General features: G+C 42.5%; 44 protein-coding genes and 1 pseudogene (1 of these 45 cut by a window edge). 10 read left to right on the forward strand and 35 right to left on the reverse strand.

The window, feature by feature from the left end:
• Both RH40_RS06230 and rluC read right to left on the reverse strand, forming a co-directional pair.
• Positions 1-1,559, reverse strand: the 5' portion of a protein-coding gene (locus RH40_RS06230; protein ID WP_009600570.1) for an Integrin alpha beta-propellor repeat protein. 151 nt of this gene lie to the left of the window's left edge; only the first 1,559 of its 1,710 coding nucleotides appear in the window; the start codon lies at positions 1,557-1,559; its stop codon lies off the left edge, out of view.
• A 207-nt stretch (positions 1,560-1,766) separates the two neighbouring features.
• Complete coding sequence (gene rluC / locus RH40_RS06235; RefSeq protein ID WP_009600571.1) at positions 1,767-2,714, reverse strand: 23S rRNA pseudouridine(955/2504/2580) synthase RluC; 948 nt, start codon at positions 2,712-2,714, stop codon at positions 1,767-1,769.
• Between the two features lie 565 nt (positions 2,715-3,279).
• Here rluC and rne point away from each other — a divergent pair.
• The gene (gene rne / locus RH40_RS06240) at positions 3,280-6,273 is read left to right on the forward strand and encodes a ribonuclease E (RefSeq protein ID WP_009600572.1); all 2,994 of its coding nucleotides are present in this window, start codon (positions 3,280-3,282) and stop codon (positions 6,271-6,273) included.
• A 384-nt stretch (positions 6,274-6,657) separates the two neighbouring features.
• Positions 6,658-8,217 carry a SulP family inorganic anion transporter gene (locus RH40_RS06245; RefSeq protein WP_009600573.1) on the forward strand — a complete coding sequence of 520 codons (1,560 nt, stop codon included), beginning with the start codon at positions 6,658-6,660 and terminating at the stop codon, positions 8,215-8,217.
• A 38-nt stretch (positions 8,218-8,255) separates the two neighbouring features.
• Here RH40_RS06245 and rnd read toward each other — a convergent pair whose 3' ends face one another.
• The 7 genes from rnd to yoaA form a co-directional block, all read right to left on the reverse strand.
• Positions 8,256-9,371, reverse strand: a complete 1,116-nt coding sequence (rnd, locus tag RH40_RS06250) for a ribonuclease D (RefSeq protein ID WP_039954345.1) — start codon at positions 9,369-9,371, stop codon at positions 8,256-8,258.
• Positions 9,372-9,451: 80 nt separating this feature from the next.
• On the reverse strand, positions 9,452-11,155 hold the full coding sequence (gene fadD / locus RH40_RS06255) for a long-chain-fatty-acid--CoA ligase FadD (RefSeq protein ID WP_009600575.1): 1,704 nt from the start codon (positions 11,153-11,155) through the stop codon (positions 9,452-9,454).
• Between the two features lie 109 nt (positions 11,156-11,264).
• Positions 11,265-12,119 (reverse strand): alpha/beta fold hydrolase, encoded by an 855-nt coding sequence (locus RH40_RS06260; protein WP_009600576.1) that lies wholly within the window; start codon positions 12,117-12,119, stop codon positions 11,265-11,267.
• The gene (locus RH40_RS06265) at positions 12,119-12,673 is read right to left on the reverse strand and encodes a Slp family lipoprotein (protein WP_009600577.1); all 555 of its coding nucleotides are present in this window, start codon (positions 12,671-12,673) and stop codon (positions 12,119-12,121) included. The genes RH40_RS06260 and RH40_RS06265 overlap by 1 nt, the downstream gene beginning before the upstream one ends.
• A 19-nt stretch (positions 12,674-12,692) precedes the next feature.
• Positions 12,693-12,995 (reverse strand): hypothetical protein, encoded by a 303-nt coding sequence (locus RH40_RS06270; protein ID WP_009600578.1) that lies wholly within the window; start codon positions 12,993-12,995, stop codon positions 12,693-12,695.
• A 25-nt stretch (positions 12,996-13,020) separates the two neighbouring features.
• Entirely contained in the window at positions 13,021-13,722 is a 702-nt protein-coding gene (gene tsaB / locus RH40_RS06275) for a tRNA (adenosine(37)-N6)-threonylcarbamoyltransferase complex dimerization subunit type 1 TsaB (RefSeq protein WP_009600579.1), read from the reverse strand.
• A 23-nt stretch (positions 13,723-13,745) separates the two neighbouring features.
• Positions 13,746-15,656, reverse strand: coding sequence for a DNA repair helicase YoaA (gene yoaA, locus RH40_RS06280; protein ID WP_009600580.1), 1,911 nt, complete (start codon positions 15,654-15,656; stop codon positions 13,746-13,748).
• 569 nt (positions 15,657-16,225) lie between these two features.
• Here yoaA and purU point away from each other — a divergent pair.
• On the forward strand, positions 16,226-17,059 hold the full coding sequence (gene purU / locus RH40_RS06285) for a formyltetrahydrofolate deformylase (RefSeq protein ID WP_009600581.1): 834 nt from the start codon (positions 16,226-16,228) through the stop codon (positions 17,057-17,059).
• Positions 17,060-17,093: 34 nt separating this feature from the next.
• On the opposite strand, the gene RH40_RS06290 is transcribed toward purU, so the two are convergent.
• Positions 17,094-19,106, reverse strand: coding sequence for an FAD-dependent oxidoreductase (locus tag RH40_RS06290; protein WP_439144644.1), 2,013 nt, complete (start codon positions 19,104-19,106; stop codon positions 17,094-17,096).
• Between the two features lie 192 nt (positions 19,107-19,298).
• Between RH40_RS06290 and sppA the strand changes: the two genes are divergently transcribed.
• The gene (gene sppA / locus RH40_RS06295) at positions 19,299-21,149 is read left to right on the forward strand and encodes a signal peptide peptidase SppA (RefSeq protein ID WP_009600583.1); all 1,851 of its coding nucleotides are present in this window, start codon (positions 19,299-19,301) and stop codon (positions 21,147-21,149) included.
• Between the two features lie 166 nt (positions 21,150-21,315).
• Complete coding sequence (ansA, locus tag RH40_RS06300; protein WP_009600584.1) at positions 21,316-22,332, forward strand: asparaginase; 1,017 nt, start codon at positions 21,316-21,318, stop codon at positions 22,330-22,332.
• Between the two features lie 37 nt (positions 22,333-22,369).
• On the opposite strand, the gene RH40_RS06305 is transcribed toward ansA, so the two are convergent.
• The 6 genes from RH40_RS06305 to RH40_RS06330 all read right to left on the reverse strand — a co-directional run bounded on the left by RH40_RS06305 (position 22,370) and on the right by RH40_RS06330 (position 29,737).
• Positions 22,370-23,884 (reverse strand): M28 family metallopeptidase, encoded by a 1,515-nt coding sequence (locus RH40_RS06305; RefSeq protein WP_039954347.1) that lies wholly within the window; start codon positions 23,882-23,884, stop codon positions 22,370-22,372.
• 201 nt (positions 23,885-24,085) lie between these two features.
• Entirely contained in the window at positions 24,086-25,519 is a 1,434-nt protein-coding gene (locus tag RH40_RS06310; RefSeq protein ID WP_039954373.1) for a serine protease, read from the reverse strand.
• 191 nt (positions 25,520-25,710) lie between these two features.
• Positions 25,711-27,018, reverse strand: coding sequence for a serine--tRNA ligase (gene serS, locus RH40_RS06315; RefSeq protein ID WP_009600587.1), 1,308 nt, complete (start codon positions 27,016-27,018; stop codon positions 25,711-25,713).
• 98 nt (positions 27,019-27,116) lie between these two features.
• On the reverse strand, positions 27,117-28,463 hold the full coding sequence (locus RH40_RS06320) for a replication-associated recombination protein A (protein WP_009600588.1): 1,347 nt from the start codon (positions 28,461-28,463) through the stop codon (positions 27,117-27,119).
• Entirely contained in the window at positions 28,464-29,060 is a 597-nt protein-coding gene (gene lolA, locus RH40_RS20650; RefSeq protein ID WP_009600589.1) for an outer membrane lipoprotein periplasmic chaperone LolA, read from the reverse strand.
• Between the two features lie 62 nt (positions 29,061-29,122).
• Positions 29,123-29,737, reverse strand: a complete 615-nt coding sequence (locus tag RH40_RS06330) for an SEC-C metal-binding domain-containing protein (protein WP_009600590.1) — start codon at positions 29,735-29,737, stop codon at positions 29,123-29,125.
• Positions 29,738-29,901: 164 nt separating this feature from the next.
• On the opposite strand from RH40_RS06330, the gene dusC reads away from it, so the two are divergent.
• On the forward strand, positions 29,902-30,855 hold the full coding sequence (gene dusC / locus RH40_RS06335) for a tRNA dihydrouridine(16) synthase DusC (RefSeq protein ID WP_009600591.1): 954 nt from the start codon (positions 29,902-29,904) through the stop codon (positions 30,853-30,855).
• Here the strand turns inward: dusC and RH40_RS06340 are convergent.
• The 3 genes from RH40_RS06340 to cysB form a co-directional block, all read right to left on the reverse strand.
• Positions 30,848-31,807 (reverse strand): ABC transporter substrate binding protein, encoded by a 960-nt coding sequence (locus RH40_RS06340; protein WP_009600592.1) that lies wholly within the window; start codon positions 31,805-31,807, stop codon positions 30,848-30,850. The two genes, dusC and RH40_RS06340, sit on opposite strands and share 8 nt — an antisense overlap.
• A gap of 264 nt (positions 31,808-32,071) precedes the next feature.
• Entirely contained in the window at positions 32,072-33,265 is a 1,194-nt protein-coding gene (locus RH40_RS06345; RefSeq protein ID WP_009600593.1) for a methyltransferase, read from the reverse strand.
• 105 nt (positions 33,266-33,370) lie between these two features.
• Entirely contained in the window at positions 33,371-34,345 is a 975-nt protein-coding gene (gene cysB, locus RH40_RS06350; RefSeq protein ID WP_009600594.1) for an HTH-type transcriptional regulator CysB, read from the reverse strand.
• 286 nt (positions 34,346-34,631) lie between these two features.
• On the opposite strand from cysB, the gene RH40_RS06355 reads away from it, so the two are divergent.
• Positions 34,632-35,393 (forward strand): hypothetical protein, encoded by a 762-nt coding sequence (locus RH40_RS06355; protein WP_009600596.1) that lies wholly within the window; start codon positions 34,632-34,634, stop codon positions 35,391-35,393.
• 71 nt (positions 35,394-35,464) lie between these two features.
• Positions 35,465-36,298, forward strand: coding sequence for a tRNA isopentenyl-2-thiomethyl-A-37 hydroxylase MiaE (gene miaE / locus RH40_RS06360; RefSeq protein ID WP_009600598.1), 834 nt, complete (start codon positions 35,465-35,467; stop codon positions 36,296-36,298).
• A gap of 166 nt (positions 36,299-36,464) precedes the next feature.
• On the opposite strand, the gene pyrF is transcribed toward miaE, so the two are convergent.
• The 13 genes from pyrF to tig all read right to left on the reverse strand — a co-directional run bounded on the left by pyrF (position 36,465) and on the right by tig (position 50,825).
• Positions 36,465-37,160 (reverse strand): orotidine-5'-phosphate decarboxylase, encoded by a 696-nt coding sequence (gene pyrF / locus RH40_RS06365; protein ID WP_009600599.1) that lies wholly within the window; start codon positions 37,158-37,160, stop codon positions 36,465-36,467.
• An 85-nt stretch (positions 37,161-37,245) separates the two neighbouring features.
• On the reverse strand, positions 37,246-38,415 hold the full coding sequence (gene lapB, locus RH40_RS06370) for a lipopolysaccharide assembly protein LapB (protein WP_009600600.1): 1,170 nt from the start codon (positions 38,413-38,415) through the stop codon (positions 37,246-37,248).
• Between the two features lie 35 nt (positions 38,416-38,450).
• Positions 38,451-38,732 carry a LapA family protein gene (locus tag RH40_RS06375; protein WP_039954375.1) on the reverse strand — a complete coding sequence of 94 codons (282 nt, stop codon included), beginning with the start codon at positions 38,730-38,732 and terminating at the stop codon, positions 38,451-38,453.
• 141 nt (positions 38,733-38,873) lie between these two features.
• Positions 38,874-39,152 carry an integration host factor subunit beta gene (gene ihfB / locus RH40_RS06380; protein ID WP_009600602.1) on the reverse strand — a complete coding sequence of 93 codons (279 nt, stop codon included), beginning with the start codon at positions 39,150-39,152 and terminating at the stop codon, positions 38,874-38,876.
• A 261-nt stretch (positions 39,153-39,413) separates the two neighbouring features.
• A complete protein-coding gene (gene rpsA / locus RH40_RS06385) occupies positions 39,414-41,084 on the reverse strand; it encodes a 30S ribosomal protein S1 (protein WP_009600603.1) in 1,671 nt (556 codons plus the stop codon).
• 102 nt (positions 41,085-41,186) lie between these two features.
• Positions 41,187-41,867, reverse strand: a complete 681-nt coding sequence (gene cmk, locus RH40_RS06390) for a (d)CMP kinase (protein ID WP_009600604.1) — start codon at positions 41,865-41,867, stop codon at positions 41,187-41,189.
• A gap of 142 nt (positions 41,868-42,009) precedes the next feature.
• On the reverse strand, positions 42,010-42,300 hold the full coding sequence (locus tag RH40_RS06395) for a ComEA family DNA-binding protein (protein ID WP_009600605.1): 291 nt from the start codon (positions 42,298-42,300) through the stop codon (positions 42,010-42,012).
• Between the two features lie 163 nt (positions 42,301-42,463).
• Positions 42,464-44,323 (reverse strand): peptidylprolyl isomerase, encoded by a 1,860-nt coding sequence (gene ppiD / locus RH40_RS06400; RefSeq protein ID WP_009600606.1) that lies wholly within the window; start codon positions 44,321-44,323, stop codon positions 42,464-42,466.
• Positions 44,324-44,491: 168 nt separating this feature from the next.
• Positions 44,492-44,764, reverse strand: coding sequence for a non-specific DNA-binding protein Hbs (gene hbs / locus RH40_RS06405; protein WP_009600607.1), 273 nt, complete (start codon positions 44,762-44,764; stop codon positions 44,492-44,494).
• A 192-nt stretch (positions 44,765-44,956) separates the two neighbouring features.
• The gene (lon, locus tag RH40_RS06410; RefSeq protein ID WP_009600608.1) at positions 44,957-47,308 is read right to left on the reverse strand and encodes an endopeptidase La; all 2,352 of its coding nucleotides are present in this window, start codon (positions 47,306-47,308) and stop codon (positions 44,957-44,959) included.
• Positions 47,309-47,437: 129 nt separating this feature from the next.
• Positions 47,438-48,721, reverse strand: a complete 1,284-nt coding sequence (gene clpX / locus RH40_RS06415; protein WP_009600609.1) for an ATP-dependent protease ATP-binding subunit ClpX — start codon at positions 48,719-48,721, stop codon at positions 47,438-47,440.
• Between the two features lie 65 nt (positions 48,722-48,786).
• Positions 48,787-49,413, reverse strand: coding sequence for an ATP-dependent Clp endopeptidase proteolytic subunit ClpP (clpP, locus tag RH40_RS06420; RefSeq protein WP_009600610.1), 627 nt, complete (start codon positions 49,411-49,413; stop codon positions 48,787-48,789).
• Between the two features lie 107 nt (positions 49,414-49,520).
• On the reverse strand, positions 49,521-50,825 hold the full coding sequence (tig, locus tag RH40_RS06425) for a trigger factor (RefSeq protein WP_009600611.1): 1,305 nt from the start codon (positions 50,823-50,825) through the stop codon (positions 49,521-49,523).
• A 517-nt stretch (positions 50,826-51,342) separates the two neighbouring features.
• Here tig and RH40_RS21285 point away from each other — a divergent pair.
• Positions 51,343-53,126, forward strand: a pseudogene (locus tag RH40_RS21285) (sensor histidine kinase).
• A 12-nt stretch (positions 53,127-53,138) separates the two neighbouring features.
• The gene (locus tag RH40_RS06435) at positions 53,139-54,485 is read left to right on the forward strand and encodes a sigma-54-dependent transcriptional regulator (RefSeq protein WP_009600612.1); all 1,347 of its coding nucleotides are present in this window, start codon (positions 53,139-53,141) and stop codon (positions 54,483-54,485) included.
• Positions 54,486-54,535: 50 nt separating this feature from the next.
• Here RH40_RS06435 and RH40_RS06440 read toward each other — a convergent pair whose 3' ends face one another.
• From RH40_RS06440 to RH40_RS06450, 3 genes are all read right to left on the reverse strand, one after another.
• On the reverse strand, positions 54,536-55,897 hold the full coding sequence (locus RH40_RS06440) for a TRAP transporter large permease (protein WP_009600613.1): 1,362 nt from the start codon (positions 55,895-55,897) through the stop codon (positions 54,536-54,538).
• A 3-nt stretch (positions 55,898-55,900) separates the two neighbouring features.
• Positions 55,901-56,566 carry a TRAP transporter small permease gene (locus tag RH40_RS06445; RefSeq protein ID WP_009600614.1) on the reverse strand — a complete coding sequence of 222 codons (666 nt, stop codon included), beginning with the start codon at positions 56,564-56,566 and terminating at the stop codon, positions 55,901-55,903.
• A gap of 68 nt (positions 56,567-56,634) precedes the next feature.
• Complete coding sequence (locus RH40_RS06450) at positions 56,635-57,630, reverse strand: TRAP transporter substrate-binding protein (protein ID WP_009600615.1); 996 nt, start codon at positions 57,628-57,630, stop codon at positions 56,635-56,637.
• Between the last annotated feature and the right edge of the window lie 41 nt (positions 57,631-57,671).

A 57,671-nucleotide genomic window follows, 5' to 3' on the forward strand; every position in this document is an offset into this window, starting at 1 on the left:
ACTGAGTATCCGAAATGCTCTTTACTTCTCGGTGAAGGTGACTTTATAAAGTCAGCCTGCTTATAACCGCTATTCTCTTCCTCGAATAAGTAAGCCGCTCCCGAACTATCCAATATATGAACAGCAGAAGTAATAGCATTTCCCCCGTCGGGGTATATACCAGTGTGATCAGATTTTTCATCGGGTGCCCCTACGAGTATTCTACTTCCATCGCCGTTCATAGCAACACTGTAACCAAACATGCTTTGAGTGCCTCTAGTAACCGGTGTCAATTCGATTGGAGAAGAGTTTTTTAAACCAAAAATGTTAGAGCCTTTGTACACCAGAACTAACCCTTTCTTTTGATCAAAGTCGGGCAACCCAATGACTAAAGTCTTACCATCTCCAGATACATCAAGAGACGCATCACCAGTGTAGTTTTCTAATTTTTGATTGGGGATTTCAAACGGACGGTCTTTAGGTCTTACGAGCAGACTCAATTTAATCTTGCCCTTGTCGGAGTGTATAATGGCAAACCCACCCCTTATAAAAGCAACATCATAAACAAAACCGGAAATATCATTGAACTGTACTGTAATTGTTGTGTTTTTAGAGCTTTGGGGAATTGGCACGAAGTAAGCCCCTTTACTGGTACCAATTAGAGCATGCCTACCATCTCTCGATAGAGAAAAGCTCGTAATTTCAGACAACTTATTCTCGGTGAAAAGTAAATCCCACTCACCGCTCTTTGAATTTTTCTGATAAAAAGCCACTATGTTTTTATCAGCCAATACAGCGATGACTTTTCCATTAGGAGAAATGGCTAAACGTGACACTTTTTTTGTTCCACTCTTGAAGTTAACATTTTTGCTAAAATTTGCTATCGGTTGTGCCACCCTGCTGCTAAAAGATGAGATACGCCAGATATCATTGCTGTCTTTTTTAAAACTAGATAAACGATCTTGACCTATGACGAACAGATCAGATGTTTTAGGGCCAAAGAGAACTTCAGTTCCAAAACGAACTTTAGATTTTATAACATCACCTTTCAAATAACCTATCATTCGATTGAGCACTTGGGGGTAATTCATTAACTTTTGATCGGCAGATTTTGTTACGTTACCAGACCCGTTGAATGCTTTAATGTAAAAGTCGTAGTCATGAAATTTCAGAGCGCCAATTGCCTTAAAAGTCATGCTAATTTCACGGTTTAACGCATTATTTAATGTGGTGTGTGGACAATACTCTTTTTTCTGTGTTTCATAACACAGTTCATACCTAGATGCGTTAGGCTCTTTCTCCCATCTCAATCTTAAAGTCCCGTATGACTCAAACTCAAAATTCAAAAAAGTCACTGGCCTCAGCTTTGGTACCAAAGGAGCTAGTGGGACTGGCACAGGAACTGCTGGAGCTAGCACTGGAGCCGATGGCGCTGGAGCCGATGGCTCGGGTCTAGGGGCACCTGGTTGCGTAGCGTTTTCGCGATCATTCGATTTCGTAATCTCATCACCACATCCCGCCAAAGCCAGCAGCAAAAAAAACAGCCATAACGGAACAGATTGTACACTTAAGTTTGTCATTGCCCCAAACACACTTCGTCATTGTTACGATGAACCTACCACTTCACATAATAGTTCCTGATAGACCTATAAACAAAGAATTGAGCAGCATTTTTATGCTATTTATGGGCATTGCTTGGTGATTTGATTTATGTCTAGCACCGACTTAGCAGGGAAAAGAAGGCAAATAATAGTCATTTTGCCCTCTTTCATTGGTCAGATAACACGTCAGCTCATATCTCTAAGCAAACCGAGAACTTTTTCAAGTTTTTCGCCCATTGGTGCACTGAGCTCTATCATGTTGTCACTACCAGGATGAACGAACTGGATGTTTGCAGCATGAAGAAATAAACGGTCAAGACCAGCTTTGCCCGTATAAGCATCAAAACGGCGATCACCATATCTATCGTCCCACGCGATTGGATGCCCAGTATATTGGGTGTGTACCCTTATTTGGTGAGTACGACCAGTAATGGGACTGGCTTGAATTAAGGTGGCGTTAGCGAATTTTTCCAATATTTTGAAGCGAGTTTCTGATGCTTTTCCGTTTGGATTAACTCTGACAATACTATTCACTTCATTTTTAAGTAGTGGTGCATTGACAACTTTGCATTGGCTTTTCCATTCACCCATTACCAGTGCATAGTAATACTTTTTGACTGTTTTCTCTCGAAACTGTGCTTGAAGATGACGCAGTGCGGAGCGCTTTTTCGCAACCAATAAAATTCCTGATGTGTCTCTATCAATACGGTGTACTAGTTCTAGGAAACGCGCTTGAGGGCGCAGAGCTCGCAAAGCTTCGATCGCCCCAAATTTGAGTCCACTGCCCCCATGAACTGCTGTACCAGATGGTTTATTGAGAACGAGCAGGTGATCGTCCTCGAAAATAATCATCTCTTCGAGTTCAGCCACTTTATTTAACTTAGTACTTAGCGCTACGTTGTCTTCTTTTTCACTAAGTGTCACTGGCGGTACACGTACTATATCCCCCGCCTGTAGCTTATATTCTGCTTTAACGCGTTTTTTGTTGACTCGAACCTCACCTTTACGCAGGATACGGTACACCATGCTTTTTGGTACTGCTTTCAACTGGTTGCGCAGAAAGTTATCGATGCGCTGACCGGCCATATCGTCGTCAATATCGACAAATTGGACTTTTGTTCTAATCTCACTCATTGAGTTATTCTAACACCTAAAACCGCGGAAATTCACACTTTCTTAGTAACAAAATGGAAAACATGGGGTAAGAAATGATTGAAAATCAAATTTTATCCTATTTTTGACCAATCCAAAAGACTGGACAAAAAGCATACAAATAATAATTTTAAAACAGTTACTTATGTGAAGAGATACGGACTTTTATTACGTTTTACTATAAAGCAGATTGCTGAGTTTAGTGGGTACTGCTATAGTTCACACCTGCAATGGGTGTTTTTGGTAGCATTTTATACAAACCAATTCACACAGAAGCAATAAATTGAGTAGTTCGTTTTTTTAATTAATGCAGCACACGGCGTAAGACATTTTTTCAAAAAAGCACATTGCCACACTACTCATCGCGAATCATGTTGAGTGTTTACCGCAAAAGAGCGGCTCACAAGCCAGACGAGAATGGTTTGTGAGACTGAAGTGCCCCAGAGCATCCCTCCAGCCGGGAGGCTGCACCAGTAAAGCCATGGGATCTGGCACCATGAGAGCGAAAAAATGGCAAAAAAATATAGAATGACAATGAGACTTATTAATGAAAAGAATGTTAATCAACGCAACTCAAAAAGAAGAGTTGCGTGTTGCTTTGGTTGACGGTCAGCGCTTATATGATTTAGATATCGAAAGCCCGGGCCATGAATCTAAGAAAGCAAATATCTACAAAGGACGTATCACTCGCATCGAGCCAAGCCTAGAAGCAGCATTTGTTGACTATGGTGCATTAAGACACGGTTTTCTCCCACTTAAAGAAATTGCAAAGGAATATTTCCCCGAAGGTTACACCTACCAAGGCCGACCGAGTATCAAAGAGGTCTTGACCGAAGGACAAGAGGTTATTGTACAGGTTGAGAAAGAGGAACGAGGCAGCAAAGGTGCCGCACTTACCACTTTCATTTCACTGGCAGGTAGCTACCTTGTATTGATGCCCAACAACCCAAGAGCTGGTGGTATCTCTCGTCGTATCGAGGGTGATGAGCGCACCCAACTTAAGGCTGCATTAAATACACTTGAACTTCCCCAAGAAATGGGACTTATCGTTCGTACCGCTGGTGTTGGCAAAAGTGCAGAGGAGCTTGAGTGGGATTTAAATGTTTTACTTAACCACTGGGGTGCAATCAAACAGGCTTCAGACTCTAACACGGCTCCCTTCCTAATCCATCAGGAAAGTAACGTTATCGTTAGAGCGATTCGTGATTACCTACGTCGTGATATCGGTGAAATAATCATCGATAGTACCACCATTCATGAGCGTGCCTTAAACCATATTCGCCTAGTACGCCCAGACTTTGAAAGTCGAGTGCACAAACACGATGGTGAAGTGCCACTGTTCAGTAAATATCAAATTGAAAGCCAGATAGAGTCTGCTTTCCAGCGTGAAGTGCGCTTGCCTTCAGGTGGCTCGATCGTCATTGATCCAACAGAAGCTCTCACATCGATCGATATCAACTCTGCCCGTGCTACTAAGGGTGGTGACATCGAAGAGACCGCACTTAACACCAACCTCGAAGCAGCGGAAGAGATTGCCCGTCAGCTACGCCTAAGAGATTTAGGCGGTCTTGTTGTCATTGACTTCATTGATATGACACCAGTGCGCCATCAACGTGAAGTCGAGAACCGCCTCCGTGATTCTGTTCGCTTGGACAGGGCAAGAGTTCAAATTGGCCGAATTTCTCGCTTCGGACTGCTTGAGATGTCTCGTCAACGTCTAAGTCCTTCACTTGCAGAAGCTAGCCATCACATCTGTCCACGTTGTACAGGTACGGGGGTTGTTCGTGACAATGAATCACTTGCGCTTTCTGTTCTTCGTTTGATCGAGGAAGAAGCACTAAAAGATAACACGGCTCAAGTTCTTGCTGTGGTTCCTGTCCCCATTGCCTCCTACCTTCTTAATGAAAAACGTCGTTCTGTTAATCATATCGAACGTATTCAAGAAGTTAAAATTACTGTTGTTCCAAATTCGGATATGGAGACGCCGCACTTTGACGTGATTCGCGTGAGAGAGGGTGAAGAGTTTGATCTTCTTTCATACCTATTGCCTAACAAAATCGAAGCATTAAAAGAAGCAGAGAGCAAAGAACCATCAGAGATCGAAGCTAAGCCTCGTAAGATAGAAGAGCCTGCGCTAAAAGGCTTCGCTGCACCGAATCAATCAGCACCTTCTCCTACAAACAAACCGGCAAAAGGAACCCAAAAGGCAGCTCAGAAAGCTCTTCAACAGGAGCAAAAGCCTGGGTTGATTGGTCGCTTCTTAAAAGCACTGGGTGGATTCCTGTTTGGCTCTGATGAAAAGAAAAACAAACAAGACTCTCAACAAAAAGAGCGGAAAGAAGGCCAACGTAATAATCGTAATCGCCGCAACCGCAATGATAACCGTCGCCGTAACAATCGTGACAATCGTGACAATCGTGACAATCGTGACAATCGTGACAATCGTGACGATGCCAGACGCAAAGCAGCGAAAAATGATAGCCAAGAAAAGCAGAATGAGCGCAAGCAGCAAAACCGCAAGCCAAAGCAGGAAAGACGCAACAAGCGCGACGATGTCAAGTCTAACAAGGTTGTTGAGGATGGCTTGAAGCTAGCCGAAGAAGCTCAAAAAGTAGATAAAAGTGCGCGTAAAGACCACGTTGAGGAAAAAGCGGCTAAGGTAAAAGAGCGTCGCCAGCGACGTAAAATGTCTAAACAGGTGCGAGTAAAGCAACAAGAGACAGCAAGCCAAGTAGAAGAAGAAACCAAAGTACAAGTTACCGAGGCAAAATCTATCGATGCTGAGCAGAATACATCAGATTCCGTCGAGCCAGAAGCACAAGAGCAATCTAAGCAACGCAGAAATCGTCGTTCTCCCAGACATCTGCGTGCAAGCGGACAGCGTCGTCGTCGGGGTCGAGATCGCCGCCCTAATCCATTTAGACTAAGAAAAGGTGGCGTTGCATCGCCTGAAATGGCAATGGGTAAGGTAATGCCAAGCTACGGTTTGAAAAAGCCAGAGCATAAAGTTGAAATGGATGAAAAAGTACCAACAGATACTAATATTTCGGCGAATTCAGCACATACTGTAAATTCTCCCGAATTAGTAGCAACAGGTGTGGCATGCCCAGAACTAGCCATGGGTAAAATAGTTCTTCTTAGTGACAATCCGTCCGTTGCTGAGCAGGATGAAGTAAGCACGCCTCAGCAAACCGTTGAGGATATTAAGGCATTCAATGAGACAAGTGTTATTTTAGCAACAGAATCTAATGTCGAAACTTTGGATTTACCTGAGGTGACAGAGGAAACAGAATCACAACAAACCTCTTCACAAGCAGTAGAAATACCAACAGCTGCAGTAGAAGAATCTGAGATTGTTCTGCCATCTAATTTCAAAGGCTATGCATCAGCACCGACAGCTAAAGCACCGGGCAATACTGATGTTCGAGAGATTAGTGTTGCTGTTGCGCCACTTAAGGCTGACCGCTACCAACCACGAGGTGCAGGTAGTCAAGTAGCAAGTAATCAAGCTGGCGCAGGGATGGCGAAACCACAATATTAAATAAACCACAGAGCTTTATTTAAGCAAGAGGCATAGTGTCGATACACTATGCCTTTTTTATTAGCTTTGAAAATTCGACCACTCAGAAACATATTTTTCTTGAGTTTGACGCTCTTGAGATCACTGGGCATCATCTGGACTCGAACAACATTCAACCAAAAAGTTCAACAAACCCCAGATATTACTGACAAATATGGTTATTTAGTGATTATTTGTCACAAATATTAATCAATCTTCGCACCATTATTGAACTTAATCACACTTTTAGGTACGATCCGCGCACCCTTTTTTTGAATGATCTAGCCACTTTTTCATGCATTGTTACCAATGATCGACTAGACCTAATTCAAGATACTCATAAACTATCAGCCAAACTGAGCAACTATGTTTGAATTTCCTCAATTTTCTAAACACTCGGTGAAAAACGATGTGTTGTCTGGCCTAACTGTCGCCCTTGCACTGGTTCCAGAAGCCGTCGCTTTCGCCTTTGTCGCGGGTGTTGATCCTATGGTCGGCTTATACGCCGCTTTTATTGTTGGTCTTATAACATCGATATTCGGTGGTCGGCCAGGAATGATTTCTGGTGCCACTGGTGCTATGGCTGTTGTCATGGTTTCTTTGGTCGCATTACACGGGGTTCAATATTTATTCGCGGCAATATTACTGGCAGGCATTTTTCAAGTTGCTGCCGGCCTATTTAAGCTTGGTAAGTTTATTCGTATCGTTCCACACCCTGTCATGATAGGTTTCGTTAACGGACTGGCAATCGTTATATTCCTCGCACAATTGGGGCAATTTAAAGCACCAGATATAAATGGTATGTTGACTTGGCTACCGCAAGACCAAATGTTACTTATGTTGGGACTCGTTGCTCTAACAATGGCAATAATCCACTTCTTACCTAAGTTAACCACTGCAGTACCTTCATCCTTAGTTGCAATTGTTTCTGTTACTGCACTGGTTGTAGGCCTTGATCTTGATACTCGTACTGTTGTTGATTTCTTACGCTCTATGTCAGGCGATGAAGCGGCAACATTAGCGGGTTCACTGCCAACATTTTCAATACCTCAAGTCCCGCTGACTTTCGAAACTCTGCAAATTATTCTTCCGTACGCGATTATTCTTGCGGCTATCGGACTTATCGAGTCATTACTCACTCTAACAGTACTTGACGAAATGACGAATACTCGCGGTCAATCTAATCGTGAGTGCGTAGGCCAAGGTATGGCAAATATGACGTGTTCTGTCTTTGGGGCAATGGGCGGCTGCGCTATGATCGGTCAGTCAATGATTAATGTTAACTCGGGTGGTCGAGGCCGTCTCTCTGGCATTGTTGCTGCTGTCGCTTTACTCGGCTTTATCTTGTTTGCTTCTGCGCTTATCGAAATGATTCCACTAGCGGCTCTTGTTGGTGTTATGTTTATGGTTGTGATTGGTACCTTTGAGTGGGCAACATTTAAATTGGCTCGACGTGTTCCAAAACAAGATTTCTTTGTCATTGTGCTTGTCACGGTAGTTACGGTGTTGACCGACTTAGCTGTCGCTGTCGCTGTCGGCGTCATTGCCTCTGCCTTAATGTTTGCATGGCAGCATGCTAAACACATCTACGCAGACACAAGCATCAACCAAGAAGGCTCTAAAGAATACAAAATTCATGGCCCAATTTTCTTTGGATCAACCGCTAATTTTCTTGAGCTTTTCAATGCAGTAGAAGACCCAGAAGATGTCATTGTTGACTTTGCGGACTCACGTGTCACTGACCACTCAGCCATAGAAGCCATTGAAACACTTGCAGAGCGATACTCGACCGTTGGTAAAACATTACACCTTCGCCATCTAAGTCCTGACTGCCGTGCGCTTCTTGATAAAGCCGGAAGCTTGATTGAAATTAATGTAAAAGAAGACCCAAGCTATAAGGTCGCGACAGACGTACTAGCTGGATAAGATAAAAAAGGCTTCCCAAGGGAAGCCTTTTTTACTGCTTATAGTTTTTTCTCTAAAGCTCGTCCGAGCACATCTAAACGCCAACCTTGCATAACGTCTGGTCGTTTGCCTTCATCACGCTTGTGATTCCATACCCAGCTAATAAATTGATTTAGTTGCTTTTTTGAAGCTAAAAACTCAGTGGCTAAGCCAGTTTTTTTAGACGCTTTTTTTACCTCATCTTTTAAGAGACTAAATCGCTGCTTATAACCTGGCTGATCCATAAGACGCGTAATTTTATCAGGATATTGATCAACAGGTAGCATTTTAGCCGACTTAACAATGGAGAGAATACGCGCGCCATGACGTTGTATTGAGCGTTTATCAAGACCAGCCTGCTCCATGGCTCCAATGCTAAACAGTGAAGACTCTACCAGAGTAAGTAAGTCACTCTCTTTGAAAATAAAATTTAACGCTAAATCGCGTTTCACTGCCTCTTTAAGACGCCATGCAGCAAGAGGCTTTAGAATAGCGAGTTCTTTGGGTTTAAGCTGCCAAGCACCTTTTATATCTAGATAAGCTAAGTCGGGCTCAATTGTCTTGATTCGCTTTACCGCCAGTAGCTCACTCTCTTGTTGCGCAGCTTTCCACCAACCAACCTGCTCTATTTTTTCCAGCAAAAGAGAAAATAAAGGCTTTAAATAGAATACATCAGCCGCTGCATAGTCGAGTTGTTTCTGTGTCAGAGGTCTAGCAAGCCAATCGGTGCGAGATTCACTTTTATCCAGTTCCACCTCTAAATATTGCTCAACAAGAGCAGCAAATCCCGTCGATAGGCCATGGCCGAGAAAAGCAGCCATCAACTGAGTATCAACCATAGGGTGAGGTAAACAACCAAAGCTGTTGTGAAAAACTTCCAAATCTTCACCACAAGCATGTAACACCTTGAGCACCGAAGGGTCTTTTAATAAATCAATGAATGGCGACATATCATCAATCACCTTTGGATCAATTAATGATAGGTTTTGTCCATCATAAAGCTGGATAAGACCAAGCTGGGGGTGATAAGTTCTGGTGCGAACAAACTCGGTATCCAACATGACACTATCGCTATTTCTTGCACTTAGGCAGACATTATTTAATTGCGCTGAGTCACTTATAATCTGATAATTCACTGATTTCTCGCTTTATTAACTAGGTCGGATAAAAAATGCCGACAACTGTCGGCATTCTATCACTATTTTCCACAAACTGTTTAACTCGCTTGTGGCTCGGTGGCATGAGAAAGTTTAGCGTCATTCTCTTCACGTAGCACGCGTCGTAATATCTTACCGACATTAGTTTTAGGTAGTTCATCCCTAAACTCGACCAATTTGGGCACTTTATAACCTGTTAGATGTTCACGACAATGAGCGATCAGTTCTTCCTTAGTCAAGCTCGAATCTTGCTTAACCACATAGATCTTTACGATTTCACCCGACGCTTCATTTGGCTGACCAATAGCAGCAACCTCTAGCACCTTATTATGGAGTGCCGCAACATCTTCAATTTCATTCGGATAAACATTGAAACCTGAGACTAATATCATATCTTTTTTGCGGTCAACGATGTGGATCAGACCATCTTGATCAAACTTGACGATATCACCTGTAGATAACCAACCATCCGGATTAATGACTTCTTTCGTCGCTTCAGGTCGTTGCCAATACCCTTGCATGACTTGCGGGCCTTTCACTTGAAGCTCTCCGACTTCAGTCGTTGGTAGAGGATGCCCTTCATCGTCCACTATTCTCACTTCTGTAGACGGCACAGGTAAGCCAATCGCACCATTATATTCCTCGAGATCATAAGGGTTAACAGTTACGAGCGGTGAACATTCTGTGAGGCCGTAGCCTTCGAGTAAATGCGACCCCGTAATCTTATGCCATTTTTCTGCGACAGCGCGCTGAACGGCCATCCCTCCGCCTATGGCTGCTTTTAACTTACTGAAATCAAGCTCCTGAAAATCTTCATTATTTACCAGAGCATTAAACAATGTGTTTACACCGGTTAGTGCAGTAAAGGGGAAGCTCTTTAGCTCTTTGACAAAATTAGGGATATCACGAGGGTTAGTAATCAATAAGTTTTGTCCCCCCATTTCAACGAAAAGCAGACAGTTTACTGTCAAGGCAAATACATGGTAGAGAGGTAGTGCTGTGACAATGGATTCACGGCCTTCTTGCAACACTGGACCAATCATCACTTTGGCTTGCATGACATTCGCAATCATATTGCTATGGGTCAAAATCGCGCCTTTCGCTACACCAGTTGTGCCACCAGTGTATTGTAAAAATGCAATATCTTCACCAGTCATAAACGGTTTCACATACTGAAGGCGACGTCCACTAATCAATGTCTTACGCATGGAGATGGCACCCGGTAGGTTATATTTAGGTACCATTCCTTTAACATATTTGACGACAAAATCGACCAACGTCCCTTTTGCTCTGGGTAACATTTGTCCGAGACTAGTCAATACTACGTGCTTAACTGCCGTGTTCCCTACTACTTGCTCAAGCGTATTAGCAAAATTTGAGACAATGACAATTGCTTTGGCGCCCGAATCATTAAGCTGATGCTCCAGTTCTCGGGGCGTGTATAGTGGATTAACATTTACTGCAATCAGGCCCGCTCTCAATACACCAAACAATGCGACAGGATATTGGAGTAAGTTGGGCATCATCAAAGCAACACGATCACCCTTCTTTAATTTCAACTCGTTTTGCAAGTAGGCAGCAAACGCACGACTGCGTTCTTCTAGCTTACGGAAGGTCATTACCGTGCCCATATTGGTATATGCGGGCTGGTCAGCATATTTTTGTACCGATTGTTCGAACATTTCGACCAAAGAAGGGTACTGCTCGGGATCAATGTGCTCCGGCACATCTTCTGGATAACGCGATAACCAAGGTTTATCCACGGTAAAACTCCTTGAAACTGGTAAGCGACGACTTTAGACGCCCGATCTTCTATTATTCTCTATTACATCACAGCCCATGTGTATGAGCACGAAACACAAAAGCACTTGTTTAAATTCTGTTAAGTAACCCAAAAATTAGTTCAGTTACTCTAATATGTGACTCGAGGTGACAGTGGTGTCCTCCTACTACTGTTTCAACGGTAGGAAACGTAAGTGGATCAAAAGAGTGCACTTTAAGCGTCGAATAACCATTCTCCCCCAAGATAAGTAAGTGAGGACATTGAATATGAGCCTGAAATGCATCCGCTTGATCGGCAGACATTCGATACAAAGACTGAGCTTGCAACTTGCTATCATATCTCCAAGCAAGGCTCATTTCAGTTAAATGAAGGCTGCGTCGCACAATAGGTGCAATAAGGTCCTCTCGTATATTGTTGATTTGTGCCCTCAGCGCGATGGCATCCTGCTCCGATTGTAGAGTACGAGCCTTTTTATTACGTACCCTTTGCCGACTTAGAATGCCCTCTCTCAACCTCGTAACAACATTACTTTCATCTTCTGAAATAGGCTTAAGGCCCTCTATTTGTATGAGCGCTGTCACCTTCTCTGGAAAAGCAGCACTATAGCAGCCAGCAATAAGAGCGCCAAGCGAGTGACCAACAATAACCAATCGACTGGGCGATATATGAGCTAAGACTTGATTCACATCGTCAATATAGTCCAGAAATTGATAGAAGTTACTTCCAGACTTATGCTCAGACAGACCGTGACCGGGTAGGTCAATGGCACACAAATGAATTTGAGGGCATTTTTGATGCAGAGCTTCCATTACCGAGGAAAAACTAGCAGCATTATCCAACCAACCATGCAAAAAAACGACCGACAAATCGGCCGTTTGCTTATCACCGTATTCGATCGTGGCAATACGACCACTCTCAATAGGGTAGTAATGATTTTGTTCCATTATTGTACTTCTTTTATAACTCGTCCTTGAGATGGGCCAACTCGATGATATGCGCAATAAAGACCAACACATGGATAGATGCTACGCCCAAAGTCATCCATAATAACTCGCTGCTCTACTCGCCAAAGGTGATAAGCCGTTGCCGTCATAGTAGGAAAGGTATAACTGAATTCACCCACCTCTCCAACCTCAGTTCCGTTACTGCTTCCCAGTACAGTAATCAGACGCCCTTCAGTTAATGCTACCGGGTCAACAAAACCATCAAGATATACGACAAAGCGTCCAGTCGGCTCTTTATTGAGATCAGGCTTGCCGGTAAAGTCACTGATTAAGTTTACCACTTCAACTCTCGTGCTACTTTTGAGATTTGTCACCTTAGCGATCACCCCGCCCAATCTAAGCTCATTATTTTTCTCTGGGGCTGCTTTCCATAAAGCGTAATCAGTCACTAGTTCTGGATTGGTTGAATCCAGTTGTTTAGGTAAAGAGGTGCAGGCTGAAATCGCAACAATGCTGAACAGCAATAGGGGCACTTTGAGGCAAGCTTTCATCATAGTAGTCAAGGTCCATAAACTAGATATAGATATCGACTCCTAAAGTCATTGAAAGTTCCTCTCGCTTAGCATGATTCATGATATCCATATACTCTTCCATAGCTTTTCTACTACGACCTTGAGGCAAATCATATTGTAACTGAGCGTTAGAGTAATCGGCATCAGATATTGAGCGAATAGAATGTGCAACAGCATTGGCAACCTTACTCGGCTTAGTAGCCGGCGCTGCAGTCTGTGGCTTTTTTACCGCATTTTTCTTATTGGTCTTCTTTGCCTGATTTAGGCTCCCAATCGAGGGAGGTAATCCATTAATTGATGTCATTCTATCCGCTATGTCCTATGATAAATTACTCTCTACCAGGCAGCTTTTTCCATGTCACTTTGTCACGTAGATAGACCGGGCTCGCCTCTTCAACAGAAACCGTATTGCCTTTAAGCAATTCTATTTTTGCAAGTGACACTATATCTTGAGCGTCAGGGTACACAATAGAACTTATCTCACGGCGGAAAGGTAATTGAGTTAACAAATCACTGTATGCTTCCCATCCGGTTCCAGCCGTAAACCAGGTGTTTTCATCATCTATACTTTTTTCAACCACCAAAGCCGGAGAAATGACGCACTCCGCATCTTGTGCTAACCAACTGCCATCTTCTTGACGGAGGAAGCGCCCCCAGTAAATTTCACTCATACGCGCATCGATGGCTGTAGCGACCGCACTCTCACCGTGCTTACGATAAACACCTTGAGCCATGGCTTCCAGTGTTGAAATGCCTATCATAGGGAGATCGGCACCGAATGCTAAACCTTGAGCAATACCTATGCCAATTCTCACACCTGTAAAACTTCCTGGACCACGACCAAATGCAAGCGCATCAAGGTCATTCAAGGAAAGCCCTGCCTCTTTCAAAACGTCGTCAACCATAGGAAGTATTTTTTTGGTATGGTCCCTAGGAGCAACTTCACTGCGAAAGTAAATACCATCATCAGTAAGAAGAGCAACAGAGCAATTTTCGGTTGCCGTATCCAAAGCTAGAATTTTTACAGTCATTAACGTCTCTAATTTTTATATATTTACTTCTGTTCAAGGAAATCTTGGACAATATTCAGGTCTCGTGTACGAGGGATAGGTGGTAGACTCGCTAAAAATACACCACCATAATCTCGAGTGACAAGTCGATTATCACAAATGATTAGTGCCCCACTATCGTTTTTATCACGAATCAATCTTCCAACCCCCTGCTTGAGGGTAATTACCGCTTCTGGAAGTTGCACTTGGGCAAAAGGATCGCCACCGCGGATCTGACAGTCCTCGATCCGAGCTTTAAGTAGTGGGTCGTCGGGAGCCGTAAAGGGCAACTTGTCGATAATAACACAGCTTAGAGTATCCCCCCTAACATCAATGCCTTCCCAGAATGCACCGGTGGCTACCAGGAGAGCGTTACCTAATTCCATAAATTCAGCCAATGTTCTTTGCTTACTCGTTTCTCCTTGCATCAGAACCGGGACGCTTAACGACTGGCGAAAGCGATCAACCAGTTCTTTCATCATAGAATGAGAAGTGCAGAGGAAAAAGCATCGCCCCTGATTTTTCTCAATCAGCGGGCTTAGTAAAGTTACCAATTTGTTTGCCATTCCCGGACTATTTGGCTCAGGTAGGTAACGAGGTACACAGAGACGAGCCTGCTTTTGGTAATCAAATGGACTAGGTAAAGAAAACATCCTTTGGGGCTTTAATCCCAGTCGAGAAGTGAAATGTGCGAAGTCATCATTAACAGCCAAGGTCGCTGATGTAAAAATCCAGGCTCCCGGGTTAAGTTCCATTTGTTCGCAAAATTTATCAGCCACAGTCAGTGGAGTAATATGCAAACTAAAATGGCGCGGTGTTGTGTCATACCAATAAGAGTACCCAGTAATTGACACATCACACACTCTATCTAAGCGACTTTTGACCGTATTGGCGCGCTCATAAGCACTGTCAAGCAACTGACTTCTTCCAATCGCAAGTTTGAGTACTTCGATAACAAAATCAAGAGCATCATTTAATCGCATCAGTTCTCTTGAAATAGAGGGAGAAACAATTGCCTCCCGCCAATTGCCGCGAAATCCGGTGTCACCAAGAACAATGCGCAAATCCATTGCTGTCTGAAGCAACTTATCACCTGCTTTTTGTAATTGCCGCATGTCTTTTGCTTCTGTGCGATAGGCAATATCAATATCTTTACACAATTCCTGAATTTGACGACTCGACAAGGACTGACCGAAGTAATGGCTGGCAATATCTGGCATTTGATGGGCTTCATCAAAGATAAAAACTTCTGCTTCTGGGATGAGTTCCCCAAACCCAGTTTCTTTGATCGCTAAATCAGCTAAAAATAAGTGATGATTCACAACGACCACATCTGAATCAAGGGCTCTCTTACGCGCTTTTAAAACAAAGCACTCTTCATAGCTCGGGCACTCTTTCCCTAAACAATTGTCGTTTGTTGACGTAATCGTAGGGATAACGGGGCTATCCTCGGCGATCGCTTCACATTCTCCTAAATCTCCACTTTTTGTCTCCGATGCCCAAGAACGAACCTTAACTAGCTGACTTAAAAGAGTTGTATCTGCACTCTGTTCATGGCTCTCAACCATTTGTCGACTTAAACGGTCCAAGCACAGATAGTTAGACCGCCCTTTGAGTAATGCAACCTGTCCAAAAAAACCCAAGGCATCTACCATCAAAGGAAGATCGCGATGAAAGAGTTGTTCCTGTAAGTTTTTTGAGCCTGTGCTGATAACGGTCTTTTTACCACTTAATAAAGCGGGAACTAAGTAGGCAAAGGTTTTGCCCGTTCCTGTACCAGCTTCAATAACAAGTTGACTCTGTTCAGTAATTGCACATTCCACCGCCTCAGCCATATCAATTTGTGCCTGTCTTGGCTGAAAGCCTGGAATAGCTTTACTCAAAGCACCTTCAGGAGAAAATGTTTTTACAATCATTCAAAACTATTTCAATAAATTCTGGACAGGAATTATCGCAGTTTTCGAAGCACGGTGCGAATTAGATTTTGCTCACCAAACGTTATTTTTGCTTTATACCCAAGTGACTTCAAAATGCAGTATTCAGAGCGATGTCACACACAGTGTTGAGTTCAAGAAAAATAACGCAGCGAAATAGTCGACTCTTACCAAGTTATTTGACGATGAAATCGGCGCTATGGCACGCTCCCAAAGGGCGAGTTGTCTTGCTTTACATGCGTCGTTACCGATTTTCAATTTAGATGACTAGATTTTCAAATCGTTGCCTTGCCTGTCAGCCAGTCATTCTCGCTGAATCTAGCATCTTGAGGTTACTTGGGTATATATTGCCCAAATCGACTCAAGCAATCGGTTAACTGAGATTAATAGTTGAAACACTCACAGGATTAGTTTTATTGTATTTTTTATCTTGGATAAAAGATGAATGTATACCCAAGTGACTTCAAAATGCAGGATTCAGAGCGATGTCAAAATCCTCGGGGTATTAAAGGCCGTAGCTTAGACAACCGAATTATGGATACACAAAAACGATGGAAACGAAAATACTTTTAACCCACTGTAAAGATGAACCGGGCCTGATTTCAAAAATCACCAATATTTGTTACAAGCACCAACTCAACATTGTTCATAATAATGAATTTGTTGATAATACCAGCGGGCATTTTTTTATGCGTACTGAGCTCAATGGCTATTTTAATGATCAAACCTTGATCGCTGACTTAGATCAAGCATTGCCAGATGGAGCAAAACGTCAATTAGTTAGCTCTAGCCGCAAACGCATCGTTGTCCTCGTTACCAAAGAGGCCCATTGTCTTGGGGATATTCTCATGAAAGCTTACGATGGGACGCTCAATGTCGATATTGCTGCTGTGGTTGGTAATTATGATACGTTAAAAGGACTAACAGAAAAGTTTGATATTCCTTACCACCATGTATCTCATCAAGGCCTAAATCGCGAAGAGCATGAGACAGAGGTAATGAAGGTAATTGAACAATATCAAGCCGACTACCTAGTATTAGCTAAATATATGCGTGTGCTTACCCCTTCATTTGTCGAAAAGTATCACCATAAAATCATCAACATTCATCACAGTTTCCTTCCCGCATTTATTGGTGCCAAGCCATACCAACAGGCCTACGAGCGAGGAGTGAAAATTATCGGTGCAACGGCGCACTTTGTTACCGATGACTTGGATGAAGGACCAATCATTAAGCAAGATGTTATTCCCGTTGACCATAATTTTAGTGCTCTAGACATGGCGCAAGCAGGGCGAGACGTGGAAAAAAATGTTTTAAGTAAAGCACTTAACTTGGTCCTAAACGACCACGTGTTTGTGTATGGTAATAAAACAGTACTTCTATAATAGAAAGAGCCTCTATTAAGAGGCTCTTATACCACTAGAGTTTAACGGCTAATTTGACCCCTTGTCTGATGGCACGAACTGCATCGAGTTCGCCGGCATAATCTGCACCGCCTATAATGTGGAGCTTACCTTCGAGTAATGGCCACTTATCTTCAAATGGTCGAACAGATTCTTGACCAGCACAAATGATGACTGTATCCGCTTCAAGCAATTGCTGCTTTTCATTCACACTAATATGTAAGCCTTGTTGGTCAATTTTTTCGTAGCTCACACCACCGAGAAGGTTTACACCTCGCTTTTCTAACGTACGTTTATGGATCCAGCCCGTTGTTCTTCCTGGCCCTTTACCGACTTTGCCTTCCCTGCGCTGTAATACCCACACATCTTTGTCAGCTACAGATTCTGGGTAAGGATAAAGACCCCCTGGGGTAGATATATCTTTGTCGATGCCCCACTCATGCAACCAATCATCGAGCCCATGGTCAAGAGGTTCAGTAAGCATGGTGGCAACATCAACACCAATGCCACCTGCACCGACTATAGCCACCTTATTACCTACCACCGTTTTCTCTTTGATAAGAGTCTGATAGTCAATAACTTTTTCCGGCGTATCTATGCCTTCTATGTTGACTTTACGAGGCTCAACACCTGACGCCATTACAACTTCATCATACTCATTCAGAAGGTCATAGTTTGCCTCTGTTTCTAGATGTAATTTCACCCCAGTCTCGTCAATACGGTTCGCAAAATAACGAATAGTTTCACGGAACTCTTCCTTACCAGGAATTTGCATAGCGAGACGGAACTGCCCTCCAATTCTGTCATTCCGCTCAAATAAGTCGACACTATGGCCCCTCTCAGCCAAGGTTGTAGCACAAGCCAATCCGGCAGGACCTGCACCAACGACAGCAATATTTTTGCGTTTAAATGTTGGTTGGACAACAATTTCGGTTTCGTAACAGGCCAGAGGGTTAACCAAACAACTGGCTCGTTTGCCTTTGAAAACATTATCAAGGCAAGCTTGGTTACATGCTATACAAGTGTTGATTAACTTAGATTTATTCTGCTCTGCTTTATTAACAAAGTGAGGGTCGGCCAGGAATGGACGCGCCATAGACACCATGTCAGCATGACCACCAGAAAGAATTTTCTCGGCTTCCTCCGGAGTATTGATTCGATTACACGTCACAATCGGAACATTGATATGTGGCCTCACTTTCTCCGTTACCCAAGTAAACGCCCCTCTCGGTACTTGAGTCGCAATAGTCGGAACCCGCGCTTCATGCCAACCTATACCGGTGTTGATAATAGTGACACCGGCTTTCTCTAGTTCTTTAGCAAGCATAACAACTTCATCGAACGTACTGCCCTCTTCAACTAGGTCGAGCATCGACAAACGAAAAATTATGATAAACTTCTTACCCGCTGCTTTACGGATAGCTCTTACGACTTCGAGAGGAAAACGAATTCGGTTTTCATAGCAACCGCCCCACTCATCATAACGGTTATTTGTACGCTTGCAGATAAACTGATTAAGTAAGTACCCCTCTGAACCCATGACTTCCACACCATCGTAGCCAGCTTCTACCGCCAGAGATGCGCTTTTTGCAAAGGCGTCGATTGTATTGTTGATTTGTCGAGTACTCATTTGGCTTGGCGCAAAACGAGCAATGGGAGCTTTAATGGCTGATGCACTCTGTGCAAATGGATGCATTGCATAACGACCAGCATGGAGTAATTGCAGTGCTATCTTACCACCGTGTTTATGTACGGCTTGGGTGACCACTTTGTGGGATTTAGCATGTTTTGCTTTGCTGAACTCAGCGCTAAAAGGACTTAACCTACCACGTAAATTAGGAGAAAAGCCCCCAGTAACAATCAGTCCAACTCCACCTTTAGCTCGCTCTTCATAAAAAGCAGCAAGTTTATCTAGACCTTCTTTGTGCTCTTCAAGACCAGTGTGCATCGATCCCATCAAAACTCGGTTTTTCAATTGGGTAAACCCGAGATCTAAGGGCTTAAGTAGATTTGGGTACATGTTAGACATCGCTCTTTATTGTTGTGGTCTGACCAGAATATGCTGGCATCACAAAAAAATCAAACAACCGTTTACATTTATGTAACACCGATCAATCTTCCGGTTGTTTGAGTATACTAGTTTGAGTACGATAGAGCCTGTTGTAACCAGCAGGTTTACCGAACAATAGCCTGATTCTGCTTTATATGCAGTGGAGAGGAAATGAAAACAATATTTAAATTTGTCAGTTCGTTCTTTAAAGGTATATGGAAAGTCATTACCTTCATTCGTCGTGCCCTGGTCAATATGATTTTTTTATTGACCTTAGGAGCGATCTATTTTGTTTACACCAGTGCTGATGCACCCAAAAAATCGGTCCCAGAAAAATCAGCTCTAGTGCTTAACTTGTCTGGCCCTATTGTTGAACAATCCAGTTATATCAACCCAATGGATTCTGTTACAGGTTCAATACTAGGACAAGACATGCCACACGAAAATCTTCTTTTCGATATTGTCGACACGATTCGACACGCTAAAGAAGATCCGAAGATTGGCGGTATCGTTCTTGCCCTTAGAGATTTGGCGCCAACTAATCTAACAAAGTTGCGCTACATAGCGAAAGCTATCAATGAATTTAAGTCATCTGGCAAACCTGTCTATGCGGTTGGTGATATGTACAACCAAAGTCAATATTATCTCGCCAGTTACGCAGACAAGGTTTATCTTGCTCCGGATGGCGCGGTAATGTTGAAAGGCTATAGCGCTTATTCCATGTACTACAAAACGTTACTCGAAAAGCTAGATGTTAATACGCATGTTTTTCGTGTTGGCACCTATAAATCTGCTGTGGAGCCGTTCTTACGAGATGATATGTCACCAGCAGCAAAAGAAACAACGTCACGTTGGCTTAGTCAGCTATGGGACGCCTATGTCGACGATGTAGCAAACAATCGCCAACTGGCCCCAGAAACACTCAAGCTAAATATGGAGGAGTTTCTTGCTCTACTCAAACAAAATCAAGGAAACTTAGCAGCACTCTCACTCAACCTTGGTTTAGTTGACCAGTTGGCAACGCGTCAACAAATTAGAACTGAATTGGCAGACGTATTTGGTAGCAATGGTGAAGATAGCTATAACTATGTTGATTATTATAGTTATTTAACTTCTATGGCTCCTAAGCTTCAATATAACAATGACGATATTGCTGTTGTAGTTGCTAGCGGCGCTATCATGGATGGCAGTCAACCCAGAGGCACAGTTGGTGGCGACACGGTTGCTGCACTATTAAGACAAGCTCGTAACGACAAAAAAGTAAAAGCCGTTGTACTGCGTGTTGACAGTCCAGGAGGCAGTGCTTTCGCCTCAGAAGTCATACGCAATGAAGTTCAAGCACTCAAGGCTGAAGGTAAACCCGTTGTTGTTTCAATGTCTAGCCTTGCAGCATCTGGAGGCTATTGGATTTCGATGAGCGCAGACAGTATAGTTGCTCAACCAACAACCTTAACTGGCTCAATCGGTATATTTAGCATTATCACCACTTTTGAAAAAGGCCTCAACAAGCTAGGCATATACACCGATGGTGTGGGAACCTCTCCTTTTTCAGGCGTTGGCTTAACCACTGGCCTGTCAGAAGGCGCGTCACAAGCCTTACAAATGGGTATCGATCATGGCTATCAAAGATTTATCAGTTTGGTCAGCCAATCACGCCAATTGCCCATCGATAAGATGGAGGGAATCGCAGAAGGAAGAGTTTGGACTGGAGAAGACGCACTCAAACTTGGCTTGGTTGATAAAATCGGTGATTTTGATGATGCCGTAGCACTCGCAGCACAATTAGCAAAACTTGAAAAATATAACCTTTACTGGGTAGAAGAACCCTTATCTCCTGCGCAAGAGTTCATCAAGAACTTCCTTAATCAAGTTAGTGTTGCCATGCACATTGATCCTTTAGCGATTTTGCCAGAAAGCATGAGACCAGCAGTATCTCAAGTAACCAATGATGCTAGACTATTGCAAAGCTTCAATGATCCAAAGGGTCAATATGCATTTTGCTTGAACTGCCAGAGTCAATAGACTTAAAAGCCAAAAACGCGAGTAAAAAATCGAAAGCCACTCGCGCACCCAAATCACACTAGGATGCTTGGGTAAAAGGGGGAATTCACAAAGAATCCCCCTTTTTATTCCTCTTTTTTACTATATAATTCTTAGTCCTGTTCATACTATTTACTGGTTTTAGACCATGGCAAGAAAACACATCTACATCGCCTACACTGGCGGCACTATCGGTATGCAAAAATCCGAAGGTCACGGTTACGTTCCCGTTGCTGGATTTATGGAACAACAACTCGCTGCCATGCCAGAATTTCACAGACCAGAGATGCCAGAATATACCATCCATGAATATACGCCTCTAATCGACTCATCTGATATGACACCAGCAGATTGGCAGCAAATTGCCGATGATATCCGTGACAATTATGATAATTACGACGGTTTTGTAATTCTTCATGGTACCGACACCATGGCTTACACAGCTTCAGCTCTGTCTTTCATGCTGGAAAACCTTGGGAAACCCGTGATTGTGACCGGGTCTCAAATTCCACTTGCAGAATTGAGATCTGATGGCCAAGCCAATTTGCTTAATGCACTCCACATTGCAGCCAATTACCCCATTAATGAGGTGACATTATTTTTCAACAACAAGCTAATGCGTGGAAACCGAAGTACAAAATCCCATGCCGATGGATTCAATGCATTTACGTCTCCTAATCTACCCGTGCTACTCGAAGCTGGTATAAACATTCAAATAAGTAACGATGTAGAAGTCAACAAACTGCCTGAAGGTACGTTTACTGTCCATGATATTACTCCCCAGCCTATAGGAGTAATTACCATGTATCCCGGCATTTCTCATGAAGTAATAAGGAACACCCTACGTCAACCTGTCAACGCTATGATTTTACTAACATTTGGAGTTGGCAATGCACCACAGAACCCTCAATTACTTGATCACCTAAAAGAAGCTTCGGAGAGAGGCGTTATTGTTGTCAATCTCACACAATGCTTAGCGGGAAAAGTAAACATGGGCGGCTATGCTACTGGATGTGCACTTGCGGAAGCTGGTGTTATTAGTGGCTTTGATATGACACCCGAGGCTGCTTTAGCCAAACTGCATTTTTTACTCAGTCAAAACCTGAGCTACGATGAGGTAAAAAGTCAGATGCAGCAAATATTGCGTGGTGAAATGTCACTGTAACTTTATAGAAAACGGGCGGTCAATACCGCCCTTCTTTTCAATTCGATGTCGCGGTTAAACTGACATTGTTGTATCCAGAATAAGCATCCAACATGATATGATACGTGCCAGGCTCCGCTCGATTAAATACGCACCTTTCATTATTTCCAGAACGATAAGGGCGACAATCCCAGACTGACGTTGACGGCTCAGAGCCCCATTTGACATATAGGTCAACATCCCCACTTCCACCTCTTGTTTGCACCGTTAAATTTCTTCTTTCATTTAGCTCAAAAGTAAACCGTTTCTGACTTGATTTAGGCCCAACTAACCCTCGCTTTGCAACGCCATCTTGGAGAACATCATCGTTTGGAGGAGTAGCATCAACCGCATTTGCTAGTTCAACAACATAAGAAAGGCCGAGCTTAGTAAACTTAACCGCGTGCTGTCCTGTCGGATCGGAATTTTCTAATGTATCTCTGGGTGTATGGATATGAGGATTATAATCATTAAATTTTGATTCAAATGGCATCACCGAAGAATATCCAGCGTTATGCCATGAAGCATGATCAGAACAACCATAGCCACAACGATCATACCCATAACTTAACTCAGGCAAATATTCATCGATCAGGCTTGCCAAAAACTGAGTAAGATTACTATCTGTGTAATCAGTCATAAAGACAATATCCTCTCTTGAACCCTGATAGTTTGTCATATCAAGCTGAAGAACAGACACCACATTTTTACCTTGTGCTTTGTAGCTGTTGGCAATATCTTGAGAGCCTCTAAGCCCCACTTCCTCTGCAGCGTAGGCCATAAAAGCTACAGACCGCTTAGGCGTAAAATTATTCTCAGCCAAAACACGAATGATTTCGCTAACACTTGCAATTCCTGATGCATCATCATCAGCGCCTGGCGCAATAGATTGCTCTCCGGTGCGATAACCAATCGTTGAATCAAGATGTCCCCCAACTATCACCCACTCATCGGGAACTTCACTTCCTCTGATTGTCAAGACCACAGATTTTTGGTTGTAGCCCCGATGAGATATTTGCTCAACCTGACTGTTGCTCATCCCTGAGGTTAGAGAGCGCCATTCGTTCGCTATCCAGTCTGATGCTTGCGCACCTGACGTTGTGGTATAGAAGCGATTATTGAAGCCCATTAGCGAGCGAATAGTGCCCGTTAACTGACTCGCACTTACTAGAGGTAGCCAAGCATTTACCAAAAACTGCTGAGATGGCTGAGTGGGCGTGAATGTAGCTAGGCTTTTGGGCATCGCGCTCGCTGCCATTGCACTTTGAGGAGATGGGTGAACCATGTATCCTCCACAGCGGTGATGCTCCTCATGCATATTATGAGAAAGCTCAGCTAAACGTTCAACCTCAACTTGCCCCACCCATACATCACTAGAGCGCGCCAGAGACTCAGGTAGTATAGGATTTCCACCTGATTTATTTACAGTGTGAGAAGCATCAGCCCCCATAGAAATCCATACCTTATCTTGTGCGTAGAGCGGCGTACACACTGAAAATAAAGATATAGCCAATAACGTATTTTTATAATTCATATTCCTGTCCATTGTTGTGTAAAGCACTATGAATTTAGAATGGATATTCAATCAATGAGAATAATTAATACCACATCAGAGTGTACAAATAAGGTGTCGCAACGTTATCAATAATAAGAAGGGAAGTGGCAAACAATGACAACTAGAGATGTTTAACTCCTAAAAATAAGGTGAAGCCACCCAGCCTCACCTTTAGCAAGTCTATTGCTTTTTAGCCATCAGAGTAACACCAGAAAAACTTGAATAAGCTCTGACCATAACGTAGAGATCTTCATTTTTGGCAGGGACTGAACACGTTTCGTTATTGCCTGACTTATAAGGACGACAATCATAGTTTGTGGTTGTCGGTTCACCACCAGAACGAACATATAAGTCAGCGTCACCGGTACCTGAACTGATGGTAATTTTGATAGGATCGTTTCGATTTGCGGCCTTAACGACATACATTGCAGTTTCAAGACGAGACAATTGTAAATCTGCCACTGGTACATCAACTTCTAGTTCCGGAAGTCCTGGACCAGGTGTGGGTGGATTGACATTACCATCCGGTAAGTTGTTATCAAAGAAACTAGCCACTTCCGGCCATATCTTGCTGATTTTTACCCCTTGGTTTTCACAACCACCAAAGTGATGTAAAGCGATGGCTTTATTGTTTGATGTGTTCAATACTGGGGAACCTGAAGAGCCACCGATCGTATCACAAAAATACCCGGTATCCGTTTCAGAACCACGCCCACCCGTGGAAGCAACATCGATTTGGCACATTCCTGAGCCATTCTTATCACTCTCAATCGACAGCTCTTTAGGGTTACCAGAACCATGTTGTGGAATATAAATACCATTACCAAAAACGGGTTCACTCGCATCCAAGCCAAGGTAACCAAAAGAGGCGATCTTCTCGAAATCATGAACAGTAAATAAGGTATAGTCCAACGTGTAGTCAGTACTTAATAGCTCGTTACCCATAACTTTGACAGTGGTTGACATCGAACCATTACAACTGCTTCTTTGATAGTTAAACCAAACCTCGGTATTACTTAGCTCAGATTGACTCTCAACACAATGATTGTTGGTGAACATTTTATTATCTGGACCAACCCTCCATGCAGTACATAACCCTCGCCCATTAATTAGTAATCTTGCGACAGGCTGTGACCAAGCCACTTTTTCGGGGTGGCTATCTTGCCAACATGCGACATCACGACGCTCATTTTCACCACAGGTAGAGAAAGAAGAAAAATCGTCCAATATCGTGTCGCTTCCTGCCGTAAAATAGTCAATTTCGTAGTGACCCTTTTCACCCTTTTTGTTCGGTATTAATTTGACGGTAACCTCATCACCAAAAATAGACTGCGCAAACCATGCTTTTTGGCTTTGTGTATACTCAATGCTTTCAGAGCCATCCGCTGATGTGAGTCTTATCTTTGCACCTTTGGGTAAGTCCAATTTCTTAAAATGAACTTTTATAAACTCTGCACCAGCATGTTTGATGGTATAAGGACGAGCATTGATTTGTTTTGATGATACAAATAACGCTACTTCATCTGCGATGGTAGGAGGTGCGGTTTGAGAGTAAGCGAGTGACGAGATAAGACAAGAAGAAGCCAAGACGATGTTGTGCAATGCATTTTTCATTTTTTGCCCTTTTGTATTTAAGGATTCAATAAAAACCATAAGCACTGTGCGACAATAAGCAACCATACACATATATATTAAGTTTATAAAAGCGTACGTTTTATAATGAAAAAGCTCCACTAATCAGGTGGTTATTATGAATATATAAAAAAGGCGGCCAATTTGGCCGCCTTAGAATAATGCGATTGATATCAACCTATGTGAGTCAAGCCATTCATGTATTTCTGTAAAACAGCAGGAATAGCAATACGACCATCTTTTTGCTGATTGTTCTCAAGGATAGCGACCATAGTGCGCCCCACCGCAAGACCCGAACCGTTAAGTGTATGTACAAGCTCTGGCTTTTTCTCACCTTTACGGCGGAACCTTGCCTGCATACGACGAGCTTGGAAGTCCCACATATTTGAACAAGATGAAATTTCGCGATACGTTTCCTGAGCAGGCACCCATACTTCAAGATCGTAAGTTTTCCTTGCACCGAAGCCCATATCACCTGTACAGAGGATCACTTTACGATAAGGAAGTTCAAGTAGCTGCAATACCTTTTCTGCATGAGCCGTCAATTGCTCAAGCGCATCCATTGAGTCTTCAGGTTTAGTAATTTGAACCAGCTCCACTTTATCGAATTGGTGCATACGAATTAAACCGCGAGTATCTCTGCCATAAGAGCCAGCTTCAGAACGGAAGCATGGTGTATGTGCCGTCATCTTAATTGGGAGTTCATCTTCATCAGTGATCGTATCACGAACCATATTCGTTAGGGGAACTTCTGCTGTAGGAATAAGGGACAGTTTCCTTGGATCCTCATCATTGACTTTTTCTGTTAATGGCTCTGTATGGAAAAGGTCTTCACCAAATTTTGGCAATTGCCCTGTACCAAATAAGCTATCAGAGTTTACAAGATAAGGTACGTACATTTCTGTGTAGCCGTGCTCTTCAGTGTGAAGGTCAAGCATAAATTGCGCAATCGCTCTATGTAAACGAGCAAACTGGCCTTTCATAACGATGAAACGCGCACCAGTCAGCTTAGTCGCGCTAGCGAAATCCAAACCACCACCTATCTCGCCAAGATCAACATGATCTTTAAGTTCAAAGTCATAAGATTTTGGTTCACCCCAACGAGATATCTCAACATTGTCACTTTCATCTTTGCCCTGAGGAACATCGTCCGCAGGCAAATTAGGTACAGACAATGTCACCTCTTCTAGCTGGGACTGGATGTGATCAAGCTGCGCTTTTTTCGCTTCAAGATCATTACCAAGGTTACCGATTTGCAATTTGATCGCCTCAGCACCCTCTTTATCGCCAGCAGCCATCTTTTGGCCAATCTGCTTAGAAATAGAATTACGGGAGGATTGTAAATTTTCAACTTCAACTTGAATCGACTTGCGTTGTTCTTCAAGTGTACGGATAGTATCAACGTCGAGCTTAAAGCCACGACGCGCAAGTTTTTCAGCTGTTTCATCCAGCTCTGTACGAAGTAATTTAGAATCCAGCATTGTTAATCCTATGCTTTATTTATTGGTAGAAGTGACACCAGAGCCTCGTGCTCTGGTGCTAAAAATATTAACCGAGTAAATGTATCTAAAATGCGCGCTTATTCATAGCGCTTTTGTGCGCTTTTTGCATCTAGAGTGGCAAGATAATCTAACTTTTCACCAATTTTAATCTCTAGGCCACGATCACTAGGCTGATAATATCGTGTATGGCGCATTTCAGGTGGAAAGTAGTGCTCTCCGGCAGCATAAGCACCAGGTTCGTCGTGAGCATAGCGGTATTCTTTACCGTAACCAAGATCTTTCATGAGCGAGGTAGGCGCATTACGTAAATGTTCGGGCACATCATACTCAGGTTCATGTTGGGCATCACGTAGAGCTTGTTTCCAAGCAACATAAACAGCGTTACTCTTGGGCGCACATGCCAAATAGACAATGGCTTGTGCGATAGCTCTTTCACCTTCTGCTGGCCCTACGCGGGTGAAACAGTCCCAAGCGGATAGAGCAACTTGCATTGCTCTTGGATCTGCGTTGCCTATATCTTCAGAAGCGATAGCGAGCAAACGCCGAGCTATGTACAGTGGATCGCACCCAGCAGAAATCATCCTAGCTGCCCAGTAGAGTGCCGCATCGGGGTTAGAGCCACGGATAGACTTGTGCAACGCCGATATTAAATCGTACCAAATATCCCCCTTATTATCGAAACGAGAGACCTTTTCTCCGGCGACTTCAGCTAACAAGGCTAACGTGATGACTTTGTTGCCTTTCGCATCTTCTTCCGCCATGTCATAAAGAAGCTCTAAATAGTTCAACGACATGCGAACATCACCTTGGACGAGTTCTGCAAGTCTATCTAAAACATTATCTTTAAAAAGCGCAGTACTTTGACCCAAACCATTGTCAGAACATTCGATTGCCTGTTTTAAAGCTAACAGAATATCATCTTTGTCTAGTGCACTGAGTTTGTATACCCGTGCTCTCGACAGCAAAGCGTTGTTCAATTCAAACGAAGGGTTTTCTGTTGTAGCTCCAATAAAAGTAACAGTACCATCCTCGATATGAGGTAAGAAGGCGTCTTGCTGAGACTTATTAAAACGATGAACTTCATCAACAAATAAAACGGTACGACGACCTGCCAGCTTATTTTCACGAGCTTTATCAATCGCGAGTCGAATCTCTTTTACTCCCGAAGTCACGGCAGAGACTCTCTCAACCTCTGCATCAGCATACTGAGCAGCAAGCTCTGCAAGTGTCGTTTTACCTGTACCAGGAGGCCCCCATAATATCATTGAATGCAAATGGCCTGCCTCTATCGCTCTTCGCAGCGGCTTCCCTTTACCTAGAATATGAGATTGACCAATATAACCTTCAAGCTTATTAGGCCTCATTCTGGCAGCAAGGGGACGAAAGTCACTATCGCCCCCAAAGTCTAACGTGTAATTACTCACTTAATTCCTCTGGTCATCAACTTCTACTCCCTTTGGAACCTGGAATGTAAACAAGTCCATTGCAGGTTTGCCTAGCTTAACAGTGTCAAAAGTAAATAATGCTTTTTGTCCATCTTGTTCTATTACATTAAAGCCTTTAACAACCCCTTTGGTATCAATGCTGATCTGAAACTGACCCTGAGTCGTGTCAGTGGCAACTGGGATTAGAGTAAACGTATCTTCCTTTTGAGAGACATGGTATTGCTCCCAATCGCTAGCACGATTACGGGTTAATAGAATAAAAGGAGTCTGTTGCGTTGCTTGATCTTGAGAGTAAATACTCACTTGTTCAATAAATGGGCTGTAGTACCACACTGTCTTACCATCCGAAACAAGCAGATTTTCATCCGGGGCAGACGTATGCCAACGAAATAGGCTCGGGCGGGCAATATCAACAGAGCCCTTTCCCTCCATCACAACCTCACCATCAGGGCTAATTACTTTTTGGGAAAAGTTCGCGTTAAACCCATCTGAAAGTTTCAGCCTATTGCTTAATTCATCTTTGGGTGTCGCGAAAACAGAACAACTCAAGAACACCAGCACCAATAATTTTTTCATTATCACTTCCTAATAAATACGCCGTTAGACATTGAGTTTGACTCAAAAAAGTAGACTTGGTTCTACGCGCCGCAACACTGTTTAAATTTTTTACCACTGCCACATGGACAGGAGTCATTGCGACCAACGTCTTTGAAGGGATTCACGCTAACCGATTTATTTCCTGACATCAACTCGTCAGCCGCCAAGGCAATTTCAATGATCATCAGGTCTAATTGTTCAATAAGGTCTTTCAAAAACGGGGGTGACTCTATACCTTCAGCCCGCATGTGTTGTCGTGTTTTATCTTCGTCTATCGCTAACATCATGGTCGTAAGAAAAGCTTGTAACATGCGTACGGTGCCGTCATTAACACTTTCATTGGCCCATTGATGCTCAATTTGAGGCCAAAGAGTCATAAACCCTTCGGCAAAGTCGGCAAGTTTTTCATTACAGGTTTCCCCTTCAATTAGAGATAATAATGAATACTCACTGCGCTTTAGGATGTTGTACTGAAAATGTATGTGGGCTTCTATCTTGTTTTTTGCTCCACTGGCTAATTGTGGGAATAATACGGGAACCCAAGATTCTATTGAAGTGGGTTTCGTCGCTAAATTAGACGCAAATACAACCCCCTCTAAATAAATAGGGGTCTCTTCACAAGTGCTTTCTTCGAAACAAAGTAATGGGTAGCTCATTTATACCTAATCGTTAAAACCTTTATCAAGACACATTATATCCTGTATCTATCGGTGGGTCGAACATAGAGAAAGCGCGGAACTCAGAGGTTACTGGGTATAAGTTATTAGACATATCACAATGAAATCTCTACAATCACGCATCCAAATTTAGAGGCAATAAAATGCGATTGATTCTTGGCCCTATGGAGGGTGTTCTAGACCACTTAATGCGAGAGATATTAACCGATATCAACGACTACGATCTTTGTGTGACTGAATTTGTCAGGGTTGTCGATCAGTTGTTACCTGATCATGTCTTTTATCGTTTATGTCCAGAATTAAAACAAGGATCGAAAACACGCTCTGGTGTCCCTGTCCATATTCAATTACTTGGACAGGACCCAAATTGGATGGCTGAAAACGCGGTAAAAGCTGCAACACTTGGTGCAAAAGGCATTGATATCAATTTCGGGTGCCCGGCAAAACTAGTCAACAAAAGTAAGGGAGGAGCCGCTTTACTTCGCCACCCAGATGTCATTTATCAAGTGGTAAAAGCATGCAGAGAAGCCGTACCTTCGTCAACCCCTGTAAGTGCAAAAATTCGACTTGGCTGGGAAGACCCTGAAGATTGCTTCGAGATTGTTGATGCAATACAAAGTGCAGGCGCAAACGAGCTCACCGTACATGCAAGAACAAAAGCTGGTGGCTATAAGGCTAGCGAGATAAAGTGGGACTACATCAGACAAATTCGCCAGCGCTTCTCAATTCCAGTTATCGCAAATGGTGAAATCTGGAATCATCAGGATGGCCAAGACTGTATGTCACTTACTGGTGCTGATTCATTAATGGTGTGCCGTGGTGCTTTTAATGTCCCCAATCTTGGTAATGTGGTAAAACATGCACATCAGGTTATGCCATGGGATGAAGTGGTTGAGCTCCTACTCCTATATTCTCAATATGAAATGAAAGGCGACAAAGGTCTTTATTATCCAAACAGAGTAAAGCAGTGGTTTTCTTACCTACGGCAACAATATCCGCAGGCGGACGCCTTGTTTAGAGAAATACGCACCTTCAATAAAGCACAGCCGATCGTCGAACATATCCAAAGCTACCGAAAAGATAGAGTCGTCACTTAATCATCGATGCTCGACTCAATACTGAGTCAGGTATCGAGATCCCCAAGCGAATGGCGGCATCTTCATTGATAACCAGATCAGAACCCTGAGCAAACTTCACGTCAAGTTTGCCTGGAACGGTACCTTGTAAAATGGCGACAACATAGTCTGCTGTTTGCACACCAACCTGATAATAATCAAACCCCAAGCTTGCCACAGCACCTTTTTCAACGTAAGAGACCGCACCTCCTAGAACCGGGGTATTGGCTCGATTGGCAGCATGAATAAAACCCTCTATATTTTTAGCAATAGTATTATCAGTGGGAGCATAGAGAACATCAGCGAGACTCGCTATAGAGTTTGTTGCAGCCAGAACTTCGTCTGAGCGCAGCGCAACCGCTTCTAATACCTCAATCCCATTTTTCGCCGCACTCTCTTTCAATAGACGCACCAAGGTCACCGCATTAGATTCTCCGGGATTAAACACTACACCGATTGACTTAATATTTGGAAATATCTCTTTCATTAACTCTACGTGTTGATGAACGGGCGATAAATCTGAAAGACCTGTGACATTTTTACCAGGCTGGTTTAGCTTCTTAACCAACCTTGCCCCCACAGGATCAGTGACCGCAGTGAACACAACAGGAATTGAACGTGTTGCAGACACTAGAGCTTGAGCCGTGGGTGTCGCAATCCCAACTAAAACGTCGGGTTTTTCTCCAACATATTCGCGAGCAATCTGCACTGCAACCAAAGGACTACCCTCAGCGGTTCGAAAATCAAAGTCTAAATTTTCCCCTTGAATATAACCTTGTGTCTTGAGGCCATCAACCAACCCTTGCCGTGTCGCGTCTAAATCTGGATGTTCTACGATTTGTGAAACGACGACCTTTGCCGTTTTGGCGTGGGCACTAGCAATTAATGTTACAGATAGTCCAACACAAATAACCCTTGTAATAAATCTAATCATCCCACCCCCTCAAAAAACCAGTAAATGCTACTCAGTCATATCCTCTGCAAAAGCATATAAAGGCTCATAGAGTATTCCTGGTGAACACATTATTAAGATGAAAGTCGAGTTCATCTTTATTATTAATATAATTAATAAAAGTATTAGAGGAAAAGTCGAAGTGTTCAACCACTAAGACAAAGTCAGTTTCAAATATAAGATTCACAGCATTAGCTGCTGGGTAAAAATTCGAGGCCCTCTTGCTCAGTCAACTGGAGCATGTGATCAGCGACGTTCAGCATGCAACAAAAGATTACGAGGAGTAATTGATTTCTCACAAAACTCGAACAGTTGGGTTTTATAGTTATTCTCTTCAAGGTATAGGGCTTTATCTAACACCAACCAAATTTCGATAAGACGTCTGAACGGTTGTTGCATTAAACTTAAACGCTCCATATGCCAATAACGTTCAGTAGCGAGCTTTTCAAATGCAATGAAATCTACCTTTGTCAGATCAACGTCCCTTACCATACTCGCCCAACGACAAAAAGAAGGGAAACCATCAGCAAGTGCAGACTTCTTGATACTGGGTATGGGCTGATACTCGGATGTTTTGTTGATCGTCCTTAAAATTAAATCAAAACCCAAACGATAAGTCATCTCCAACATTCTATGCCGCTTTACCCTTTCACCTCCCGTCACCGTCTCTTGTAACGGTATTCTCAACTCAGAGCGTTGCAGTCGTAATTGGGACTTTTTCCCCGGCTTGGAAAGTGCTTGATAACTCGTCTCCTTGGATAAGTGGTAGCAACATGGAGAAATACTTATTGCTGGTATATTCGCTAACGTTGCTTGTCTAATTAAAGATACGTGGAGATCACCACAAGCATGAAGCGCAACAGCGTGATGGCCGGGATTCATTAAATCAAGACATTGCTCAGATAATGCATCCCCTTGAACAAACTCCATTGGCAGGGAATACTTCTTAGCAAGCTCTTGGCCTGCCTGACATAGTTCAGCGTCATACTCCAAGCTTGTTACTTTCTGTCTCGTTTGACTGGCTAAAATTCGACCTAAGAAACCTTTCCCAGAGCACCACTCAAGCCATTCGTTTCCTACATGGTGGGCTAAAACAAATTCACTCATTGAAATAATTTGAGCGAGCTTCCTACCGGGTATACCCGTATCTATATTCCTCGCTAGCTCAATAGGTTGAGTGGTAGAGGAAGGAAGCTTAGTTAACTGATGCATTATATCTAATTCAGGCAAATATGCGCTCAATTGGGCTATCAAAGAATCGAGGTTAGTTTTGTAGTGGGTAATGTCGCTAGGAGAAAGCTGCGATAGCCAATCACATAATGCTGGATTTGTATTTTCCCACGGCAAATGACGCTCAATACTTTGAAAAAAAGGTTCAAACCGCCAATAATCCTGCTGTCCAACCAAAAAGCGGTCTAGTGCATAGAACCTTTCTAACATCTTCGTTCTCTATGATAAGAAATAAATTAAATCTGGTTTCACACACACCCAAGTGACTTCAATATGTAGAGTATCTTGGAGTCACTGGGATGTATAAATGCACGTTTAACGCAAAGGTAACTCTATTCCATTAAACATTTCTTCTATCTCTGCATTTGATTTGAGCGACAAGGCTTGCTCTACAACGGGACGCGTCAAATGAGGCGCAAACCTCTCCATAAAATCGTACATATATGAACGTAAGAAAGTACCTCGTCTAAAACCAATACTGGTCGTACTTGAGCCAAATAGGTGACTAGCATCAATCGCTACCAAATCGGTATCTTGTTCGCTATCGATAGCCATGCTGGCGATAACACCAACCCCGATACCCATACGTACATAGGTCTTTATTACATCCGCATCCGTTGCAGTAAAAACAACTTTAGGTGTAAGGCCATAACGGTTAAACGCCGTATCAAGTTCTGAGCGACCAGTGAAGCCAAAAACATAAGTCACTAAAGGATAGGTAGCTAAGTCTTGAATAGTCACTTTCTCAAGTTGAGCCAAAGGATGATTCTTAGTAACGACAATAGAGCGATTCCAATGATAACAAGGCAACATAATGGCATCTTGGTATAGATGCAAAGCTTCAGTTGCAATCGCAAAGTTTGCCGTTCCTTTGGTTATGGCCTCGGACATTTGTGAAGGGGTTCCTTGATGCATGTGAAGCGAAACTTTTGGATACCTGGCTGTAAACCCTTTTATAACATCGGGTAACGCATAGCGAGCTTGTGTGTGTGTTGTGGAAATATTCAGTGTGCCCATCTCGGGGTGAGTATGCTCACCCGCTACGGATTTAATACTCTCAACACGCGCAAGAATTTCTTGAGAGATCTTTATTATCTCTTCACCTGCGCTGGTAATTTGGGTTAGGTGTTTACCACTACGCTCAAAAATTTGGATTCCCAGCTCATCCTCCAGTAAACGAACTTGCTTACTAATACCTGGCTGTGAGGTATAGAGACTTTCTGCGGTTGCTGACACATTTAAATTATGATTGACAACCTCAACAATATACCTCAATTGTTGCAACTTCATTTGAACCTCACAATCCCTTACTTTCGAGCAAATACGGTTTATAATATTTAGTTATAACGTCAAAGATGATAAATTGGTAGTGTATTTAGCTTAAACTCAACTAAAAAGAGTACAAACAGAAAGCCTTCAAGAGAAATTTGCTGGTAAATACTCAAAATAAGAGCGTATTTTTAACTTTCCATTATGAAAATGCCCGAATTGAGCGATAATACAAAATAGGTGCAGTCGATAACTTTTATCGTGTATGCTTATCTGCTAGCCATCAAAAACATAAGATACGGAATTTATGAATATTGGTTTAATCATAGCTTTAGTTGCCATCTTACTGGTCCTAATTCTCGGGTATAACATTATGCTCCAGTTTAAGGTTAAAGCCGAGTCAGCTCGCAAGCAAGAAAGCTCACGTTTTCTTCAAGTCATCGATGCTACTGAGGATCTCATTGGACACGCTCACCATTTACCTTACAGTAAAGAGCTACTCATGTGCCTGAATATGCGTATCCTTGATGCTGTACAAAACATGTATGAACTCGATCCAAAAAACAAACAACTCGAGCAGCGTGTTGAGCATGTGAAGGGACAAATCAAGCAACTGAATGAAACGTTTAAAGGCAATGAGACTACGCCATTTAAAACCCCCTCCAGTGATAAGCAAGCAATCGTTATGCTTAAGCTAGTAAAGCGGCTGCGTGACACTATCCGTAGTGAACATAATAAAGGCCGCTTTGAAACACAGCAATATGTGGCAGAGAATGCTCGCCTTGAGACGATTCAAATTCGCATTAACATTGAGAATGTTATGAAGCGGGCCAATGATGCGATCGTACGCGGACAACCCGGCACAGCAGTTCAATTACTCAAAAAAGGACTTGATGCACTGGCCACCAAAAATGACCAGTACTCGACTCAAGCTCGTGAGAAGCTGCAAGCCATGTATGATGACCTGGAGAACCAGAAACAAAGCAAGCAAGCTGAGGGAATGCCTCAAGAAAGCAACCAGCACAAAGACGACATGGATGCGCTCTTTGGTGAAAAGAAAAAATGGTGATTGCTTTGCGCTTTATTAACGAAGGGGCGCTCAGGCGGCCCTTTTGATTTATATGCCCAAGTAAATAAAGAATGAATATCACAGACCAATACGAAGCGCTTTTGGAGCCAATCTATCAATTTTTACAATGCTCAACACCAGCAGGGTGGACCGAAGAAGCCAGTAAACCAGAAAACTTAAAAACCATCCTCATTGATCATTTACTGTGTGAGTTGAAAGCTGGTCAGTCTGCTATGTATCTTATTCGGAAATATGCAGTCGATAAAGAAAGTGCAAACAGCCTACTGGAATGGTTCAAACCCTATGAAGACTTCGCTTATCGCAAACAAGGCGGTATAGAAGATCTGAAAGGGAAGAGTAATATTTCAAAAAATATCGTGTCCAGAGCGTCCTCCTCTTACAGTCAAGATCTTATCGATAAAATGGTGTTGTTGATTAAAGAAGAGTTACATCATTTCTATCAGGTACTAGAAATAATGCAGAGCAGAGGCATAGAGTATGAACCTATTCAAGCAAGTAGATATGCTAAGGGCATGCTCTCTCAAATGGCAACTCACGAGCCTCAAACTCTTATTGACAAGCTTATCATTGGAGCTTACATAGAAGCGCGTTCGTGTGAAAGATTTGCAAAAATCGCCCCGTATATGGAAGAGGATATCGCTAAGTTCTATGTGTCCCTTTTACGCTCTGAAGCTCGTCACTTTCAAGATTATTTGTGTTTAGCTGAGGATATCGCGGGATGTGACATCAGCGAGCGCATCGACTACTTTGGCAAAATAGAAGCAAAGCTAATTTTGACGCCAGACCAAGACTTTAAGTTCCATAGCGGAATACCTGTCTCTTCAAGCCACTTCAAGGGACAAGACTCGGAGCACTACCAAAGTGTTGAGTTTCAGGAAAAATAGACCGCGGTATAACAAGTTGCTTCAACATTGTTTGATGATGGAATTGGTTCTTTGATTTATTCCAAAGGGCCAATTTATCTCGTCTGCAAGTCAGGCCATTTTCACCAGCCTTGCACCTTAAATTCGCATTAGTGTGGTAGAAGGCTGGATTAACCTTATTTTCTCTCTAGTTCAACGAAATATTGATATCTTCTAATACCTTGGATGGATTATCAGATTGAGTTATTGGCCTACCAATCACCAAATAGTCAGAGCCTGAATCTATCGCTTCAGTCGGTGTCATAATACGCTTCTGATCGCTCGCTGCTGAGCCGATAGGGCGTATACCAGGTGTGACAAGTTTAAATTCCTGCCCCAGCTTTTCTTTTAACATAGGTGACTCCTGTGCAGAGCAGACTACTCCATCCAAACCACAGTTTTGAGTCAACTGCGCTAATCGGATCACCTGCTCTCTCGGTTCTAGCGCTAGACCAATACCGGCAAGGTCTTGCTTCTCCATACTTGTAAGAACAGTGACGCCAATCAATAGAGGACGATCGTTTCCGTATGAGTCTAAGATCTCACGCGAAGCTACCATCATTCGCTCTCCACCACTAGCATGTACATTTACCATCCAAACACCAAGCTCAGCCGCTGCTCGCACAGCTTTAGAGCACGTATTAGGAATATCATGAAACTTTAAATCCAAAAAGACAGAGAAGCCTTTTGAGTGGAGTTGTCGAACAAAGTCAGGGCCAAATAAAGTAAACATTTCCTTACCAACCTTCAGTCTGCAAGACTTTGGGTCAATCTTATCAACAAAAGAAAGAGCCTCTCTCTCTTGTTCATAATCTAAAGCGACAATAACTTTTGGATCGTTCATCTTAACTCCTCACTTATATAATTGCCTAAAAAAAGCAGCGGGATTGCCGCTGCTATTTAATGTTGGGTATTCCAACCTTATAAAATTATTCACCATCCAAACCTCGAATTGGTTTGATGGTTCCCCAGCCTTTGCATGAGGGACAATGCCAGTACATTGAATGTGTCGCAAAGCCACATTTTCGGCAGCGATAATGAGGCTTAACTTTCAGTTGTTCACCAACCAGTCGCTGAAGCGTGCCTAGACTCTCTTTAGCACGTCCTTCCTCGGCTTCAGCTAAGTGATAATCCATGAGTCTATAGAAGCCTTTCATCGTTGGATTCTTGACTAATTGCCGCGTCAAAAGCTCTTGAGCGGCGTCAGCACCATCATGCTGAGAAACAAGCTGAGCTAGCATGAGTTCCGCTGACACACCAACTTTATTAGCGATACACTGGCGTAAGAAGTTCAATAGCTCGTTCTCTTGGCCTAGTTGGTGATAACATTCAGCAATCGTTGGCAATACCTCACTAACAAAATCGGAATCTTGTTTAAGCACCATAGTCAGATAATGCAGCGTTTTATCGTAGTTTTCTTGTTCTAGGTATATCTTTCCAAGAGAAATACTTGCTCTAACACACTTAGAATCTTCAGATAAAGCTCGCTTGAAGCTTGCAATGGCTGCCGTCGTGGCTCCATCAGCCTTGTCTTGCATCGCTAACTCACACCAAAAGTGGCTGATATTAGCGCGCATCATTTTCCGCCCCATCTTCACCAGCATAGAAGAATAATGAATAGCTTGATCCCATTCACGGGTTTGCTGGTAAATTGAAACCAGTTGTTGTAACGCGCCCTCTCGATGGTCTGGCTCATCCACCAATTGTTTGAAAATCTTTTCCGCGCGGTCTAGCAGGCCTGAAGCCATATAGTCTTTTGCGAGCTGCTGGAGCGCTATATTCTTCTGATCTATTGTCAAACCTGAACGGGATATAAGATTCTGGTGGATTCGAATTGCCCGATCAACCTCGCCTCGCGATCGGAATAGATTGCCAAGGGCTAAATGGGTATCAATCGTCTCATTGTCAACTTGAAGAAGTTCGATAAAGTGATCGACCGCTTTGTCTGATTGTTCAGACAAAAGGAGGTTCAGACCCGTAACATATTGACGAGAGATTTGATGAGATTGCATTTGCTTGTCTTGTTGCGCACTTCTGTTACCCATATACCAGCCATATGCAGCGGCTATGGGAAGTAACAAGAAAAGAATTTCTAACATTAAAAAACAATCGACCTAATTTTGTAATGGATTATCTAAGAATCGCTCAATGCGGTCTCTTTTTTGAGTTTTTTTCCTAACCTGTGCTTTTGGTACTTAACTCTTAGATAAAAGCCTCCTATCACTATCCAAGCAGCACTAAAGCCCAAAACAAACACCGCACCAAGTAAAGAGGATAAATGGAAGCTACCTTGTGCTAACAAGTAATTTACTGTAACTATTTCTTGATTCTTCGAGCCAAAAGCCATGGCCAACAAAAAAAGACCCACTAATAGAAGGCAAATAGCTATAAGGAAAATACGTTTGATAATTTTCAAGACTAACCATCCAGTGTTACTTAAACATTCATGATTATGCAGTAAAAACGCGAAACACTCCATGGTTAATCTGTCTTTTTCGCTATATAAAAAAACAGCATACTATCAGTATGCTATTTTAGTATTGAATTTTTGGAGCGATTAGAGATTAACGCGCTCTCTTAATTCTTTACCTGGTTTGAAGTGTGGAACGTATTTACCATCCAAGTCAACTTTGTCACCTGTTTTTGGATTTCGTCCTACACGTGGCTCGCGAAAATGTAGAGAGAAGCTACCAAAGCCACGAATCTCGATACGATCTCCACCTTCAAGTGTTGAAGCCATGTGCTCTAAGATGTCTTTTACTGCATCTTCTATTTCTTTTGCAGAAAGGTGAGTTTGTTCCGCACACAACCTTTCAATTAATTCAGACTTAGTCATAGTTGCCCTCATAGAGTAATTTATCACTTATTATAATAAGTAATACCAGTTCCAACAAACACTTGCCTTCAATTTTAGACAATAATTAGTCAAAATGTATAATTGTTGAGCCAAATTTTCTCGTGCCATTGTTTAGATAAGAGATCAAACACGCTTAACTGCCATTCTTATGTAAATGACCTTACAAATAACAAAGGGATGTTCACGAGGGATCAAAAACAAAAAAGGAGCCTCTCGGCTCCTTTTTTTATAAGCGATAAATTACTCGCCTTTAGCTGCTTTGAATGCGTCAGCCATAGCGTTACCAAATGAAGCATCATCTGCTTTATTTAGAGTCGCCATCGCTTCTTGCTCTTCAGCTTCATCTTTCGCTTTAACAGAAAGGTTAATCACGCGGTTCTTACGGTCAACGCCTGTGAACTTAGCTTCGATGCTGTCACCAACTGTTAGGATTAGAGAAGCATCTTCTACGCGGTCGCGAGAAACTTCTGAAGCACGGATGTAGCCTTCAACGCCTTCTTCAAGCTCGATTGTCGCACCCTTAGCGTCTACTGCAGTTACAGTACCGTTTACAAGTACGCCTTTCTTCTTCTCTGATACGTAAGCGTTGAATGGGTCATTTTCCATTTGCTTAACGCCAAGAGAGATACGCTCACGTTCTGCATCAACAGCAAGTACAACAGCTGAAATCTCGTCACCTTTTTTGTACTCACGAACAGCTTCTTCACCTGTAACATTCCAAGAAATGTCAGATAGGTGAACTAGACCATCGATGCCGCCTTCAAGACCGATGAAGATACCAAAGTCAGTGATTGACTTGATCTTACCAGTTACTTTGTCGCCTTTAGCTTGCGCTTCAGCGAAAGACTGCCATGGGTTAGCTTTACACTGTTTTAGACCAAGAGAAATACGACGACGCTCTTCGTCGATTTCAAGAACCATAACCTCAACTTCGTCGCCAACATTAACAACTTTAGATGGGTGGATGTTCTTATTAGTCCAATCCATTTCAGAAACGTGTACTAGGCCTTCAACGCCCTCTTCGATCTCAACGAAGCAGCCGTAGTCTGTAAGGTTAGTAACACGACCAGAAAGTTTGTGACCTTCTGGGTAACGCTTAGCAATTGCTACCCACGGATCTTCGCCAAGCTGCTTAAGGCCTAGTGAAACACGAGTGCGCTCACGGTCAAACTTAAGAACTTTAACTTGGATCTCATCACCAACGTTTACGATTTCTGATGGGTGCTTAACGCGTTTCCAAGCCATATCAGTGATATGTAGAAGACCATCAACACCACCTAGGTCAACGAATGCACCGTAGTCAGTTAGGTTCTTAACGATACCTTTAACTTCAGCACCTTCTTGTAGTGTTTCAAGAAGCTCATCACGCTCAACGCTGTTCTCAGACTCGATAACAGCACGACGAGAAACAACAACGTTGTTACGCTTCTGGTCTAGCTTGATTACTTTGAACTCTAGCTCTTTGTTTTCTAGGTGAGCAGTGTCACGGATAGGACGTACGTCAACAAGAGAACCAGGAAGGAAGGCACGAATACCGTTTAACTCAACAGTGAAACCACCCTTAACTTTACCGTTGATGATACCAACAACAGTTTCAGCTTCTTCACAAGCTTTCTCAAGTACGATCCATGCTTCGTGACGCTTCGCTTTCTCACGAGAAAGTTGAGTCTCACCGAAACCATCTTCTACAGCGTCTAACGCTACGTCTACTTCAGAACCAACTTCAACTTCAAGATCGCCAGAAGCATTCTTGAACTGTTCAGCAGGAATAGCAGATTCAGATTTAAGACCTGCATCTACAAGAACGAAGCCGTTCTCGATAGCAACTACAGTACCTTTAACAATTGTACCTTGTTGGAATTCGGTCTCACTTAGAAACTCTTCAAAGAGTTGAGCAAAAGATTCAGTCATTATTTAATCTTCAATAAATTAAACGTCCACGGGTATCCTACCTCATGGGGTTATTAAATTCGCCGGTCATCATCCTTGCAACCAACGCTCTCACTTGACAGCCTAAGCTATCAACTTAGATTCGATATATTGTAGTGCCTTTTCTACTACTTCGTCGATACTTAACGAGGTAGAATCGATCAAAAGCGCGTCGGACGCGGGACGCAAGGGTGCAACCGCTCGATTACGATCTCTGTAATCACGCTCTTGAATTTCGGTCAAAAGGTCATCAAAGTTAACATTTAAGCCTTTATTTTGCAACTGTTTGAGCCGACGTTCTGCTCTCTCGTGTGCGCTTGCATCTAAAAAAATCTTTACACTTGCTTGTGGAAATACAACGGTCCCCATATCTCGACCATCTGCGACCAAACCTTTGCCAGATGCAAAAGCTCTCTGACGACGCAATAGTGCTTCTCTTACTCTCGGGAGAGCCGCAACTTGGGAAGCAGCCATACCTGTCTCTTCTTTGCGTAAATCATGAGAAACATCTTCCCCTTCAAGAATGACTTTAACCAGCTCACCTTCAGCAATAAACTGGACATCTAGGTGATTTGCTAAAGGTACGAGTGCATCTTCAGATTCTAGTTTGACACCATGATGCATAGCAGCAAGGGCAAGCACACGGTAAATAGCACCAGAATCAAGCAAATTATAACCAAGCTTTGTAGCAAGTAGCATGCATAGCGTACCTTTACCTGCTCCACTCGGTCCATCAACGGTTACTACTGGTGTATGAGAAGACATTTTTTACTCCACGTTAGTGTTTGGCCGTACGTATATAGTGGCATTCAATTTTGGCGTGAAATTATAGAGATAAATAGAGCTAGGTTCCATATAGCAACCATTAAATATTTTCAAAAAGAGCGCTTAGAGCGCTCACTACATATTAAAGCCTTATACGACCGCTATTTTTAGCCAATATCGCTGGGCCAATTCCTTGAACAAAAAGTAATGAGTCAGGCTGCTCAAACAAACCGTTCGAGTCTCGGTACTCAACGATAGCCTGCGCTTTCTTTAACCCAACGCCCAAAAGCAAGTCAGCCAACTCCTCAGCACCCGCTTTATTTATGTTTACTGTAATTTCAATATTTTCGTATTTGGGATCAACTTCTGGCGAATCTGCCATACCCAGAGAACTAAAAATAAGAAAGAGAAACGTTATAAAGTATCTAGTCATAGTAGTATCCTATAAAGTAATTTTTCTATATCCAAGTAACTTCGAAATACTTGGATATATCAGGATATAGGTAGGCTAGGATACGAAAAGTACTCTCTACGCAAAAAAAGACGGACTGTAAGTACAGTCCGTAATAATTAATATATCAGTTTCAATTGCGCCACTACTGTGTCACTACATAATATTGAATATCTGTTTCATTACGTAGGATTTTAATCAAACCAGTAAAGTCTTGTTGCGCATTGGTCCGAGTCAGTTGAGCCTTTATTTGCTCTTCGTACTGCTTGTTCGGCTTAGACACTACCTGAGTCAAACCAACAATCAAAAAGTCTCCATTTAAGTCTCTCAATTGAGTGTACTCGATCTTCCCATCTGTGGGCTTAGTCATAGCGAATACAACGTTCGCAATGGGCGAGCTTCTATCTAAAGACTCAGCTTCACCAAACTGCAAACCGTATTTTTTGAGCAAGTCTTCTTTGCCTGATTTCAACTCTTCTACTATCGAAATCGCGAGCTTTTCAGCAGATTCTTTTGCTTTTACTTCAGTCGCAGCTTCAACCACATCATCACGCACTTCACTAAGTGGTAACAACTTTTCTGGACGAGTGTCATTAATACGAACAACTAAGACATGTTCCGGCGCAATCTCGATAACTTCAGAATTTAAGCCGTCCTCTTTAACTTCAGGGTTAGCGAGTGCTTGCAATACTGGAGCTGATTTAAGCAAATCCGGTGCATTAGCATCCGAGATGAAGTCTGTTGTTTGGATATTAGCCTTTATTGCTTCAGCTGCAGCATCCAGAGAATCTGGTGATTCATACGCCTGAGTTTCTAATTGAGCTTGCAAAGCATAGAATTCGTCTGCTGCTTTTTGATCTTTCAACTCTTGTTTAATTGCTTTTTCAACCGTCTCATAAGATTCAGTTTCTGGCGCTTTAAGCTCGTCTAGCTTGATAATGTGGTAACCAAATTCTGATTTAACCAGACCCGTCGTTTCACCCGGCTGTTTGAGTGCAAAAGCCGCCTTTTCAAATTCCGGGTCCATAACATCGCGTTCTATCCAGCCTAAAGAACCGCCTTCTTCGGCACTGCCTACGTCCTCTGAGTCTTCTTTGGCTAACGTGGCAAAATCAGCACCTGCGTTCAACTTGTCGAGAACTTTTTGCGCTTTTTCTTTGTTGTCACCTTGAATCAATATATGACTTACTCGACGCTGTTCCTCTGACGTATACTTATCGATATTGTCCTGGTAATACGCCTTCGCATCATTATCACTGACAACGATATTATTCTTTAATTTCTCGGCAGAAAGCTCAATATAGGCGACTTTCATTTGCTCTGGACGAGTATACTGTGAAGTATGTTGCTGATAGTAATCATTGATTTCTTCGTCAGACAATTTCACTTTTTTGGCAAAATCGCTCAACGATAACGTAATCTTCTTTACGTCTCGAGTTTGACTGATTAGCTTGCTCTGTGATTCAACTTCTCCAGCAAGAGAGAAATCGGTACCCTCAATGGCATTTCTAAGTTGTTCACGTAATATGTTCTTTCTGAGATCTTCAGAGAATGTATGAGCGGTAAAGCCAGCTCTTCTTAGTGTTGCTTGATAAACATCCTCATCGAATTTTCCTTCAACCTGAAACTGAGGGAATTCGAAGATTTGTTGACGAACTTGGGCATCACTGACTCGCAAGCCTAAAGATTCAGCATGACGTTCTATTAGCTTATCATCGATCATGCGGTCTAGAACTGATTTACGGAAAGTGTTGACGTAATTTTGATCGGCCAAAAGGTTTGAGAAATAATCACCAAGTTGAGCTTGCATCTGATTCCGCTGATTTTGATACTCACGCTCAAAATCACCTCGACTTATCTCATCATTTCCAACTTTGGCTGCTGAGCTACTTGCACCAGAACCAATGTATCCGCTTACACCCGTAAAAACGAAACTTAGAATGATCACCCCAAGGATAACCTTCACAGCTACACCACTGGCGCCTTCGCGCATTCGTTCCATCATACTTACACTACTCTCCGCTTGTATACCTTGCCGTATTTACACTAACACAGGCATGGCACATAAAATTAAAAATGGTTTGGCGCGATAATACCAGAAAAACAAATGCGCATCAGTAAGATGCGCATATTTTAAAAAGGTTCGAAAAATCTGCCTAGATTCTAGCTCAAATTAATTGCAAGAATCTTTAAGAGCCTTACCAGCCTTGAACGACGGTACTTTTGCCTCTGCAATTTGAATTTCTTCGCCAGTTTTTGGATTACGGCCTGTACGCGCAGCGCGTGTTCTTACACTGAACGTGCCAAAACCAACCAAAGCTACCTGATCTCCAGACTGGAGTGTATCACCCACTGCATCAATAAATGCATCAAGTGCTCTTCCAGCAGAAGCTTTTGAAAGATCTGCGCTCTCTGCGATTTTTTCTACTAATTGCGTTTTATTCACTGTGATTCCCCTTTATGCCACCAAATATTTTTGTTGTAGGTAGCTTTACGTTCCATTTATTCCACACTAGCTACAAACCCTTGTCTTGTAAGGCATGAGGCTATAGTTGGTAACGTTAGCTCCCAAAAAAAACGCTGACAAGAGTTTTTGCGCTAATCAACGTAATCTTTTACTTATTTTTGCTACACATCACTATTTTACTGCAGCAAACTCGACACCAGACGGCTCTTTTTCTAGGGCAACCCTAAGTACTTCATCAATCCACTGAACCGGAATTACTTTTAAATCAGCAATTACATTATCAGGAATTTCCTCAAGATCACGCTCATTGTCTTTGGGAATGAGAACCGTTTTAATACCACCACGGTGGGCAGCTAGAAGTTTCTCTTTAAGACCTCCGATAGGTAGAACTTCGCCTCTCAGCGTGATCTCACCTGTCATCGCAACCTCTGCTTTGACTGGATTCCCCGTTAAACTAGAAACAAGCGCCGTACACATCGCGATACCCGCGCTCGGACCATCTTTTGGCGTAGCCCCTTCCGGAACATGAACGTGGATGTCTCGTTTTTCATAAAAGTCAGAATTAATCCCCAACTTATCAGCACGAGAACGAACAACTGTCATCGCCGCCTGTATTGATTCCTGCATCACATCGCCTAACGACCCAGTCTGAGTTAGCTTACCTTTACCCGGCATAGACTCTGTTTCTATAGTGAGTAGATCCCCACCAACTTCTGTCCATGCTAACCCTGTCACTTGCCCTAGACGATTGCTATCATCTGCCTTACCGAAATCATGACGCTGGACACCTAAATATTCTTTCAGATTTTCCATGTTCACTGTAACTTTCTTTAAGTCTTTGTCTAAAAGAATATTTTTTACAGCTTTACGACAAATTTTTGAGATCTCACGCTCGAGATTTCGGACACCAGCTTCTCGAGTGTAATAGCGAATAATGCCAATAATTGCAGAATCATCTATGTCGATTTCATTAACTTTAAGACCATTTCGTTTGATCTGCTTTTCAACAAGATGTCGCTTAGCAATATTCAGTTTTTCATCTTCTGTGTAACCCGATAGACGAATAACTTCCATACGATCAAGTAGTGGGCCTGGGATATTCATCGAGTTCGACGTCGCGACGAACATAACATCAGACAAGTCGTAATCAACTTCCAAATAGTGGTCGTTGAATGCGTTATTTTGCTCTGGATCAAGGACCTCCAGCAAAGCTGATGAAGGATCACCACGCATGTCCGATGACATTTTATCGATTTCATCAAGCAAGAAGAGTGGATTTTTAACTCCGACTTTAGACATCTTCTGAATCAGCTTGCCTGGCATTGAACCTATGTAAGTTCGACGATGACCACGAATCTCTGCCTCATCACGTACGCCACCAAGAGCCATACGCGTATACTGGCGACCCGTCGCTGCGGCGATAGAGCGCCCTAAAGAAGTCTTACCCACACCAGGGGGACCCACTAAACAAAGGATCGGACCTTTCAACTTGTTGATGCGATTTTGAACCGCTAAATATTCAAGAATACGCTCTTTAACACGCTCTAAACCGTAGTGGTCCTCATTAAGAACCTCCTCCGCCTTAGCCAGATTCTTTTTCACTTTAGAACGTTTGTTCCAAGGAACACCGAGCATCCAGTCAATGTATCCACGTACTACTGTTGCTTCAGCTGACATAGGAGACATCATCTTGAGTTTCTGTAACTCTTGCTCCGTCTTTTCACGTGCTTCTTGAGGCATTTTAGCATCATCAATCTTCTGCTTTAGCACCTCAAATTCATCAACACCATCTTCACTTTCGCCAAGCTCTTTCTGAATCGCTTTCATCTGCTCGTTCAGATAGTATTCTCTTTGCGATTTTTCCATCTGCTTTTTCACGCGAGTACGAATGCGTTTTTCAACTTGAAGTAAGTCGATTTCTGATTCCATTTGCCCCATCAAAAATTCGAGGCGTTCGCTTACATCCAAAATCTCTAGGACATTTTGTTTTTCTGCAAGTTTAAGTGGCATGTGTGCGGCTATGGTATCCGCTAACCTTGCAGCTTCGTCAATTCCATTTAGAGAAGTAAGCACCTCTGGGGGAATTTTTTTATTAAGCTTAATGAAACCTTCAAATTGATTAATCGCACTGCGAACAATCACTTCTTGCTCACGCTCATCCAGCTCCTTGGTTGTTAAGTACTCCGCATCTGCGTAAAAGTACTCACTTTCAATAAAGCGATGAATTTTTGCACGTTGTTGTCCTTCAACTAACACTTTTACCGTGCCATCTGGCAACTTAAGTAGTTGAAGAATGGTCGCGACCGTACCAACTTCAAACATATCCGCTTCTGCTGGCTCATCGGTATCCGCCTTTTTTTGAGCGACCAATAAGACTTGCTTATTGTCGTCCATTGCCGCTTCTAAGCATGCAATCGACTTCTCGCGACCAACGAATAATGGGATTACCATGTGCGGGTAAACGACTACATCTCTCAGAGGTAGTACTGGGATCTCGATACGTTCGGAACGTTCCAAGTTCATATTCTTCTCTCTTCCGCTTTGTCCTATTCGAAATATATGGGGGCTAATTCATTGGATTCAATGAAAGAATAAAAAAAAGGGAGTAATTGAATACTCCCTTCTTATCTACGTCACTTTTTGTGAATTAGATTATGACTCAGCACCCGCTGCTTGGTTGTCAGAATTGCTGTAAATCATTAGAGGAGCAGACTCTCCCTTGATAACAGAATCATCAATGACAACTTTGCTAACGTCTTCCATTGAAGGTAACTCATACATTGTTTCCAATAATACACCTTCAAGGATAGAGCGTAAGCCTCGTGCACCCGTTTTACGATCCATCGCTTTTTTCGCTATCGCTCTGAGTGCGTCTTCGCGAAACTCAAGTTCTGTATCTTCTAATTCAAACAGTGCAGCATATTGCTTAGTTAATGCATTTTTGGGTTCACAAAGAATTTGAATTAACGCTTCTTCATCAAGCTCAGTTAACGTAGTAGTAACTGGAAGACGACCAATAAATTCAGGAATTAAGCCGTATTTAACGAGATCTTCAGGTTCAACTTTTGTGAAAAGTTCACCCACAGTTTTCGTCTCGTCCTTAGAACGAACCTCTGCACCAAACCCGATCCCAGTTCCTGTCGCCACTCGTTGTTCAATAACCTTGTCCAAGCCAGCAAATGCACCACCACAAATAAATAAGATTTTCGAGGTATCGACCTGAAGAAATTCTTGTTGAGGATGCTTGCGCCCACCTTGAGGCGGGACAGATGCCACCGTACCTTCAATTAACTTGAGTAGGGCTTGTTGAACACCTTCACCAGATACATCACGTGTTATAGAGGGATTTTCTGCTTTACGAGATATTTTGTCTATTTCATCGATATAGACAATGCCCCGCTCTGCTTTCGCAACATCATAATCGCATTTTTGTAGTAACTTTTGAATGATGTTTTCAACATCTTCACCTACATAGCCCGCTTCTGTAAGAGTGGTTGCATCAGCCATAGTAAATGGCACATCCAAGAAGCGTGCTAATGTTTCAGCTAATAATGTCTTACCGCTACCGGTAGGCCCGATGAGTAGAATATTACTCTTGCCTAATTCAACACCATCACTCGTAGTGTCGCCATTACGTAAACGCTTATAGTGGTTATAAACGGCTACTGCAAGCACTTTTTTCGCGTAATCTTGACCAATTACATAATCGTCCAGATGCTCCCGAATCTCTCTAGGCACAGGAAGTGCTTCGGACTGCTTTTTCGGTAGTGCATCTTTGATTTCTTCACGAATAATGTCGTTGCATAAATCAACGCATTCATCGCAAATGTATACTGATGGTCCAGCGATTAGCTTGCGAACTTCGTGCTGGCTCTTACCACAGAAAGAACAGTAAAGAAGCTTACTACTACTGCTCTCTTTGCTTTTGTCTGTCATTCGCTAACCTCTTAGCCTTTACTCTCATGACCTGAGTGTATATCAATATATGCCAATGTGGCTAGTTATTCACTACGGTGAGTCAACATTGAATCAACTAACCCATATTCAACGGCTTGATCTGCTGACATAAAGTTGTCACGATCAGTATCGCGTTCAATAACATCAAGTGGCTGCCCTGTGTGCTCAGCTAACAAGGTGTTCAGCTTTTTCTTGATAGTTAGAATTTCTTGAGCATGAATCTGGATATCTGAAGCCTGGCCTTGAAAACCACCTAATGGCTGGTGAATCATAACTCGTGAGTTTGGCAGAACATAACGCTTACCAGGAGCGCCGCCAGCTAATAAGAATGCTCCCATAGAGCATGCTTGTCCCATACACACCGTGCTGACGTTAGGCTTAATAAACTGCATCGTGTCATAAATAGACATGCCCGCTGTCACGCTTCCACCTGGTGAATTAATGTATAAGAAGATATCTTTGTCAGGATTCTCAGACTCAAGGAAAAGCAATTGTGCCACGACAAGATTTGCCATGTGGTCTTCTACTTGACCAGTTAAAAAAATCACTCGTTCTTTTAATAGACGAGAGTAGATATCATAAGAACGTTCACCACGAGAAGTTTGTTCAACCACCATGGGGACAAGTGCATCTAAAATTGGAGACATTGCATTTTTTTCTTGGTAGCTCATATTCTTAAGTCCCTAAAAAATTAATGGTCCGAATGAAAAGTATCACACGGACCATTGTTAGCAGAATAGTTAACCCGTAGTCAACCAAATAAGCACATTATTGCCTATTAAGCTGCTGGCTGTTGGTTCATTAGCTCATTGAAGCTCACTTCTTTTTCAGAAACTTGAGCTTTAGAGATAATGGCATCGATAGCTTGCTCTTCTAACGCAACATTGCGCATGTTGTTCATCATTTGCTCGTTTTGCTCGTAGTAAGCAATAACTTCAGATGGATCTTCGTAAGCGGTCGCCATCTCTTGGATGAGAGATTTCACTTTGTCGTCGTCTGCTTTTAGCTCTTCAGACTTGATTACTTCACCAAGAAGAAGACCTACAACAACGCGTCGCTTCGCTTGTTCTTCAAATAATTCACGTGGTAGCTGTTCAGCAGCTTCTGGGTTACCACCGAAACGTTGCGCCGCTTGCTGACGAAGAGTACCGATTTCCTGATCGATCAGAGAAGCAGGAACTTCGATATCATTTTCTTTCACCAAACCGTCGATAGCTTGTTCTTTGATGCGGTTTTTAACTGCTTGCTTAAGCTCACGTTCCATATTTTTACGAACTTCAGCTTTGAGAGCATCAACACCACCTTCCGAAACACCAAACTTCGCAATGAAGTCATCATTCACTTCTGGCAATTCACGCGCTTCGACTTTATTTACTGTGATCGAGAACTTAGCAGCTTTACCTTTCAAGTTCTCAGCGTGGTAGTCTTCTGGGAAAGTCACGTCGATTTCGAATTCTTCACCTGCTTTCTTACCAGAAATACCATCCTCGAAGCCCGGGATCATACGACCAGCACCCATTTCTAGTGGGAAGTTCTCTGCTTTCCCGCCCTCAAACTCTTCTCCATCGATAGAACCGATAAAGTCGATAGTTGCGCGTTTGCCGTCTTCAGCCACTTCGTCAACTTCAGCCCAGTTTGCTTGCTGTTTACGTAATGTCTCGATCATCTCTTCAACATCAGCATCTTGAACTTCTGTCGCTGGCTTTTCAACAGTGATATTCTCTAGACCTTTGAGTGCAACTTCTGGGTATACTTCAAACGTTGCGTTAAATACGAGATCTTCGCCTTCTTTGTTCTCTACTGGAGCAAAGGTAGGCGCACCTGCTGGGTTGATCTTTTCCTTTACAATCGCCTCAATAAAGTGACGCTGCATGACTTCACCCATTACGTCTTGACGTACTGCTTTACCGTACATTTTAGCAACCATCTTCAATGGCACTTTACCCTTACGGAAGCCATCAAAACGACGGTTCTTTGCAATATTGCGTAATTCAGCTGTCACTGCATCTTCGATGTTTGCAGCAGGAACAGTAATGTTTAGACGGCGCTCTAGACCCTCTAGCGTTTCAACAGTAACTTGCATTCTTTAATAACCTCAAAACTGGCTCAAAAAGTGAGCTGATGCGTCAACTTCCAAAATTTAGGAAAGACTCATCGAATTCATGCTTACAATAAGCACTCTTAACGTAAACGAGTATCAACAACAGTTAAACAAGACTGTTGTCGTGCTAATCAATGATATCTTTTTATAAGATGCACTCACATCTTCAAAAAGGTACCTTCGATTAGCCTCAGATTGTAGACTCAAACGACGCATTCTAACGACCAGATTTACCTCTGTCGAGCCGAACCCTAAGATCTCTCAGGGAATCACCTAAAAACTCATTCAACTGCTAAAAAAAACACCAACTAAGGCGCATTTGTATATCAAATTGGGGACACTAATGTGTTTTTCAAGAGAAACTAGTGTTTTTTTTATTTAAGTCTTAAAAAGAGATCTAAGTCCTATTTTAAGTTAACTTATACCCATTACCACTCAATACATTGCGTAAAAAAACGATTAACCTATAGCATCTTAAGGTTAGTGATAAAGGCCTGACATGTTTACCTTTCGACGTACCAAATTTCTTCTACTTACCCTTTATTTCCTTACCATTTTCTTAGGGGCAAATTGGATGTGGGCAACCATTGAAGGTGACCACCGTGCTATGCACCGCCAACATCTAGATAGGTTTGCCGAATTTATCTCAAGTAAGCTCGATAAATATGCCCATTTACCCCAACTCCTTGCCAAGTCCTCAGAGGTTTTGGCTGCACTTAAAGCCCCTAACAACACTGCACAGCTTGACGTAACAAATCGTTTCTTGGAAAGAGTAAACGACACGATAAAAGGAGCGGGGGTATATATACTCAATAAAAATGGTAATACGATTGCATCAAGCAATTGGAATTTATCTCATTCTTTTATCGGTCACAATTACACTTGGAGGCCCTATTTTTCAGAAGCTATTTTAGGGCAGCCTAGTCAATATTTTGCTTTGGGCTCTAGCTCTAAACGACGCGGTTATTACTTTTCACATCCAATTTATTTTGCGGGTGATATCGTCGGCGTCATTGTAGTAAAAATGCACCTGTCGGCAATAGAAGAGAGCTGGAAAGACAAAGTGAATACTTTTGTGGCGACGGATAAACACAATGTCATATTTATGTCTAGCAACGAAAAATGGCTATTTAAAAGCCTAATCACTTTATCAGCATCAAAACGTCAAAATATTCTCAATAGCAGACAGTACCTTGACTCTCCTATCCGCTCACTCGATTTGTCAGGGGACCTATCTGTCAATGAGAGCGAATTGAAAAAAATCAAACAACCAAACCTAAACAATGATTATATCGTGTCATCTCAAGTCTTAGACAAGCATCAATTAACCCTACGAGTACTCACAAAAAAATACATCTTCTCTTCCCCACGTTGAGTTTTGTTATAGTGGTCACTCTAGTCTTTGTTATCGCTTTCCTATGTTTACAGTTGATTTCTCAACGACATTTCAAAAAACGACAATTTGAACAAATACAATCAGAGGCAAAACAGAAGCTAGAGTTTCTAGTTATGGAAAGGACAGCAAAGCTCCAAGCGGAAATAACAGAACGAAATAGAACAGAATCCAGACTGAAACAAACTCAAGATGAGTTAATCCAAGCGGGTAAATTAGCTGTTATTGGACAAATTTCGGCGAGTATCAGCCATGAACTGAACAATCCATTAACAGCAATTCGAAGTTTTTCCGATAATGCTGTCCGATTTCTAGAGCGTGAAAAGTACCAATGCGTCAATGATAATTTGATTCGTATATCTGAATTAACGAAGCGCATGGCTGCCATCAGTAACCAACTAAGAAGCTTCGCCAAGAAAAGTGATAGTCGCGAGCTTCATCTAGTCGACGTCAAACCTCTTATTTTGTCTGCACGAGAATTACTCATACCGCAGCTTAGAAATCATCAAATTGAATTACATTGTGATATTCAAAGCTCATTACCTAAGGTGGAGTTGAATCCAATTCAGTTTGAACAAGTCCTTATAAACCTTGTTACCAATGCAATACAGGCTATCGAGTCACAAGAAAAGCGACAAATCATTATCTCGACGCATACCGATAATGAAGCACTATCAATATATGTCGATGACAACGGGCCTGGGCTTAAAGAAAACAACAGCCAAGCATTATTTGAACCTTTTTTTACTACTAAAGATAATGGCTTAGGCCTTGGCTTATCTATCTCTAGGCAGATTATCCAATCAATGGGTGGAACGTTAAAAGCGGCGAGTTCGCTACTTGGTGGTGCCCAATTTATTGTTAACATACCTATCAAAAAAACAACTTAGGACATGCTCCCTATGTATGATGTTATTTTCATTGATGATGAAAGCGATATTCGCATCGCCATTGAACAAAGCTTTGCGCTTGAGAATATTTCAGCAGCTTTCTTTGCGACAGCAGAAGAAGCCCTACTAGCAATACAAAATAGTGGCCTACCTAAGGTAATCATTACCGATGTCTGCTTACCTGGACTATCAGGTGAAAATGTCTTAACCAGCATACTAAAAAAAGACGCTAATGTTCCAATCATCCTTATCACGGCACATGGCGACATTTCTATGGCAGTGAAGGCACTACAGAATGGCGCCTATGACTTTATTGAAAAACCTTTTTCGACCGATAGGCTCATAGACACTACAAAAAGAGCAATCGAAAAGAGACAACTGACCTTAGAAAATCTCGCACTAAAGAGAGACTTAAAGACAAGTCAAACGTTGGGACCAAGAATTATTGGAAATACAGCGCCAATACAACAACTTCGTGAACAAATCGCCCAAGTAGGAGACACTGATGCCGATATTCTAATTTTCGGTGAAACAGGAACCGGTAAAGAGCTTGTCGCCCGCTCTATTCATGAACAAAGTGCTCGCCGTGATAACCAGTTTGTTGCCATAAACTGTGGCGCCGTTCCAGAGCACCTTATTGAAAGTGAACTTTACGGCCATGAAAAAGGTGCGTTTACTGGTGCAGATTCGCTGCGTATAGGCAAATTCGAGCACGCTGATGGGGGGACGCTCTTCCTTGATGAAATTGAGTCAATGCCACTTCACGCTCAAATCAGACTTTTGCGGGTATTGCAAGAGCGCGTCATTGAGAGAGTGGGTTCGAATAGATTACTCCCCATTAATATTCGCATTATCGCCGCAACAAAAGTGGACTTAAGAAAAGCGGCAGATAAACGTCAATTTAGAGAAGACCTTTACTATCGACTCAATGTGGTTACATTGAATCTCCCTGCATTAAGGAACCGAAAGGAGGATATTACTACCCTTTTCCATCACTTTACCCTTGTTGCTGCTGATCGCTATAAGCGTTCTGCCCCTGTACTCTCTCAATCACTAATAAAACAACTCATGAGTCATGATTGGCCCGGCAATGTTCGTGAACTGCGTAACGCTGCAGAGCGCCTCGTACTTCTTGGACAGCTCTCCAATATCAGTGAGCCCAATGCAGAAATGGATGGTGAGTCTTTAAGTTTAGCGAATCAAGTTGCGGAGTTCGAAAAAAGTATTATCAGTCAGGCGCTTGATCATTGTGGTGGGAGCATCAATAAAACGATGGTACACCTGCAACTTGCCCGAAAAACACTCTACGACAAAATGCAAAAATACCAACTCGATAAAAGTCATTATAAAAGTGACTAGTGCCAACAGTAAATACGATAAGGGCCTGTTATAAACAGGCCCGCTATTTTTTATTTGGTGATAATTTCAGGTCCCATCAGCATCGTTGGTAACCAAGTCGATACCCAAGGGACATAGGTAACAATGATGAGGAATAAAAACATCACACCAACCCAAGGCAGTGCCGCTTTTACTACCTGCATCATAGACATTTTGGCCACGCCTGCTGTTACGAATAAATTTAGCCCAACGGGTGGAGTGATCATACCAATTTCCATATTGACGACCATCATGATTCCTAAGTGGATAGGATCAATACCGAGTGCAATTGCGATTGGAAATACCAATGGAGCAACAATGATCAACAGACCAGAAGGCTCCATAAATTGCCCTCCAATGAGCAATAGTACATTAACAACAATAAGAAATGTAATTGGACCGAGCCCAGCAGAAAGCATCGACTCAGTGATCATTTGAGGGATACGTTCTTCAGTCAAAACATGCTTTAAAATCAGCGCATTAGCGATGATAAAAAGCAGCATGATAGTAAGCTTTCCGGCCTCATACAAAGTACGCTTGGTATCTTCATGCACAAATGCTTGAATCACTTTGAAGACAGCAGGTTTTGTGTTGTTCTTATCCGAAAACGGCCCCATATCTTTATAGATGAAGTTCGCAATCAAAAATGAGTAGACAGCGGCTACTGCTGCAGCTTCAGTTGGAGTAAAAATTCCACCATAAATTCCCCCGAGAATAATCACGACAAGTAGCAAGCCCCAGCTTGCGTCTTTCGCCGATGAAAAGACCTCTGTCCATCCAACAAAGGGCTGTTTAGGTAAGTTTTTTACTCGAGCTGCAATATAAATTGCGATCATCAACATGACACCGGCCAACAAGCCTGGAATGACACCTCCAAGGAACATTCGTCCGACGGAGACATCCGTTGCAGCAGCATAAACGACCATTACGATAGACGGAGGAATCAGAATCCCTAATGTACCAGCATTGCATATTACGCCAGCAGCAAACTCTTTCGAGTAACCATTTTTAATCATACCTGCAATAACAATACTACCTATGGCAACAACTGTAGCAGGCGAAGATCCGGATAACGCAGCGAACATCATACATGCAACAACCGATGCCATAGCAAGACCACCGCGGAACCAGCCCACCATAGCGATAGCAAAACGTATGATTCTTTTTGCCACTCCACCTGTTGACATAAAGCTGGAAGCGAGAATAAAAAATGGAATCGCCAATAGTGTGTAATGGCCAGCGAATGCATTAAAGAGTGTTTGGGCAACAGATGCTAAAGATGCATCAGAGTGTATGAGAAGAAAAAGAATACTTGAAAGCCCCAAGGATACGGCAATAGGAACACCGATCAACATAAAGCCAACAACCATTGCGAATAAAAATAAGATCTCCATCGCCTACTCTCCCTTATCTCTATTCATTTTGGGCTCCAATGCTTCTGACGCCTGTTTAAGTTCCTCTTTCATGGCCTCAATTTCTTCTTCTACCTCATGACCAGCAATAAGTCTGTCTAACTTTCCTGTTAGGATTTGCCATGTCACTTGTAAAAATCGCCATGTTAAAAGCGCCATGCCTAAAGGCAAAGCCATATAAGGAATAAACCTTGGCAGTTTTTCATAACGTTCCCCTTCATTGAGAACATCAGCAAGAAATTGCAACATTTCAGGCATAGGAATATCGTCTGTTTCATACCAAGCTCTTTCTGTTACGAAAGGAAACCAGTAGTTCCAAGAACCAACGAGAAGAAGAGTTGAAAAGGCCAAACAGCACACGGCTGCAAGTAATGCGTAGGCTTTTCTTAGCTTTTCTGGCGCCATATTAATGATGACGTCAACGCCAATATGAAAATGTTTCTTAACACCGTATGACGCACCGACCAAGACCATCCAAGCGAATAAAAACACGGTCAGCTCTAAAGCCCAGAGAATATTATCGTTAAATACATAACGACAGATAACATTTGCGAAAGTCAGCAAAGTCATGGCTCCGAGAAAAAAAGCAATGAGCGTTTCTTCAATCTTATCGGTAACTTTACCCACTTTGTCGAATAGTGGTTGTTTCATAAATAGTTCACTTTAATACAAGAAAAATCCCCCCTCATGTATCCATGAGGGGTTTCACGACATTTGTGTTATTTATTAGATGCGAGCGCGGCTTGAATCAAATCAGAACCGATGTCTTTTTCAAACTTTTTCCAAACCGGTTGTAGTGCTTCAACCCAAGCCTGACGTTGCTCTGAAGTGAGTGTTCTGACTACACCACCAGCTTCGATAATATTATTTTTGTTGGCAAGGTTTACTCTCGATGATTCAGCATTACGAGTTGCAGAAACCTCTTGAATGATTGTATTAAGTTGTTCACGCTGATCTTTGGGAAGACTTTTCCAAAAGTCATTAGAGGTGACTACCAAATAGTCTAAAATGCCGTGGTTAGTTTCTGTGATGCCATCCTGAACCTCAAAGAACTTCTTCCCGTAGATATTGGACCAAGTATTTTCTTGACCATCGATAACTTTAGTTTGTAACCCACCATAAACTTCTTTGAACGACATTTTCTGTGGATTTGCATCTAATTGTTCAAATTGTGCTACCAGTACATCTGAAGCCTGGACTCTAAACTTAAGCCCTTTTGCATCATTGGGAGAAATAAGAGGTTTGTTCGCTGACATCTGCTTCATGCCATTGTGCCAAAATGCTAGGCCCTGCAGACCACGACGCTTCATAGCATTCTTTAAGCTTTCACCAGCTTCTGAGCTCTGAAAACGGTCGACAGCTTCGACATCTTCAAATAAAAATGGCAGGTCAAAAATACGATATTTTTTGGTGAACTTTTCAAATTTAGAGAGAGAAGGAGCAGCAAGCTGAACGTCTCCATTCAATAGCGCCTCTAGTACCTTATTGTCATCATACAAGGTTGAGTTTGGAAAGACTTGCATACACAACTTGCCGTTCATTTCTTCGTTGACACGTTTTTCAAGCAACGAAGCAGCAATCCCTTTTGGATGTTTGTCCGTGTTAGTTACGTGGCTAAACTTGACAACCGTCTCACCGGGATCGCAGTTGGCGAATGCACTAGTGCTCATTGCAGCAAGTAAAGAAACGGAAATTAAAGTCAATGGTCTAGTCATTAGGATTCTCCTTTTGAATGTAGCAGCCCTATCAATGGGAT

It is taken from the genome of Vibrio caribbeanicus ATCC BAA-2122, from assembly GCF_000165125.1.
Lineage (GTDB): Bacteria > Pseudomonadota > Gammaproteobacteria > Enterobacterales > Vibrionaceae > Vibrio > Vibrio caribbeanicus.

Excerpts from the sequence above, each read along its gene's own strand:
- rluC (WP_009600571.1), bottom strand. The coding sequence starts at position 2,714 with ATGAGTGAGATTAGAACAAAAGTCCAATTTGTCGATATTGACGACGAT.
- rne (WP_009600572.1), top strand. The coding sequence starts at position 3,280 with ATGAAAAGAATGTTAATCAACGCAACTCAAAAAGAAGAGTTGCGTGTT.
- RH40_RS06245 (WP_009600573.1), top strand. The coding sequence starts at position 6,658 with ATGTTTGAATTTCCTCAATTTTCTAAACACTCGGTGAAAAACGATGTG.
- RH40_RS06260 (WP_009600576.1), bottom strand. The coding sequence starts at position 12,119 with ATGGAACAAAATCATTACTACCCTATTGAGAGTGGTCGTATTGCCACG.
- RH40_RS06265 (WP_009600577.1), bottom strand. The coding sequence starts at position 12,673 with ATGATGAAAGCTTGCCTCAAAGTGCCCCTATTGCTGTTCAGCATTGTT.
- RH40_RS06270 (WP_009600578.1), bottom strand. The coding sequence starts at position 12,995 with ATGACATCAATTAATGGATTACCTCCCTCGATTGGGAGCCTAAATCAG.
- tsaB (WP_009600579.1), bottom strand. The coding sequence starts at position 13,722 with ATGACTGTAAAAATTCTAGCTTTGGATACGGCAACCGAAAATTGCTCT.
- yoaA (WP_009600580.1), bottom strand. The coding sequence starts at position 15,656 with ATGATTGTAAAAACATTTTCTCCTGAAGGTGCTTTGAGTAAAGCTATT.
- purU (WP_009600581.1), top strand. The coding sequence starts at position 16,226 with ATGGAAACGAAAATACTTTTAACCCACTGTAAAGATGAACCGGGCCTG.
- RH40_RS06290 (WP_439144644.1), bottom strand. The coding sequence starts at position 19,106 with ATGTCTAACATGTACCCAAATCTACTTAAGCCCTTAGATCTCGGGTTT.
- sppA (WP_009600583.1), top strand. The coding sequence starts at position 19,299 with ATGAAAACAATATTTAAATTTGTCAGTTCGTTCTTTAAAGGTATATGG.
- ansA (WP_009600584.1), top strand. The coding sequence starts at position 21,316 with ATGGCAAGAAAACACATCTACATCGCCTACACTGGCGGCACTATCGGT.
- RH40_RS06305 (WP_039954347.1), bottom strand. The coding sequence starts at position 23,884 with ATGAATTATAAAAATACGTTATTGGCTATATCTTTATTTTCAGTGTGT.
- RH40_RS06310 (WP_039954373.1), bottom strand. The coding sequence starts at position 25,519 with ATGAAAAATGCATTGCACAACATCGTCTTGGCTTCTTCTTGTCTTATC.
- serS (WP_009600587.1), bottom strand. The coding sequence starts at position 27,018 with ATGCTGGATTCTAAATTACTTCGTACAGAGCTGGATGAAACAGCTGAA.
- lolA (WP_009600589.1), bottom strand. The coding sequence starts at position 29,060 with ATGAAAAAATTATTGGTGCTGGTGTTCTTGAGTTGTTCTGTTTTCGCG.
- RH40_RS06330 (WP_009600590.1), bottom strand. The coding sequence starts at position 29,737 with ATGAGCTACCCATTACTTTGTTTCGAAGAAAGCACTTGTGAAGAGACC.
- dusC (WP_009600591.1), top strand. The coding sequence starts at position 29,902 with ATGCGATTGATTCTTGGCCCTATGGAGGGTGTTCTAGACCACTTAATG.
- RH40_RS06340 (WP_009600592.1), bottom strand. The coding sequence starts at position 31,807 with ATGATTAGATTTATTACAAGGGTTATTTGTGTTGGACTATCTGTAACA.
- RH40_RS06345 (WP_009600593.1), bottom strand. The coding sequence starts at position 33,265 with ATGTTAGAAAGGTTCTATGCACTAGACCGCTTTTTGGTTGGACAGCAG.
- cysB (WP_009600594.1), bottom strand. The coding sequence starts at position 34,345 with ATGAAGTTGCAACAATTGAGGTATATTGTTGAGGTTGTCAATCATAAT.
- RH40_RS06355 (WP_009600596.1), top strand. The coding sequence starts at position 34,632 with ATGAATATTGGTTTAATCATAGCTTTAGTTGCCATCTTACTGGTCCTA.
- miaE (WP_009600598.1), top strand. The coding sequence starts at position 35,465 with ATGAATATCACAGACCAATACGAAGCGCTTTTGGAGCCAATCTATCAA.
- pyrF (WP_009600599.1), bottom strand. The coding sequence starts at position 37,160 with ATGAACGATCCAAAAGTTATTGTCGCTTTAGATTATGAACAAGAGAGA.
- lapB (WP_009600600.1), bottom strand. The coding sequence starts at position 38,415 with ATGTTAGAAATTCTTTTCTTGTTACTTCCCATAGCCGCTGCATATGGC.
- ihfB (WP_009600602.1), bottom strand. The coding sequence starts at position 39,152 with ATGACTAAGTCTGAATTAATTGAAAGGTTGTGTGCGGAACAAACTCAC.
- rpsA (WP_009600603.1), bottom strand. The coding sequence starts at position 41,084 with ATGACTGAATCTTTTGCTCAACTCTTTGAAGAGTTTCTAAGTGAGACC.
- cmk (WP_009600604.1), bottom strand. The coding sequence starts at position 41,867 with ATGTCTTCTCATACACCAGTAGTAACCGTTGATGGACCGAGTGGAGCA.
- RH40_RS06395 (WP_009600605.1), bottom strand. The coding sequence starts at position 42,300 with ATGACTAGATACTTTATAACGTTTCTCTTTCTTATTTTTAGTTCTCTG.
- ppiD (WP_009600606.1), bottom strand. The coding sequence starts at position 44,323 with ATGATGGAACGAATGCGCGAAGGCGCCAGTGGTGTAGCTGTGAAGGTT.
- lon (WP_009600608.1), bottom strand. The coding sequence starts at position 47,308 with ATGAACTTGGAACGTTCCGAACGTATCGAGATCCCAGTACTACCTCTG.
- clpX (WP_009600609.1), bottom strand. The coding sequence starts at position 48,721 with ATGACAGACAAAAGCAAAGAGAGCAGTAGTAGTAAGCTTCTTTACTGT.
- clpP (WP_009600610.1), bottom strand. The coding sequence starts at position 49,413 with ATGAGCTACCAAGAAAAAAATGCAATGTCTCCAATTTTAGATGCACTT.
- tig (WP_009600611.1), bottom strand. The coding sequence starts at position 50,825 with ATGCAAGTTACTGTTGAAACGCTAGAGGGTCTAGAGCGCCGTCTAAAC.
- RH40_RS06435 (WP_009600612.1), top strand. The coding sequence starts at position 53,139 with ATGTATGATGTTATTTTCATTGATGATGAAAGCGATATTCGCATCGCC.
- RH40_RS06440 (WP_009600613.1), bottom strand. The coding sequence starts at position 55,897 with ATGGAGATCTTATTTTTATTCGCAATGGTTGTTGGCTTTATGTTGATC.
- RH40_RS06445 (WP_009600614.1), bottom strand. The coding sequence starts at position 56,566 with ATGAAACAACCACTATTCGACAAAGTGGGTAAAGTTACCGATAAGATT.
- RH40_RS06450 (WP_009600615.1), bottom strand. The coding sequence starts at position 57,630 with ATGACTAGACCATTGACTTTAATTTCCGTTTCTTTACTTGCTGCAATG.